This is a genomic window from Pseudoduganella sp. OTU4001 (assembly GCF_038440195.1).
Lineage (GTDB): Bacteria > Pseudomonadota > Gammaproteobacteria > Burkholderiales > Burkholderiaceae_D > Rugamonas.
Genome location: NZ_JASATG010000012.1, coordinates 1 through 56945, shown reverse-complemented (window position 1 = coordinate 56945; position 56945 = coordinate 1). Strand labels below are relative to the sequence as shown.

At 62.2% G+C, this 56945-nt stretch carries 51 protein-coding genes (1 of these 51 running past the window's edge); 32 read left to right on the top strand and 19 right to left on the bottom strand.

What is annotated here, in order from left to right:
* Together AAHE99_RS13210 and AAHE99_RS13205 are read left to right on the top strand one after the other, a co-directional pair.
* A protein-coding gene (locus AAHE99_RS13210) for a hypothetical protein (protein WP_342117808.1) crosses the window boundary here: on the top strand, positions 1 to 231 show its 3' portion. 30 nt of this gene lie to the left of the window's left edge; only the last 231 of its 261 coding nucleotides appear in the window; its start codon lies off the left edge, out of view; its stop codon occupies positions 229 to 231.
* Complete coding sequence (locus tag AAHE99_RS13205) at positions 228 to 914, top strand: hypothetical protein (protein WP_342117807.1); 687 nt, start codon at positions 228 to 230, stop codon at positions 912 to 914. Before AAHE99_RS13210 ends, AAHE99_RS13205 begins: the two co-directional genes overlap by 4 nt.
* A gap of 313 nt (positions 915 to 1227) precedes the next feature.
* Here the strand turns inward: AAHE99_RS13205 and AAHE99_RS13200 are convergent, their stop codons facing one another.
* Together AAHE99_RS13200 and AAHE99_RS13195 are read right to left on the bottom strand one after the other, a co-directional pair.
* Complete coding sequence (locus AAHE99_RS13200; protein ID WP_342117806.1) at positions 1228 to 2721, bottom strand: tryptophan halogenase family protein; 1494 nt, start codon at positions 2719 to 2721, stop codon at positions 1228 to 1230.
* Between the two features lie 81 nt (positions 2722 to 2802).
* Positions 2803 to 5604, bottom strand: a complete 2802-nt coding sequence (locus tag AAHE99_RS13195; RefSeq protein WP_342117805.1) for a TonB-dependent receptor — start codon at positions 5602 to 5604, stop codon at positions 2803 to 2805.
* Positions 5605 to 5919: 315 nt separating this feature from the next.
* Here AAHE99_RS13195 and AAHE99_RS13190 point away from each other — a divergent pair, with 315 nt between their 5' ends.
* Both AAHE99_RS13190 and AAHE99_RS13185 read left to right on the top strand, forming a co-directional pair.
* Positions 5920 to 7740, top strand: a complete 1821-nt coding sequence (locus AAHE99_RS13190; protein ID WP_342117804.1) for a glycoside hydrolase family 13 protein — start codon at positions 5920 to 5922, stop codon at positions 7738 to 7740.
* Positions 7737 to 10892: an alpha/beta hydrolase-fold protein gene (locus tag AAHE99_RS13185; protein ID WP_342117803.1), complete on the top strand. Its 3156-nt coding sequence runs from the start codon at positions 7737 to 7739 to the stop codon at positions 10890 to 10892. Before AAHE99_RS13190 ends, AAHE99_RS13185 begins: the two co-directional genes overlap by 4 nt.
* Here AAHE99_RS13185 and AAHE99_RS13180 read toward each other — a convergent pair.
* The 4 genes from AAHE99_RS13180 to AAHE99_RS13165 all read right to left on the bottom strand — a co-directional run bounded on the left by AAHE99_RS13180 (position 10889) and on the right by AAHE99_RS13165 (position 15012).
* Entirely contained in the window at positions 10889 to 12520 is a 1632-nt protein-coding gene (locus AAHE99_RS13180) for a methyl-accepting chemotaxis protein (RefSeq protein ID WP_342117802.1), read from the bottom strand. The genes AAHE99_RS13185 and AAHE99_RS13180 overlap by 4 nt on opposite strands.
* Before the next feature lie 134 nt (positions 12521 to 12654).
* Positions 12655 to 13158, bottom strand: a complete 504-nt coding sequence (locus AAHE99_RS13175) for a GNAT family N-acetyltransferase (protein ID WP_342117801.1) — start codon at positions 13156 to 13158, stop codon at positions 12655 to 12657.
* Entirely contained in the window at positions 13155 to 13676 is a 522-nt protein-coding gene (locus AAHE99_RS13170; protein ID WP_342117800.1) for a GNAT family N-acetyltransferase, read from the bottom strand. The genes AAHE99_RS13175 and AAHE99_RS13170 overlap by 4 nt, the downstream gene beginning before the upstream one ends.
* Before the next feature lie 34 nt (positions 13677 to 13710).
* Positions 13711 to 15012: an amidohydrolase family protein gene (locus tag AAHE99_RS13165; RefSeq protein WP_342117799.1), complete on the bottom strand. Its 1302-nt coding sequence runs from the start codon at positions 15010 to 15012 to the stop codon at positions 13711 to 13713.
* Positions 15013 to 15186: 174 nt separating this feature from the next.
* Here AAHE99_RS13165 and phaP point away from each other — a divergent pair, with 174 nt between their 5' ends.
* The 4 genes from phaP to AAHE99_RS13145 all read left to right on the top strand — a co-directional run bounded on the left by phaP (position 15187) and on the right by AAHE99_RS13145 (position 21454).
* Positions 15187 to 15756: a TIGR01841 family phasin gene (phaP, locus tag AAHE99_RS13160; protein WP_342117798.1), complete on the top strand. Its 570-nt coding sequence runs from the start codon at positions 15187 to 15189 to the stop codon at positions 15754 to 15756.
* A 234-nt stretch (positions 15757 to 15990) separates the two neighbouring features.
* Complete coding sequence (locus AAHE99_RS13155) at positions 15991 to 17742, top strand: ABC transporter ATP-binding protein (protein ID WP_342117797.1); 1752 nt, start codon at positions 15991 to 15993, stop codon at positions 17740 to 17742.
* A 127-nt stretch (positions 17743 to 17869) separates the two neighbouring features.
* Positions 17870 to 19525 carry an ABC transporter ATP-binding protein gene (locus AAHE99_RS13150; RefSeq protein WP_446728922.1) on the top strand — a complete coding sequence of 552 codons (1656 nt, stop codon included), beginning with the start codon at positions 17870 to 17872 and terminating at the stop codon, positions 19523 to 19525.
* A gap of 87 nt (positions 19526 to 19612) precedes the next feature.
* The gene (locus tag AAHE99_RS13145; RefSeq protein ID WP_342117795.1) at positions 19613 to 21454 is read left to right on the top strand and encodes a methyl-accepting chemotaxis protein; all 1842 of its coding nucleotides are present in this window, start codon (positions 19613 to 19615) and stop codon (positions 21452 to 21454) included.
* Positions 21455 to 21511: 57 nt separating this feature from the next.
* Here the strand turns inward: AAHE99_RS13145 and AAHE99_RS13140 are convergent, their stop codons facing one another.
* Positions 21512 to 23062 carry a hypothetical protein gene (locus AAHE99_RS13140; protein WP_342117794.1) on the bottom strand — a complete coding sequence of 517 codons (1551 nt, stop codon included), beginning with the start codon at positions 23060 to 23062 and terminating at the stop codon, positions 21512 to 21514.
* Positions 23059 to 23922 (bottom strand): ABC transporter ATP-binding protein, encoded by an 864-nt coding sequence (locus AAHE99_RS13135; RefSeq protein WP_342117793.1) that lies wholly within the window; start codon positions 23920 to 23922, stop codon positions 23059 to 23061. Before AAHE99_RS13135 ends, AAHE99_RS13140 begins: the two co-directional genes overlap by 4 nt.
* Positions 23923 to 24180: 258 nt before the next feature.
* Between AAHE99_RS13135 and AAHE99_RS13130 the strand changes: the two genes are divergently transcribed.
* Positions 24181 to 26271, top strand: coding sequence for a tetratricopeptide repeat-containing diguanylate cyclase (locus tag AAHE99_RS13130; RefSeq protein ID WP_342117792.1), 2091 nt, complete (start codon positions 24181 to 24183; stop codon positions 26269 to 26271).
* Here AAHE99_RS13130 and AAHE99_RS13125 read toward each other — a convergent pair.
* Positions 26268 to 26561 carry an apolipophorin gene (locus AAHE99_RS13125; RefSeq protein ID WP_342117791.1) on the bottom strand — a complete coding sequence of 98 codons (294 nt, stop codon included), beginning with the start codon at positions 26559 to 26561 and terminating at the stop codon, positions 26268 to 26270. The genes AAHE99_RS13130 and AAHE99_RS13125 overlap by 4 nt on opposite strands.
* Before the next feature lie 51 nt (positions 26562 to 26612).
* Here AAHE99_RS13125 and AAHE99_RS13120 point away from each other — a divergent pair, with 51 nt between their 5' ends.
* Entirely contained in the window at positions 26613 to 27263 is a 651-nt protein-coding gene (locus AAHE99_RS13120; protein WP_342117790.1) for a hypothetical protein, read from the top strand.
* On the opposite strand, the gene AAHE99_RS13115 is transcribed toward AAHE99_RS13120, so the two are convergent.
* Entirely contained in the window at positions 27247 to 27525 is a 279-nt protein-coding gene (locus AAHE99_RS13115; protein WP_342117789.1) for a hypothetical protein, read from the bottom strand. The genes AAHE99_RS13120 and AAHE99_RS13115 overlap by 17 nt on opposite strands.
* 17 nt (positions 27526 to 27542) lie before the next feature.
* Positions 27543 to 27998: a hypothetical protein gene (locus AAHE99_RS13110; RefSeq protein WP_342117788.1), complete on the bottom strand. Its 456-nt coding sequence runs from the start codon at positions 27996 to 27998 to the stop codon at positions 27543 to 27545.
* Positions 27999 to 28145: 147 nt separating this feature from the next.
* Here AAHE99_RS13110 and AAHE99_RS13105 point away from each other — a divergent pair, with 147 nt between their 5' ends.
* Positions 28146 to 29210, top strand: coding sequence for a hypothetical protein (locus AAHE99_RS13105; RefSeq protein ID WP_342117787.1), 1065 nt, complete (start codon positions 28146 to 28148; stop codon positions 29208 to 29210).
* On the opposite strand, the gene AAHE99_RS13100 is transcribed toward AAHE99_RS13105, so the two are convergent.
* The 5 genes from AAHE99_RS13100 to AAHE99_RS13080 are packed head-to-tail and all read right to left on the bottom strand — an operon-like array spanning position 29141 to position 33330.
* Positions 29141 to 29545, bottom strand: coding sequence for a hypothetical protein (locus AAHE99_RS13100; RefSeq protein ID WP_342117786.1), 405 nt, complete (start codon positions 29543 to 29545; stop codon positions 29141 to 29143). The two genes, AAHE99_RS13105 and AAHE99_RS13100, sit on opposite strands and share 70 nt — an antisense overlap.
* Positions 29542 to 30714: a cytochrome-c peroxidase gene (locus tag AAHE99_RS13095; protein ID WP_342117785.1), complete on the bottom strand. Its 1173-nt coding sequence runs from the start codon at positions 30712 to 30714 to the stop codon at positions 29542 to 29544. Before AAHE99_RS13095 ends, AAHE99_RS13100 begins: the two co-directional genes overlap by 4 nt.
* Positions 30715 to 30743: 29 nt before the next feature.
* Positions 30744 to 31151 (bottom strand): FixH family protein, encoded by a 408-nt coding sequence (locus tag AAHE99_RS13090; RefSeq protein WP_342117784.1) that lies wholly within the window; start codon positions 31149 to 31151, stop codon positions 30744 to 30746.
* A gap of 57 nt (positions 31152 to 31208) precedes the next feature.
* A complete protein-coding gene (locus AAHE99_RS13085; RefSeq protein WP_342117783.1) occupies positions 31209 to 32387 on the bottom strand; it encodes a DUF418 domain-containing protein in 1179 nt (392 codons plus the stop codon).
* A 7-nt stretch (positions 32388 to 32394) separates the two neighbouring features.
* Positions 32395 to 33330, bottom strand: coding sequence for a LysR family transcriptional regulator (locus tag AAHE99_RS13080; protein WP_342117782.1), 936 nt, complete (start codon positions 33328 to 33330; stop codon positions 32395 to 32397).
* Between the two features lie 106 nt (positions 33331 to 33436).
* Here AAHE99_RS13080 and AAHE99_RS13075 point away from each other — a divergent pair, with 106 nt between their 5' ends.
* From AAHE99_RS13075 to AAHE99_RS13015, 13 genes are all read left to right on the top strand, one after another.
* Complete coding sequence (locus tag AAHE99_RS13075; RefSeq protein WP_342117781.1) at positions 33437 to 34276, top strand: phytanoyl-CoA dioxygenase family protein; 840 nt, start codon at positions 33437 to 33439, stop codon at positions 34274 to 34276.
* Positions 34273 to 35091: a sugar phosphate isomerase/epimerase family protein gene (locus AAHE99_RS13070; RefSeq protein ID WP_342117780.1), complete on the top strand. Its 819-nt coding sequence runs from the start codon at positions 34273 to 34275 to the stop codon at positions 35089 to 35091. Before AAHE99_RS13075 ends, AAHE99_RS13070 begins: the two co-directional genes overlap by 4 nt.
* Positions 35092 to 35611: 520 nt before the next feature.
* Positions 35612 to 35881, top strand: a complete 270-nt coding sequence (locus tag AAHE99_RS13065; protein WP_342117779.1) for a hypothetical protein — start codon at positions 35612 to 35614, stop codon at positions 35879 to 35881.
* Positions 35882 to 35987: 106 nt separating this feature from the next.
* On the top strand, positions 35988 to 36302 hold the full coding sequence (locus AAHE99_RS13060) for an SMI1/KNR4 family protein (RefSeq protein WP_342117778.1): 315 nt from the start codon (positions 35988 to 35990) through the stop codon (positions 36300 to 36302).
* Positions 36303 to 36374: 72 nt separating this feature from the next.
* On the top strand, positions 36375 to 36653 hold the full coding sequence (locus AAHE99_RS13055; RefSeq protein WP_342117777.1) for a hypothetical protein: 279 nt from the start codon (positions 36375 to 36377) through the stop codon (positions 36651 to 36653).
* 88 nt (positions 36654 to 36741) lie between these two features.
* On the top strand, positions 36742 to 37215 hold the full coding sequence (locus AAHE99_RS13050) for a hypothetical protein (RefSeq protein WP_342117776.1): 474 nt from the start codon (positions 36742 to 36744) through the stop codon (positions 37213 to 37215).
* 184 nt (positions 37216 to 37399) lie between these two features.
* Positions 37400 to 38905, top strand: coding sequence for an IS21 family transposase (gene istA, locus AAHE99_RS13045; RefSeq protein ID WP_342117882.1), 1506 nt, complete (start codon positions 37400 to 37402; stop codon positions 38903 to 38905).
* The gene (istB, locus tag AAHE99_RS13040; RefSeq protein WP_342117775.1) at positions 38898 to 39695 is read left to right on the top strand and encodes an IS21-like element helper ATPase IstB; all 798 of its coding nucleotides are present in this window, start codon (positions 38898 to 38900) and stop codon (positions 39693 to 39695) included. The genes istA and istB overlap by 8 nt, the downstream gene beginning before the upstream one ends.
* A gap of 335 nt (positions 39696 to 40030) precedes the next feature.
* Entirely contained in the window at positions 40031 to 41035 is a 1005-nt protein-coding gene (locus AAHE99_RS13035) for a hypothetical protein (RefSeq protein ID WP_342117774.1), read from the top strand.
* Between the two features lie 10 nt (positions 41036 to 41045).
* A complete protein-coding gene (locus AAHE99_RS13030) occupies positions 41046 to 41546 on the top strand; it encodes a hypothetical protein (protein WP_342117773.1) in 501 nt (166 codons plus the stop codon).
* A 637-nt stretch (positions 41547 to 42183) separates the two neighbouring features.
* Positions 42184 to 43047: an amidohydrolase family protein gene (locus AAHE99_RS13025; RefSeq protein WP_342117772.1), complete on the top strand. Its 864-nt coding sequence runs from the start codon at positions 42184 to 42186 to the stop codon at positions 43045 to 43047.
* Positions 43048 to 43089: 42 nt separating this feature from the next.
* A complete protein-coding gene (locus tag AAHE99_RS13020) occupies positions 43090 to 43263 on the top strand; it encodes a hypothetical protein (protein ID WP_342117771.1) in 174 nt (57 codons plus the stop codon).
* Positions 43264 to 43270: 7 nt separating this feature from the next.
* A complete protein-coding gene (locus AAHE99_RS13015) occupies positions 43271 to 43945 on the top strand; it encodes a glutathione S-transferase family protein (protein ID WP_342117770.1) in 675 nt (224 codons plus the stop codon).
* On the opposite strand, the gene AAHE99_RS13010 is transcribed toward AAHE99_RS13015, so the two are convergent.
* The 3 genes from AAHE99_RS13010 to AAHE99_RS13000 form a co-directional block, all read right to left on the bottom strand.
* Positions 43913 to 46228, bottom strand: a complete 2316-nt coding sequence (locus AAHE99_RS13010) for a CHASE domain-containing protein (RefSeq protein WP_342117769.1) — start codon at positions 46226 to 46228, stop codon at positions 43913 to 43915. The two genes, AAHE99_RS13015 and AAHE99_RS13010, sit on opposite strands and share 33 nt — an antisense overlap.
* 77 nt (positions 46229 to 46305) lie before the next feature.
* Positions 46306 to 47373: an HD domain-containing phosphohydrolase gene (locus AAHE99_RS13005; RefSeq protein WP_342117767.1), complete on the bottom strand. Its 1068-nt coding sequence runs from the start codon at positions 47371 to 47373 to the stop codon at positions 46306 to 46308.
* 25 nt (positions 47374 to 47398) lie between these two features.
* A complete protein-coding gene (locus AAHE99_RS13000; protein ID WP_342117766.1) occupies positions 47399 to 47710 on the bottom strand; it encodes a hypothetical protein in 312 nt (103 codons plus the stop codon).
* Positions 47711 to 47833: 123 nt separating this feature from the next.
* On the opposite strand from AAHE99_RS13000, the gene AAHE99_RS12995 reads away from it, so the two are divergent.
* The 8 genes from AAHE99_RS12995 to AAHE99_RS12960 form a co-directional block, all read left to right on the top strand.
* Positions 47834 to 48289, top strand: coding sequence for a MarR family winged helix-turn-helix transcriptional regulator (locus AAHE99_RS12995; RefSeq protein WP_342117765.1), 456 nt, complete (start codon positions 47834 to 47836; stop codon positions 48287 to 48289).
* A gap of 102 nt (positions 48290 to 48391) precedes the next feature.
* Positions 48392 to 49390, top strand: coding sequence for an alpha/beta hydrolase (locus AAHE99_RS12990; protein WP_342117764.1), 999 nt, complete (start codon positions 48392 to 48394; stop codon positions 49388 to 49390).
* A gap of 197 nt (positions 49391 to 49587) precedes the next feature.
* A complete protein-coding gene (locus AAHE99_RS12985) occupies positions 49588 to 51966 on the top strand; it encodes a M1 family metallopeptidase (protein ID WP_342117763.1) in 2379 nt (792 codons plus the stop codon).
* Entirely contained in the window at positions 51963 to 52451 is a 489-nt protein-coding gene (locus tag AAHE99_RS12980; RefSeq protein WP_342117762.1) for a DUF6702 family protein, read from the top strand. The genes AAHE99_RS12985 and AAHE99_RS12980 overlap by 4 nt, the downstream gene beginning before the upstream one ends.
* A gap of 73 nt (positions 52452 to 52524) precedes the next feature.
* Entirely contained in the window at positions 52525 to 54465 is a 1941-nt protein-coding gene (locus AAHE99_RS12975; RefSeq protein WP_446728921.1) for a TonB-dependent receptor, read from the top strand.
* Positions 54466 to 54478: 13 nt separating this feature from the next.
* Positions 54479 to 55192: a 2OG-Fe dioxygenase family protein gene (locus AAHE99_RS12970; protein ID WP_342117759.1), complete on the top strand. Its 714-nt coding sequence runs from the start codon at positions 54479 to 54481 to the stop codon at positions 55190 to 55192.
* 42 nt (positions 55193 to 55234) lie between these two features.
* Positions 55235 to 56596: a hybrid sensor histidine kinase/response regulator gene (locus AAHE99_RS12965; protein ID WP_342117757.1), complete on the top strand. Its 1362-nt coding sequence runs from the start codon at positions 55235 to 55237 to the stop codon at positions 56594 to 56596.
* On the top strand, positions 56578 to 56945 hold a 368-nt coding region (locus AAHE99_RS12960), incomplete at its 3' end, for a response regulator (RefSeq protein WP_342117755.1). The genes AAHE99_RS12965 and AAHE99_RS12960, both read left to right, overlap by 19 nt.

The following is a 56945-nucleotide window of genomic DNA, read 5'->3' as shown; positions in this document are numbered from 1 at the left end:
GCCAACTCGACGAAGGCTGTAACTTTCGTCGCCAATGGCGCTGCGCCACGCACGCTTGATGCCAAGCATAAACGCCTGCTCGAAAAACAAGAATCGCTGCTAAAGATTATCCGTGAGCAAAGTACTCGCGGCATGCCGTCCCCAATAAGCAAAGCAAATGCAGCAGAAATTGCAAAGCAGGTTGGTATCCTGACGCCCAGCGGCAAACTTTCGTCATCATATAAGAAATGAACAATGCCAGCTTTGGGCATTACGTCATTGCATACCACGGCTGCGATGTCGAGGTAGGAAGCTCCGTGGTCGAAAATGAACTGGACCTCGAGCCCAGCAAGAATCCATATGACTGGCTCGGCGATGGAATTTACTTCTTTGAAGGTGATCTGGAGCGCGCCAGGCGTTTTGCAGAGCAAGCAGCACGCTTCCCGGAGAGAAGGCTCAGCTCAAAGCCGATTGTCTTACCTTATGCGATTGGGGCAATTATTCACCTCGGCCACTGCCTGGACCTATCAACCCAACGCGGCGTTGACGAATTCAGCACGGCCTATGAGGACTTAGTTAAGGGTATGGGCCCTGACCAAGAGCTTCCAATCAATAAGTGCGCGAGCGCATCAGACCAAGATTACATCCTGCACAACCTGGATCGCGCCGTCATCAATTTCGTCCATGGGAAGAGAATGAAAAATGGGGATAAGCCATACGATACTGTGCGCGGCTTTTTTCGACAAGGTGATGCCGTCATGCCAACTTCGGCCTTTGGCAGGCTTTCCCATGTTCAAATCGCTGTTCGCAACAAGGAATGCATCCTTGGGTATTTCCATCCGCGCAGTCCTGACAACGACCCATTCATGGGGTTAAGCAGGATTCCACCCTTGCCGTACAAAAAGAAGAAACTGCGCGCGTCCGGAAAATGCTAATTTGCTAGCGAGCGGCACTCGCCGCTTCAGGCTTCCGCCTACGGCTTGTCGAAACCGCGCCGGAAGCCTTCGACGATCTCGATGTTGGAGGCCAGTGTATCGTGCGTTTGGACCGTCCACAAATTCCACTGTCATGTAACCATTGGCGACCGGCGGCACGCATAGCCCTTGGCGGCGGAAGCGCAGCTGCGCTTCGTGCCAGTACAGCAGGCTGGATTCGTCCTGCCGGGTCACGCGCTAGTCGCACAGCAGGTCGGCGGCGGCAAGCTTGCAGCCGGCAGCGCGAGGGCGAGCGCAAGGGCGGCGATGCGCTTCATGCGGCGCAGAACTGGCGGATGTAGGCGGCGTGGTCCGGCATGGCTTGCACGCAGGCGGCGACGACCTCGCTGACGTTGGTCATGAACTCGGCGCCCTCCTCCACGGTCAACAGCTCGGCCAACGGATGGTGGGCGGCGGGGATGATGTTCTGGCCGTAAAACACCTGCACCCAGCCTGGTTCGGCGAACAGCTCGTTGTCGCGCCGGATCACTTCACCACGCGCCTTGAACAGGTCGATCTTGGCCTGCAGCGTATCTGGCACTGCCATCGCCGCGCACTGCTTCCAGAACTCCGAATCGTCGCGCTGGGTGGCTTTGTAGTGCAGGATCACGAAATCGCGCACGCTTTCGTAGTCGAAGCGGTTCTGGCGGTTGAATTCGTCGACCTCGGCCTGGTTGAAGCCCTGGTCAGGGAAGAATTTCACCAGGCGCGCGATGGCGGCCTGGATCAGGTGGATCGAAGTCGATTCCAGCGGCTCCAGGAAGCCGCTCGCCAGTCCCAGCGCCACCACATTCTTGTTCCAGCTCTTCTTGCGCATGCCGGTGCGAAAGCGGATCTGGCGCGGCTCGGCCAGCGCGCGGCCATCGAGCCGCGATAGCAGCGTACTCGCCGCCTCATCGTCGCTGATATGGGCGCTGCAATACACATGGCCATTGCCAATGCGGTGCTGCAGCGGAATCCGCCACTGCCAGCCGGCGCTGTGCGCGGTGGCGCGGGTGTAAGGCGTCAGCACCGGCGCCGACTCGCACGGCACCGCCAGCGCACGGTCGCACGGCAGCCAGTGGTTCCAATCCTCGTAGCCGGTTTGCAGCGCGCCTTCGATCAGCAGGCCGCGGAAGCCGGAGCAGTCGATGAACAGCTGGCCCGCCACACGCTCGCCCGACTCCAGCTCCACCGCCTCCACGAAGCCGGTCTCGGCGTGCTGCTGCACGCGAACAATCTTGCCCTCGGTGCGCACCACGCCGCGCTGCTCGCACAGCCCGCGCAGGAAGCGCGCATACAGTCCGGCGTCGAAATGGTAAGCATGGGCGATGGAGGAAAACGGCGAATTCGGCTGGTCGTGGCGGGCCGGCATGAACTTGTTCGCCTTCGACATCATGCGGGTGATCGAATACGCCTCCAGGTCCTTGGCCTTGCCCAACTGGCGCATGCGGTGCCAGTACTGGTCGAAGCGCAGCGTCCACAGGTCCTGGCCGATGGGGCCGAAGCCGTGCATATAGCGGTCGCCGACACGGCCCCAGTTCACGAACTCGATACCCAGCTTGTAGGTACCCATGGTGGCCTTCATGAACGTGTGCTCATCGATGCCCGCCAGTTCGTTAAAGCGCTGGATCATCGGAATGGTCGCCTCGCCCACGCCGACGATGCCGATTTCGTCCGACTCCACCACGCGGATATTGCAGCGCCCGCGCAGCACCATTGACAGCGCCGTCGCGCACATCCAGCCGGCCGTGCCGCCGCCGACAATCACCACATCTTTGATTTGCATTTCAGATCCCGGATAAAAATCGACCCTGGCGACTTGCGTCGGCCAGGGTCGATTGTATTACGAGCTTAAGCTGGATTCAGCTTAGAACTTGTAGTTCGCGCCGAACTGGTAGGTGCGGCCGTAAGTCGTGGTGAAGGTCACCGCGTTCTTGTCCACGCCGTTGTACTCGGTGTAAGGAGTGTTGTTCCAGTTGTTGGCGGTCACGAAGACGCTCAGGCCCTTCAGCCAGCCCTTCTGGAACTCATACGACGCTTGCAGGTCGATGATGGTGTCACCCTTCACGAAGGTCAGCTGAGCGTTGTCCTGGTAGTCGGAAATCTGGCCCAGGAAGTCGGAACGCTTGCGCGCTGCCCATGCCACCTGGAAGCCATGCTTCTCGTAGTACATACGCAGGTTGCTGACTTTCTTCGACAGGCCCGGCAGCGGGATCGAAGTCGGGGACACGTCCTTGGTCGAGAAACCATCCTTCGGCAGAGTCAGGCTGCTGCTGGTGTCGGAGTGGTTCAGCATGGCGCCGAAGCCGTCCAGGTATTCGCTCACCAGCGAGAACGGTACGTTCACAGCCAGCTCGTAGCCGTGCAGGTTGCCGCCGTCGCCGTTGATCGGGGTGGTCAGCAGGCCGACGGTGGAACCCTTGTATGGGCCGCTGTCAGGCAGCACGGTACCTGGGGTAACCTGGTTCTTGAAGTCGAAGTTACGTGGTGCGCGCAGCACGTAGGTATCCAGCTTCTTGTAGAACGCAGCGGCGCTGAAGTAACCCTTCTTGCCGAAGTACTTCTCGTACGACAGGTCCAGTGCCTTGGCGCGGAACGGTTCCAGCTTGGCGTTACCGCCGGAGCCGGTCAGGATCGGCACGCCGCCGGCTTGCTTCACGCCGAAGGAGGACGATGCACGCATGTCATCCAGGTTGGCGCGGGCCAGCACTTTGGCTGCCGCCACACGGAACAGCTGGTCGTTGCCGATGTCGAAGTTCAGGTTCAGGCTAGGCAGGAAGTCGTTGTACGAAGTACCGTCTTCGATCTTGGTGAATGGGCAGGTAGCAGCAGTGATGCCGGTGCACAGCGACTGGATAACCTTGTTGCCGGTGGTGTGCTGGTTGGTATGCACGTACTGTGCGCCGAAGTTACCGCGGTACGGAATGCCGCTGATTTCGCCATCCAGGTCGCCCATCGCGTACAGGGTGGTGACCTTCTCGGTCACGGACCAGTCTTTCGCCAGCACGCTGTCGTCGATCCACTGCACCATGTTGTAAATGGAGCCCAGGCTGCCGATCGGGTTGAACGATACGATCGGGATGCCGGTGGTGCCGGCGGTAGCAACGTCGGAGCCAGGCACGGTGGCGGTAGCGTAGCCGTCAGCGCCCTTCACTACCAGGCGGCCTTCTTCGCCGGCGCGGATCTTGTCGCGCTTGGTGAAGTTCATGCCGTAGGTGGTAGCGGCGATCGGGCCCCATTCCACGTCGGTCTTGCCGGACAGGCGGATGCTGTCAACCTTGTCGTCCACCTTAGGCATGGCAACGTAGCCGGCCTGTGGGGAGTTAGGACCGCCGCCCCAACCTGCGTGGTCGGTCAGGAAGGTCTTGGTACGGTCGGCGTAGTTCCAGCTTGGGGTCAGCTTCATGGCCGCCAGGTTGGAGCCGTCGAAACCGGTCCAGGAGATCGAACCCACTTGGGCTTCAGGAGTGTTGCCAGCCTGGCCTGCGGTGGTTTCAAAACGCACTGCATCCTTATGTGCCTTGGAGTGCGACAGGTCGGCAATCAGGTTCCAGCCGCCGGTCTTCCATTCGGTCTTCCAGCCGAAGGAGTTCAGCTTGTCGTCAGCCTGCTCCATGTGGTTACGCACATCGCCCTTGAAACCGGACATGGTGCCGGAGGTCGCAACGCCGTTCGAAACGGTAGCGGCGATCAGCTTGCCGACCGGATCGTAGCCGCCCCAGGAGCCAGCGATCGAGCCTTCCAGGCCGGTCTTTTTCAGGCTATTGGAACCGGACGAATGGAACACGTCCACGGTGGTGCGGAATTCTTTGGTAGGACGGTATTCGAAAGTCGCCGATACGCCGGTACGGTCGGAGGCGGTGGTTTCGGTGTCGGCTTTGAAGCCGTTAGGGATCTTGACCTTGGCGCCGTTCCAGTCGACGGATTCCACGCCGCCGCCTTCGAACTTGGCCTGGCCGCCGCCTACGTCCTTCTGCTTGGTCACACCCAGGGCGATACCGATGGTGCGGTTGGCGAAGGTGTCAACGTAAGCGAAGCTGTAACGGTGGCCGTCGCCTTCCGGATTGCCATTCTCGTTCTTGACGCCGGTGCGCTCTTTACGGCCGCTTGCAGCCAGCACGCGCTTGCCGAAGTCCAGCGGCTTCATGGTCTTCATGTCGATGGTCGACGCCAGGCCCTGGCCGACCAGGGTCGCATCCGGGGTCTTGTAGATTGCTACGCCGCTGACCAGTTCAGCTGGGAACAGGTCGAATTCCGGCGAACGGGCATTGCCGGTGGACGCTTGTTCGCGGCCATTGAGCAGGGAACCGTTGAAGCTTGGGGACAGGCCGCGCACCGAAATATCCGATGGCTTACCGGTGCCGCGCGAACGCTGGGCGGTCACGCCAGGCAGGCGGGAGATCGATTCCGCCACGGATTGGTCAGGCAGTTTGCCAATGTCTTCAGCCGAAATGGCTTCAACGATGGAGTTGGAATTCTTCTTGATCGAAATTGCAGCTTCGATACCGGAACGGATACCGGTAACGACCACGGACTGCATGCCATCAGCGGCAGGAGCTTCTTGTGCCTGGGCAGCGGACAACATGGTCAGGAAAACGGCGCAGCCAGCGGCGACCGGTTTCAGTTGGAAAGCAGCGGTATTGCCTCGCTTGCTTGCGAAGATGTTCATTAAAGTCCCCTCACTCATTAAACAATTTTCCCGCAACCTACATAGACCGGTTTATTTCGACTACACGGGAATCCTTGGAAAGCGAACGCTCTTACGGACGCTCTGAAGCGGATTCTGTACTAAAACTAGATTCAATGTCAATGAATGACCATCATCACGAACGTGTATTACTGCCTTTTACAGACGCCTCCCCTAGGCAAACAGAGGAAAGCCGTTGTATTTCGGCTACAAACAAGCGCAGAATATCGTGTAGTAGAACTACATACGATTTGAGTGTATTGTCAGGCCCATAAGACAGCCCCATCCGGAGACAAGATGAAGAAGACCGCTTTTGCCGCCCTGCTCGCGCTAGGGATCCCTTTCATTGCGCAAGCCGCGCCCATCGAGCACATGGAGCCGCCGTTCTGGTGGGCAGGCATGCAGCACCCCACCCTGCAGCTGATGGTGCATGCACCCGAGGTGGCGGGGCTGGAGCCGGCCATCGACTATCCCGGCGTGCGGATCTCCAGCGTCAGCCGCGTGGCAAACCGGAATTACCTGTTCATCGACCTGGCGCTGGCGCCGGACGTGGCGCCGGGCCGCTTCGAGATCCGCTTCGCCGCGCAGGGCCGCAAACCGGCCTTCACTTATAGCTACCAGCTGCTGGCGCGTACGCCCGGCTCGGCCCAGCGCCAGGGCTTCAGCTCCGCCGACGCGATCTACCAGGTCATGCCGGACCGCTTCGCCAACGGCAATCCCGCCAACGACAACATTGCGGGCATGCCGGACAAGGCCAACCGCGCCGACGGCAACGGCCGGCACGGCGGCGACCTCGCCGGAATGACGGCGCATCTCGATTACGTGAAGGACATGGGCTTTACCCAGGTCTGGCCGACACCCCTTGTGGAAAACAACCAGGATATCCACTCCTACCACGGCTATGCCGCGACCGACCATTACAAGGTCGATCCGCGCTACGGCAGCAACGAGGACTACCGCAACTTCGTGGCGCAGGCACGTGCACGCGGCATCGGCGTCATCCAGGATGTCGTGTTGAGCCATATCGGCAGCCACCACTGGTGGATGAAAGACATGCCGATGCAGGACTGGCTTAGCTACGACGGCAAGTTCACGCCAACCGCCCACCATCGCGTCGCCAATGTCGACCCTTACGGCAGCAAGGAAGACGCGCGCAACTTCACCCAGGGCTGGTTCGGGCCGCATATGCCGGATATGAACCAGGCCAATCCATATGTGGCGAACTACCTTATCCAGAACAATATCTGGTGGATCGAGTATGCCGGGCTGTCCGGCCTGCGGGTCGATACTTACGGCTATTCCGATACCGGCTTCCTGAACGAATGGTCGCGCCGGGTGCGGGCCGAATACCCTAACCTGAATATGGTGGGCGAAGAGTGGAGCACGCGCATCCCGATCGTGGCGCGCTGGCAGGCGCTGAATTCGCCGAGCATGATGGATTTCCCGCTGAACGACGTGCTGCGCAAGGCGCTGGCGGACACCGATGGCACTTACCGCCTGTACGATGTGTACGAAACGCTGGCGCAGGACTACCTCTACCCCGCCCCGTCCAACCTGGTGCTGTTCGAGGGAAACCACGACCTGTCGCGCAGCTTCAGCGTGGTAAACAGCGATCCGGCCCTGCTGCGCATGGCGCTGGCCTTCACGCTGACCATGCCGCGCATTCCGCAGTTCTATTACGGGACCGAGATCCTGATGCCAAGCACCGTCAAGGGCCGCGACGATCCGTCCTACCGCCACGATATGCCTGGCGGCTGGGCCGGCGACAAGGTGAACGCCTTCACCGGCGCCGGGCTGACCGACGCGCAGCGCGAGATGCAGGCGTTCGTGCGCAAGCTGGCCAACTGGCGCAAAACCTCCAGCGCCGTCCAGCATGGCAAGATGATGCAGTTCGGGCCTGAGCAGGACACCTATGTCTACTTCCGCTACGACGGCAAGCAGAAAATCATGGTGGCGCTGAACAAGAACGCGAAGGATGTGACGCTGGAGGCCGACCGCTTCCGCGAAATGCTGGCGGGCGTGCGCAGCGGCACGGACGTCATTACTGGCCGCAGCATGGGGCTGCAGGGAAAATTCACGCTGCCGGCGCGCAGCGTACTCGTGATGGAGGTGCAATGATGGTCCGCTTCACCCAACGTGCAGTCATGGCAGCCGCGCTGGCTGCGGCATTCGCGCCGGCGCTGGCCAGCGATAGTGTTGAACTGCCGTTCGGCGCGTGGAAGGCGCGCTTTGCCACGCCCGACGCCAAGGCGGCGCTGCGCAGCTACACGCAGTCGACCACCATGCCATTGCGCGATAACGCGCCGCAATCGATCACTTACACCGAGCAAGCCAGCCAGCCTTATGTCCGCAGCGGCAACCTGGCCTTTGACGGCCTGTTCGCGCTGGCGGTGACGGAGATGAAGCAGGATTCGGTGCAGGCTATCCGCGACGGCAGCTATAACGGCGGCCAGCCGATTGCCTGCGAGTGCTTCGAGACCGGGGAGAAGTGGCATTACGTCTGGACGCGCGACCTGTCCTATGCCGCCAATCTTGGCCTGGCGATGCTGGACCCGCAGCGCACCCGCAATTCGCTGCTGTTCAAGCTTTCCGGCTACCGCGATGGCAAACCTGCGCTGGCGGCCGGCGACGCGGAGGGCCTGCAGATCGTGCAGGACACGGGCAGCGGCGGCAGTTGGCCGGTCAGCACGGACCGTGTCAGCTGGGCCTTCGGTGCCGAGCAGACGCTGAAGTCACTGCCTGCCGCCGAGCGCGCGCAATTCGCGGCGACGGCGCTGCAGGCCTTGCGCAACACCATTGAGAACGATCGCCTGGCCGCCTATGACGCCGCCACCGGCTTATACAACGGCGAACAGTCCTTCCTCGACTGGCGCGAGCAGTCTTATGCCGCTTGGATTCCGAACGATTTGTCCAGCATGGCGAGCGCCAAGTCGCTGTCCACCAACGTGGCGCACTACAAAGCGCTGACGCTGGCGGCGGAACTGGCGCAGCAGGCGGGCGATAGCGGCACCGCACTGCGCTACACGCGCTGGGCCAATGCGTTGAAAGTGGCGATCAACGACCGCCTGTGGCTGAAGGATGCGGGCATGTACAGCAGCCTGACTGCTGGCCATTTCGATGGCGCGGCCATGCACAAGTTCGACTGGCTGGGGCAGGCGCTGGCGATCGTCACCGGCGTGGCGGATTCGCAGCAGGCGCTGTCGATCCTGGCGCGCTATCCGCATGGACCGCTTGGGGCGCCGGTGATCTGGCCGCAGCAGCCGGGCGTGCCGGTGTACCACAACCGTGCTTTGTGGCCGTTTGTGACGGCCTATGGGCTGAGGGCGGCGGCGCAATATTCCAACGTGGCGGTGGCGGATGCGGCTTATGCCAGCTTACTGCAGGGCGCGGCGCTCAATCTGTCCAATATGGAGAACATGGAGTGGCGCGGGGGCGATCCTTCGGCGCCGGCGATCAACTCGCGCCGCCAGCTTTGGTCGGTGGGTGGGTTCCTGGGGATGGTGGTGCAGCAGGTGTTCGGCATCAGTGTTGATGCGGAGCGCCTGCATGTGAATCCGTTTATTACTTCGCGGCTGCGGAGGGAATGGTTTGCCGGCAGCGATGTGATTGAGATTGGCGGCTTGACGCTGCACGGCAAGAAAATCCGCATGAAGATCAAGCTGCCGCCGGCGGTGGCGCTGGAGGGCTTCTACATGCCGATTGGCGGGAAGCTGAATGGCAAGGATACGCATAGCCCGGTCGCCTGGAGTGCGCTGGCGGAGGATAACCTGCTTGAGGTGGAGATGGGGCCGCTGGTGCCGGGGCGGAGCCAGATCACCTTCGCAGGCAGCGAAGATGCTTCCACTGCGCCGCCGGACCCCGTCGTCCAGCTAAGCCCCGCCCCCGGCGCACGGCCAACGCTGGCCATCGCACCTGGCGCTGGCGCGCGCGGGGATGCCCGCTTCAACGTCTACCGCGACGGCCAACGCGTCGCCGAAGGCATCGCCGCGGGCGCCTGGGCCAGCGCGGACGCTGCTGTGGCGGGGCATTGCTACGCGGTGGAGGCGGTGTATCCGGCGACGGGAGCGCGCAGCCATCATTCGCAGCCGCTGTGCGCGGGCGACGCTGCCGGCAATGCCGGGGATGCGGCGGGCGTCGTGGTAGCGAAGGATGGCCGCTACCACCTGCAGCTGCGCTACAACAACCACGCGCACCAGATCAACCTCGGCATCACCAACGCCGTGCAATGGCTGCGCGTACGCGACAAGCACGGCGCACTGGCGGCGGAAGGCATCGTGCAGATGCCGCACAACGCCCCCGCCAACGGCCCGGCGTGGTCGACGCCATTGACCGCGCAGCTGAAGCAAGGCAGCTACAAACTGGAGCTGCAGCCCTTCTACAATATGAGCCAGCTGCAAAGCAACGCCAGCTACGCCGACGCCGGCGGCGCCAGCGGCGCGCGCAACCATGCCGACGTGCTGGGCGCACGGCTGCTGCCCGCCGCCGCCACGCCGCAAGCACCGCGCCATGGCACCCTGCAGCTCATTGAAAAGTTCAAATCCCCGCAACTGGGCAACGAACGCACCCTGCGCATCTACCTGCCCCCAAGCTACGGCAGCGACACCAAGCGCCGCTACCCCGTGCTCTATATGCACGACGGGCAGAACCTGTTCGACGGCAAAACCGCCAGCTACGGCACCGAATGGAATATCGACGAAGTGGCCGACCGCATGGTGCACCAGGGCGAGATGGAAGAAGTGATCGTAGTCGGCATCGACAACACGCCCGACCGCATCGGCGAATACACCCCATGCTGCGACCCTAAGCACGGCGGCGGAAAGCTCAACGCCTACGCCGACTTCATCGCCAAAACGGTCAAGCCCTGGGTTGATAAGCAATACCGCACCAAGCCGGCCCGCCAGCACACGGCGGTGATGGGTTCATCGCTGGGCGGCATAGCCTCCATCGGCATCGCCCAGCGCCACCCGAAAGTATTCTCGATGGCGGGCGGCGTCTCCAGCTCCTTCTGGTGGAACCAGCAGGACATGCTGAAGCATCCGCCAAAGCGGATACCGGTGAAGTTCTACATTGATGCCGGCACCGTGTACGACGGCCTGGAGGACAGCGAAGCCTTCCGCCAGGCCATGCTGAAGAACGGCTACCGCGAAGGCCGGGACCTGCTATTCCTGGCCGACGAGGGCGGCCGCCATAACGAGCAGTCATGGGCCGGCCGCGTGCATGTTGCGCTGGCCTGGTTCTTCGGCAAGCCAGCGGCGAAAGGAAAACGCTAGGCAGGCAGCGTCTGCAAACTGCGGCCCGCCGACAGGCGCGGCCGCCCGCCACCGGCCGCTTCATGCACCCTGAATACGGCGACCGCCTCCGTCAGGCTCGCAGCCTGCTGCTGCAAGGCTTCGGCGGCAGCGGCTGCCTCCTCCACCAGCGCAGCGTTCTGCTGCGTCACGCTATCCATCTGGCTGATGGCATCGCTGATCTGGGAGATACCCTCGCTCTGCTCCCCGGTCGCCATCGCAATCTCGCCGATGATGGCCGTCACGCGCCGCACGCTGGCGACCACCTCCTCCATGGTCACGCCAGCCTCGCCAACCAGCCGGCTGCCCGCCTCCACGCGTTCCACCGAATCGCCGATCAGCTCCTTGATTTCCTTGGCCGCCGCCGCCGAACGATGCGCCAGGTTGCGCACCTCGCCCGCCACCACCGCAAAACCACGGCCCTGCTCACCGGCGCGCGCCGCTTCCACCGCAGCATTCAGCGCCAGGATATTGGTCTGGAAAGCGATACCATCGATCACGCCGATGATATCCACAATCTTGCGCGAAGACTCGTTGATCGCGCCCATGGTCTGCACCACTTCCGACACGGTCGCACCGCCACGTACCGCAACATTGGACGCTTCATCTGCCAGCTTGCGCGCCTGGTTGGCGTTGTCGTTGTTCTGCCGCACAGTGCTGGTCAGCTCCGTCATCGACGATGCGGTTTCTTCCAGCGAGCTGGCCTGCTGCTCGGTGCGGGACGACAGGTCCATACTGCCCGTCGCCACTTCGTTCGACGCACTGGCGATGGTTTCCGTCCCCATGCGCACGCGGCTCACGATATCCGACAAATTACCGCTCATCTGCTTCAACGCCGTCAGCAAGTCGCCCACTTCATCCTTGGTCTTCACGTCAACGTCGCAACGCAGATCGCCTGCCGCCACAGTCTTGGCGATGTCAATTGCCTGGTTCAGCGGACGCGTGATGCCCTTCACAATCCACAGCACAATAGCGCCGCCCACCAGCGTGGTGATCACCAGTGAGACCAGCAAGGTAAGGGTGGCCGAACGCGTGGCAGCGTCCGCCGCTGCCACGGCATCCGCCGCATTCTTTTTGGCCTGCGAATCGATGAAGTCCACGATCTCGTCGATCTTCTTGGTCGGCGCGCGGTCCATGCCGCTCACCGCCTTGTCGACCACCTTATAGCTTTCAGGGTTGGCCGAATCGAATTGTTTGAGCGCGTTGAGGTAATTCTTGCCCAGCTCGTCATGCATCTTGACCGCCTCGTCAACCAGCGGCGTCTGCATGTTCAGCTTGCCCAGCAAGCCCGACAGCTTCTGCAATTCGGCATTGGTCGACTGGCCGCTCTTGACGAAGGCCTTGGAATACTTGTCCAGCTGCGCCGGGTCATGGCCGCGCACCAGGATGTTCTTCCACTCCTGCACCTGGATCTTGAATTCGACTTGCGCGCCGCGCGCCGTATCGACAGCCTGGGTCAGGTCGACCGAGCGCTGCATGCTTTGGGCATTATTGGCCTTGATAAAGCCAATCGCATTCCAGCCCTGGTAGCCGACCGTGAGTAGAGCCAGCAGGAAGAATGCGCCGAGCATCGCCAGACGCACCCCGATTTTGAGGTTGCCGAAGTTCATGATTTGAATCCCCATGTTGTTGAAAACAACGAGCCGGAAATTCTTCAGTGCAACGGAATGCCATGCTTCCGGTCTGCTATCCTAATCATGCACTTTTAAGTAGTAAAAGCCAAGAAACAGTTGTTGGGGACAATTTACTTGTGGTTGGGCGGAAACTCCATGCCATACAGGTCGGTATTCGGTTCGATGCGCTCGATATAGCTCATACCCAGCTTCTGCAGCAATTGCGACGACGCCGTATTGCCGGGCGAGACGATGCCCAGCAGCCGCGTCAGGCCCACCACATCGCGGCCATAGGCCATGGCCGCCTGCGCCGCCTCCCAGGCATAGCCCTGCCCCCAGTAGGCCGGCAAGTAGGCATAGCCGATATCGGTAGCCGGCAAAGTATCGCGCCGGATCAGGCCGCACATGCCGATGGCGGCGCCATCCTCTTTGCGCAGCACCAGCCACAGCGAATAACCGAGGCGCGCCTGCATCTCGACCGGCCCGGCCAGGATCGCGGCCCGCGCACCGTCCAGGTCGCGCACGCCTTTATCGCCAATGTTTTCAAGGAAGGACGGCTCGTTCAGCAGCTGCAGGTAGAACGCGGCATCGTCAACAGTAATGGGGCGCAGGGTCAGTCGTTCGGTTTCAATCATTGTTCAGGCCAATCGTTGGGATCGGCCAGGAACTTGTACATCACATACACGTCGACAAAACCGAGCTGCTGGTGGCGGTAGGCACGCGGCAGCGTGCCGATCACGGAAAAGCCGAGCCGCTTCCACAGCAGCACAGCCGAGACATTGGTACTCACTACGTAATTGAACTGCATGGCCAGATAGCCATCGCGGCGCGCCTGCTCCAGGCAATGGCGGCCCAGCATCTTGCCGATGCCCACGCCCTGCGCGGCCGGGCTGACCATGAAGGAAGCGTTGGCCACATGGGCGCCACGGTCGAGCTGGTTGGACAGCAGGCGGTACATGCCCAGCAGGCGGCCGGTGTTGAGCACCGCCACCCAGGACTTGATGCCGCGCCCGAACCAATAGCTGTGGCAATCGTCGCGGCTGGTATCCGCGGCAAAGTAATAGGTATCGCCGCTGGCGATCAACTCCTGGAAAATCGTCCACATGGAGTCGAAATCAGCCTCGGTGGCCGGGCGGATGACGATATCTTTCAAAGCTGCTCCCATCGGCAGGAATGATGCTGAATTTTCATGCATTTTCCCTTGCAAGTCCAGCTTGCCTGCCCAGGCGGAAATCGACCTGCCCCGGCCGCCCCGGCACAGCCAGCCGCACCCGCGCCGGCGCTGACTCAGCCACAACCTGCCCACGCCGCAGCACCAGGCGCCGCGCCGCACGCAGGCGGATGGCCTCCACCGGGTCGGCGGCATCGAGCAGCACCAGGTCAGCGTGACATCCAGGTTGCAAGCCATAGCCTTCCAGGCCGAGGATGCGGGCCGGCGCGCTGGTCACCGCCTCGAAGCACTGGCGCATGGCCGCCTGGCCTGTCATCTGCGCCACGTGCAGGCCCATATGGGCCACTTCCAGCATATCGCCCGAGCCCAGGCTGTACCACGGGTCCATCACGCAATCGTGGCCGAAGGCGACCTCGATGCCGGCGGCCAGCAGTTCCGGCACGCGCGTCATGCCGCGCCGCTTGGGGTAGGTATCGTGGCGGCCCTGCAAGGTGATATTGATCAGCGGGTTGGCGATGGCGGCCACGCCGGCTTCCTTCATCAGCGGTAGCAGCTTGCTCACGTAATAGTTGTCCATCGAATGCATGGAGGTCAGGTGCGAACCCGCCACCCTGCCCTGCAAGCCGAGGCGCTGCGTGTGGAAAGCCAGGGTCTCGATATGGCGCGAGAGCGGGTCGTCCGACTCGTCACAGTGCATATCGACACGCAAGCCCTTGTCCGCCGCGAATTCGCACAGGATGCGCACCGACTCGGCGCCATCGGCCATGGTGCGCTCGAAGTGCGGGATGCCGCCGACCACGTCCACGCCCATGGCGATGGCGCGCTTCAGGTTATCCAGCGCGCTCGGGCTGCGCAATATGCCGTCCTGCGGGAAGGCCACCAGCTGCAAATCAAGATAAGGGGCGACGCGGCGCTTGACGTCCAGCAGCGCCTCCACCGCCAGCAGGCGGTCGTCGCAAATATCGACATGGCTGCGGATGGCGAGCAAGCCGCGCGCCACCGCCCAGTCGCAATACTGCAGCGCGCGCTCGACCAAGGCTTCCTGCGTCAGGTGTGGTTTCAGTTCACCCCACAGCGCGATGCCCTCGAGCAGCGTGCCGGACTGGTTCACGCGCGGCAGGCCATAGCTCAGCGTGGCATCCATATGGAAGTGGGCATCGACGAAGGGCGGCGCGACCAGGTCGCCGGCCGCATCGATTTCCCGCGCGGCCTTCACTTGCAAGGCAGGAGCGACTGCGGCGATGCGGCCGCCTTCAATCGCGATATCGATATTCTGGCGGCCATCCGGCAAGGTGGCATTGCGTATCACAAGATCCATCGCAGGCTCCACGGGTGAGGATGGCCGATTGTAGGCAGAGCGCGCCGGGCACGCAATGTTGCGGTGCATAACTTTTGCTTCAAAAGTGGGCAAAAATGTCTTTCCATTACCATAATTCGTCGCTAGAATGGCCTTATTGCAGCGCACCATTTCCCATCCGTTCCAGGAGAAAATATGTTTTCGATTACCGAGCAATTTTCCGCAGCCACCAAGTCGCAGCTGGAAGCGCAGCTGAAAATCCTCAACAACTTCGCCACCACCGCCTTCGAAGGCGCGCAGAAGGTGATTGCCCTCAACCTGAACACCACCAAGGCCAACGTCGCCAAAGGTTCCGCCACCGCGCGCGAACTGCTGGAAGCCAAGGACCCGCAGGAATTCTTCGCCAAGAGCACCGCCAGCGTGCCGAATTTTGACGGCGTGTTTGCTTACGGCCGCGAGCTGTTCAGCATCGCCAGCAAGACCCAGGCCGAGCTGTTCCAGGCAGCGCAGGACCAGATCAAGGAAGCCAGCAAGCAGGCAGTGAAGGTACCGAAGCTGGCCGTCGCCGCACCGGCGCCAGTCCCAGCCCCGGTGGCTGCGCCAGCGCCAGCGCCGAAAGCTCCCAAAGCCGAAGCCAAGCCCGCCGCTCCCAAAGCTGAAGTAGAAGAACCCAAGGCAGAAGTAAAAGCGGAACCCAAGTCCGCCAAACCAGCCGCCAGCTTCCCCGACCCCAAAGCCGAAATCCAGGCGAAGTCCAAGAAGTAATTCCACACTCCAGCCCGTGTCCCACCTTGGGGTTGCCCCTAGGGGCGAGGTGGGACACGGGCTCGGCCAAAGTCGGGGTCATGTCTGACATTCGGACACGAGGCCAGCCGTAGGGGATGCCTACGGCTGGCTTCGTGTCCGAATGTCAGACATGACCCCGACTTTGACGCTCGGCGGGAAATTCTGGGCTGATGTATGCTTGCAGGCTCTTTGCGGCATTTTCCAAATTAGCTTATGAGTTTATCGCGCCTGATCGGTGGCTTCGTCCGTAGCCATTGGCGTCCTTATGCTGCCGCCGGCGCTATGCTGACCGGGGTGGCGATCATCGGGATCTGGATCCCGCGCCAGATCGGCTTTATGGTCGATGGCCTGGCGGCGGGTAAGCTTGGGCGTGAGGCTCTGTTGCAGGCGATCGGTCTGCTGCTGCTCCTGGGCCTGGCCAACTATGGCTTGCGCGTGGCCTGGCGCATGAAGCTCTTTTCTGCGGCTTACCAGCTTGGCGTTGAACTGCGTACGCGCTTCTATCGCCGTCTTTCCCTCCAGGGCCCGCAGTTCTTCCAGAAGCAGCGCACCGGCGACCTGATGGCGCTGGCAACCAACGATATCGATGCGATCGAGATGGCGGCCGGAGAGGCAATGCTGGCGGGTTTCGATGGCACCCTGACCTTGCTGCTGGTGCTGGGCATGATGCTGGTCGGCGTCGACTGGCGCCTGGCGCTGTTCGCACTGATCCCTTTCCCGCTGATGGCGTGGGCGTTCTGGCGCATTTCGTCGCACATCCACACCGCATCGGCCGATTCGCTGAAGCGCTTCAGCGCACTGAACGACCATGTGCAGGAGACCCTGTCCGGCGTGCGGACCTTGCGCGCGCTGGGCCTGGAGCAGCGCAGCAGCGCGCGCTTCCAGGAGCTGGCCGGCGCGGCGGCGGATGCCAGCCTGACCGCGCAGCGCTGGGAAGCGGCCTATGAGCCGGCAGTGGGCCTGACCCTGACCGCAGCCACCGCCCTGTCGCTGGGCCTGGGTGGCTACCTGGTGTGGCACAACGAGCTGACCATCGGCGAGCTGACCAGCTTCAGCATGTACCTGGGCCAGTTGATCTGGCCGATGTTCGCTGCGGGCTGGGTGCTGTCGCTGATCGAGCGTGGCCGCGCGGCTTATGCGCGCTTGCAGCCGATGCTGGATGCGCCGCTGACCATCGAGGACCATGGCACGCTGCCGCACGTCGCTCCCGGCAACCTGGAACTGCACGGCGTGAGCTTCTCCTATCCCGGCCAGCACGATCCGGCGCTGGCGGACATCTCGCTGACCCTGAAGCCGGGCCAGACCCTGGGCCTGGTCGGCCCGACCGGTTGCGGCAAGTCCACCCTGCTGCGCGTGCTGCTGCGCCAGGTCGCGCCGACCGCTGGCCGTGTCACCTGGAGCGGCCATGCGCTGGACGCCTACACGCTGCAAGCGTTGCGCGGGGCGATCAGCTGGGTGCCGCAGGAGTCCTTCCTGTTCTCGGCTTCGATCGCGGAGAATATCGCGCTGGCGCGGCCGGAGGCGACCCGCGCGGATGTGGAGCGCGCCGCCAACCTGGCCGCGATCCACGACGATATCCTGCTGTTCCCGCACAAGTATGAAACGGAGGTCGGCGAAAAAGGCATCACCCTGTCCGGCGGCCAGCGCCAGCGCGTGGCGATTGCGCGCGCGCTGCTGTCCGATAACGAGCTGTTGCTGCTGGACGATGCGCTGTCGGCGGTAGATACCGGCACCGAAACGGCCATCCTGGAACACTTGGCGGAATTGCGCCGTGCGCATGCGACACGCTGCGCCATCATCGCCAGCCACCGCCTGAGCGCTGTGGTGGATGCGGACCAGATCGTGGTGCTGCAGCATGGCCGCATCACGGAATCGGGCACGCATGAAGAACTGCTCGCGCTGAACGGCTGGTACGCCAGCCAGTGGCGCTACCAACAATTGGAGGCCAGCCTTGACGCAGCCTGAAAACACGAACACCCGCGAAAGCGCGCGCGAACAGACGCGCCGCGCGCTCGGCCTGCTGCGCGAAGCGTCGGCGCCGGACCAGCATCACCTGGGCTGGGCGGTGCTGTGGCTGGCCGTGGCGGCGGGCATGGAAGTGCTGGGACCTTTGCTGGGCAAGCGCCTGATCGACGAACACCTGCTGCCGAAACACCTGGACTGGCTGCCCATGGCGCTGCTGCTGGCCGGCGTGCTGCTGACGGGATGGGTCGCGAGCTGGGTGCGCTACCTGCAGCTGGTGCGCCTGTCGGGCGTGGCGATGCGTTCGGTGCAGCGCCTGCGCGAGCGGGTCTACAGCCATGTGCTGAAGCTGCCGATGGCCTTCTTCGACCGCGCCATTACCGGCCAGCTGGTGTCGCGCGTCACCAATGACACGGAGGCGGTCAAAGGCCTCTACATCCAGGTGCTGTTCGTGATCCTGGACAGCACCATCGTGCTGGCCGGCACGGTGTCGGCCATGGCCTGGCTGGACTGGCGCCTGATGACCATCGTGGTGGCGCTGCTGCCGTTCGTGCTGGTGATCGTGTGGCTCTATCAGCGCCTGAGCGCTCCGGCCGTGACGCGCGCGCGCCAGCTGCGCAGCGATATCAACGCGCAGATCGCCGAATCCATCGGCGGCATGACGGTTCTGCAGGCGAACAACGCGGAGCTGCGTTTCGGCCAGCGCTTTGCCAAGACCAACGCCGATCACTACACCCAGCGCCTGGCGGAGATCCGCGCCAATGCCTGGCTGCTGCGCCCGGCGCTGGATATGCTGAACATCCTGCTGCTGGCATCCGTGATCTTCATGTTCGGCCAGCGCGATATGAGCGCGGCGGAAGTAGGCGTGCTGTATGCCTTCATCAACTACATTGCGCGCGTGATTGAGCCGCTGATCCAGATCACCATGCAATTCAGCCAGCTGCAGCAATCGGTGGTGGCAACGTCGCGCGTGGCGATCCTGCTGGGCGAAGCGCAAGCAACGGAACACCTCGCCGCAGGCAGCCATGCGCGCCACGCTGCCAATGACGATGGAGCGCCGGCGGCCGATATCCGCAACCTGGATTTCGAGTACATCGAGGGCCAGCGCGTTCTGCATGACCTGTCGCTGCAGATCCCGCAGGGCGCTTTCTTCGGCATCGTCGGCCACACCGGCAGCGGCAAGTCGACCTTGCTGTCGCTGCTACTGCGCTACTACCCTGCCCCGCACGGCAGCATCCGCATGAACGGCATGCTGCTGGACGAAATCGACAACGAGCAGTTCCGCGCCGATGTCGGCCTGGTGCCGCAAGACCCTTTCCTGCTGGCCGCTTCGGCGCGCGAGAATATCGATATGGGCCGCGGCCTGTCGCAGCAGGAGATCGAGGCCGCCGCGCGCGCCGCGCATTGTCATGATTTCATCATGGCGATGGAGGACGGCTACGATACCGTCATGGGTGAAGGCGGCTCGCGCCTGTCCTCGGGACAGAAGCAGCTGATCGCGATTGCCCGCGCGCTGGCCGGCAAACCGCGCATCCTGCTGTTGGACGAGGCGACTTCGCGCATCGATTCGCACACCGAGCAGATCGTGCAGGTGGCGCTGAATGAGCTGCGCGGGCAGGTCACCATCATCGCCATCGCGCACCGCCTGTCGACCATCCGCGAGGCGGACCGCATCGTGGTGCTGAACCACGGCCGCATCGTCGAGCAGGGGCCGCACGAGGATTTGATGCAAATTGAGAATGGTTTCTACCAGCGTCTCTATCTTTTACAACAGCTGGCGGCCTAGTTTTAAAAAGTGTTACTAGTAGATTTGTAGCCGGCGTATGCTGTCCCTAGAGTGCTCTTTCCGAAAGAAAGCAATGGGGACAGTACCATGTCAAAGAACTTATCTATCAAGCGCATTTTCATCGCGTTTTTCGCCGTAACCGTCGTCCTGGCAGCCCTGACGATGCTGGCCTTGATCCGCGTTTCCAACAAGGAGGCGGAAGCGAAACGCGCGGCGGATTCGCGCTACCAGTCCTACCTCCTGGCCGACGAACTGCGGCAAAGCTCCGATGACCTGACCCGCCTGGCGCGGGTGTATGTGGTGTCGGGCGAGGCGGCCTACGAGCAGCAGTACATGGACATCCTGGCCATCCGCAACGGCCAGAAACCGCGTCCGGCCAACTACGAACGCATCTACTGGGATTTTGTGGCGGCTGGTGCGCCGGTACCGGCTTCCTCGGGGCAGACCATCGCGCTGTCCGAGCTGATGAAGCGCGCCGGTTTCACCGACCAGGAATTCGGCAAGCTGAAAGAGGCCGAGGCCAACTCCAACGAACTGGTTCGCACCGAAGTCATTGCCATGAACGCGGTGAAGGGCAAGTTCGATGACGGCAAGGGCGGCTTCACGCGCGAGGCGGAGCCGGACCTGGACATGGCCCGCCGCATCATGCACGACAAGGCCTATCACCAGAACAAGGCCAAGATCATGAAGCCGGTGAATGAGTTCCTGGCCCTGCTGGACGAACGTACCGGGGCTGAGGTGGCGGCGGCCAGCGCGGCGTTCGACAAGGCGCAGTTCCTGGCGCAAGTGCTGCAGACGCTGTCGGTGATTGCTTCCGTGGCCTGCCTGCTGTTTGCCTACCGCTATATCCGCTCCGGCCTGCAGCAGGCGATCGATACGGCGGAGTGCATTGCGGGCGGCGATTTGAGCCAGGACATCGACACCGGCCGTGGCGACGAGATCGGCCAGCTGCTGAATGCGATGGAGCATATCAACCAGGGGCTGGCCGATATGATTGGCAATATCCGCGGCAGCACCGACCAGATGACGGTGGCCACCAGCGAAATCGCGACCGGCAATGCCGACCTGTCGGCGCGCACCGAGTCGCAGGCTTCCTCACTGGAGGAAACCGCAAGCGCGATGGAGACGCTGACCGATACCGTGCAGCAGAATGCGACCAATGCGCAGCAGGCCAACCACCTGGCGGCGGAAGCGGCGCAGGTGGCGGAGCAAGGCGGCGATGTGGTGGCGCAGGTGGTGAGCACCATGGGCGCTATCAAGGACAGCTCGGCGCGTATCAACGACATTATCGGTGTGATCGACGGGATTGCGTTCCAAACCAATATCCTGGCGCTGAACGCGGCGGTGGAAGCGGCGCGCGCCGGTGAGCAGGGGCGCGGGTTTGCGGTGGTGGCGTCGGAGGTGCGCAACCTGGCGCAGCGCAGCGCTGCGGCGGCCAAGGAGATCAAGGAACTGATCGGGGCTTCGGTGGCGCGCGTTGAGGAAGGCGGCCGGCTGGTCGATGCGGCGGGCGACACCATGCACCGGATCGTGGATTCGGTGCACAAGGTGGCCGGCATCATGGGCGAGATCACCAGCGCCAGCCAGGAGCAAAGCAGCGGTATCGGGGAAGTGAACCAGGCGATCGGGCAGATGGATGCGATCACGCAGCAGAATGCGGCGCTGGTCGAGGAGGCGGCTGCTGCCGCCGAAAGCTTGCAGGAACAGGCGCAGGCGCTGGCCCAGGCGGTCAGCATCTTCCGCCTCAAGAGCGGTGGGATGGCGGGCATGCCCGCGCCACGCAGCTCCAGCGCGCTCACCGTCACCGCGCTGCAGCCGCCGGCACGGCCAGCGCCAGCCCGCCCTAACGCCGCCCGTCCCGCACCACGTCCCGCCCCCCGCGCGCCGGCCCGCCAGGCCGCCGCCGCGGACGAGTGGGAAGAGTTCTGATCGTCACGCGGTAGCGCTGCGCCGTCCCGAGCCTGCCGCGCAAACCGGCGGCACGGGTCAGGCGCTTCGGCGGCTGTAGGCCAGCCCCGCCATCCACACCAGCATCCCAGCCAAGCCCCACGCCGCCGCCGTCGCAAAGGTGGCGGCGCCGTTGAAGCCCACCATATCCAGCGAAGAAACCTTCGCCGAATTGAGCGCCACATACCATGTGAACAGGAACAGCGCGAGGAACAGGCGCGCCCCACGCGTCAAGCCCCCCAACAGGCTGGCGGCCGACGCCAGCGCCACAACCCCAGCCAGCCCCGCGACAGCACGCGCCGGCTCATGCGCAGCCCAGCGCAGCGCCACCACAGCCAGCGGCGCAGCCAGCACCAGGCTCGCGCTCCATTGGCGCAGATAGCGGCGCGCCGCACCACCTGGCAGCACGCCGGTCATGGCATCCGCCCCGTTCTGCCAGTCGCGCGGCACGATGCCGCATACCAGCACGCCCCACCCCACCACGCCAAGGGTCATCACACCCGCCAGCGCCGGGCCGTCCGCCAGCAATGCAGCCGCGCCGGTGCCAAGCAAAACAAGCGTGGCGGCAGGCGACATGGCCAGCACCAGCGCCACCTCGGCCAGCACCTCTCCGGCAAAGCCCGGAACCCGCATTGCCAGCGCCGGCAAAGGACGCACCAGCCAGCCCACCGGACGCAGCGCACGATCCGCCAGCGCCAACAAACGGTTGCCGCGCGCCGAACGCTGGCGCACACGGTCCGGAGAATAGCGGTGGAAGAACAGCACCGCCGGCACCAGCACCAGCAGCGACAGCAGCAGCGTGGCGCTGCGGAAGCCAAACGCGCGCAGGGTCCAGAACGACTCCGGCATCACGATCGGCGCCACCGCCGGATCGAAGCCATGCCGCCCCATCGCAAAATAGGTGGTCGCATAATGGTCGCGCAGCGTTGTCACCGCCACCGACACGCCCGAAAAATCGAACAGTATCGGCCAACTGGTGTCCGGACTCTCGATCACACCCGCCACCGCGCCAAACTGCATGCACCATATGAAGAAGAACAGCACATCGCCGCGCTTGCCCACCAGCGGCCCGATATTGTCGAACAAGACCGCGCACGCCGCGCAAAAACTCACAATCGGCAGCAGCATCAGGGCGTAAGTCTGCAGGTAGATCAGCAGCTGCACCGCCCCCTCGCCGCGCAGCGCATGCAAGGCCAGGGTCGAACCCAGGTAGGCCAGCACACATACCAGCAAGTAGGCCACGCCGCCCAGCCAGCGTCCGACGGACAGCAAGGAATTATCCGCGCCGGTGGCGCCGATCACCGCCCCCATGCCGCTCTCCAGGTCCTGCGCCGTACGCCCGCGCAGCAGGTAGAAGCCGGCCAGCCCGATCATCATGCCCGCGATATGCGCACTGCCGAAAGCCAGCGCCTGGCTGGTGTACAGCACGCGCTTCTTGTTGATCACCATCATGGTGGCGCCGCCCGAAGGATCGGCAATGGCCAGCCAGCACAGGCCCACGGCCGCCAGCAACACCACCAGCGTCGACAGGCGCCGCATGCGCAGCCGCACCTCGTTCAGCGCGATAACGCGCAAGGCGTGCCAGTTCATGCCGCCTCCGCCAGCGCATAGCGTTGCGCCATCAACGCCTCTTCCAGGCTGGGCTCCACCGCCTGCGCCCCCGCGAACGGCAGGCCCGGGTGCGCCACCCGCAGCTGCACCTGCGCCCCCTGGCGCTGCGCCTGCAGCACATGCAGCTGGCTGCGCAGCGACTCGTACTCCTCCGCATCGACGCTGGCCTGCCACACCTGGCCTCGCGCACGCTGCAGGATGTCGTCAGGCGTCTCCAGCGCCAGCAGGCGCCCCTTGCGCATGATCGCCAGCTGGCCCGCAATGCTTTCCACGTCCGGCACGATATGGGTCGACACGATCACCAGCTTGCCGAAACCCAGCTCCGACAGCAGGCGGCGGAAGCGCAGGCGCTCCTCCGGGTCCAGGCCCGCCGTCGGTTCGTCCACGATCAGGATATCGGGATCGTTCAGCAGCGCCTGCGCAATGCCCAGGCGGCGCCGCATGCCGCCCGAGAAGGACGCCGCCGGCCGCCCCGCATGCTCGGCCAGGTTGACCAGTTCCAGCAAGTGCCGGATGCGGGCCGGATCGCGCACGCCCTTCAGGGCCGCAAAATACTGCATGCATTCCAGCGCCGTCAGGTTCGGATACACGCCGAACTCCTGCGGCAGGAAGCCCAGGCGGCTGCGCATGGCATCGGGCTTACGCACGATATCGACGCCATCGAACAGGATGCTGCCCGCCGTTGGCCGCGCCAGCGTGGCTACCAGCTGCATCAGGGTGGTCTTGCCGGCGCCATTGTGGCCGACCAGGCCGACCACGCCAGTACCGAGTTTCAGGGTGACGTCATCGACCGCTTTCAGGTCGCGGTAAGCCTTGCTGACATTGCGTAATTCGAGCATTTTGTGCGCTCCGATATAAAAGATGGAGCGACTGTAGCGGCGCCGCCGCCCCGGCGCAGCGCCCGTGCGACGAACAGCCGGATTCGCCGGATGAATTGCAATATTGGGCTTTAGTTACACTAGTGGAAATTCCACTTGCATTTTCCCCACAGTTCTCGCCACTCCCACGTAAATAGTGAGTCACAAAGCGGATTTCCAGCCTGCAACAGGCATATAATGGGTCGCATATATTGCTCACGCGACACCCAAGGACCCAAGTTGGCAGGCTTTCCGGTTTCGACCTTTTTCAAGCGCCTTCACCTGCTGGTGGGCGCCTGCCTGCTTGCGCCCCTGTGCGCACTGGCCCAGTCGCCGCTGGACGAGGACATCGCCCAGATCCGCGAGCAGGTCCGCTTCGTTCCCGACAAGGCCCTTGTGCAGTTGCAGCAAATGGAGCCGCAGGCGCGCAGCGCCCCAGCCCTGACCCGCGCCGAATTCCTGGCCCAACTGGCACTGACCCACCGCTTCCTCGGCAAATTCGACAGCGCGCTGGCACTGGCCACCGAACTGCACGATTTCGGCCGCTCCCAGGACAACAAGATCATCATCGCCAAGGGCCTGCTGACCAAAGCCTATGTGCGTTCGTCAATGAACGAGCGCCAGGTGTCGCACGAGCTAGCGTTTGAAGCGGAAAAGGTTGCCAATACCACCAGCGACATGGTGCTGCGCGTGCAGGCCACCATCACCGCTGGCCAGAGCTACGCCGAACAGGGCAACTACCCGGTCGCACTGAACCGCCTGCAGTCTGCGGTGGAACTGGCGCAGCAGATTGAGAACGACAAGGTGCCGCTGGCCAGCGCCCTGAACGCCCTCACCCTGCTCTACACCCAGATGCGCGAGTACGACAAGGCCTGGGAAGCGCTGGCCGAAACCGTGGAAGTATCGGAGGCGCTGAATTCGCCCGGCCGCATGACGCTCGCCAACAACACCGAATACGGCCTGGCCATCGACACCCACCATTACAAGCGCGCCATGCGCGCGCTGCTGAACAACCTTGAGCTGACCCGCAAGATCGGCGCCAAGCGCATGTTTGCCACCACGCTGGTCAACCTGTCCGACATCAACCTCAAGCAGCACGAATTCGGCACCGCGCTGCGCTACGCCAACGAGGCCGCAGCCGCCGCGCGCGACGCCAGCGACGCCTCCATTGAAGCCACAGCCCGCATCAACGCCGGCCAGGCCTATATGGGCACCGGCAAGGTCGCGGAGGGCAAGAAGTCCTTCGCGCTGGGCATGGCCTACTACGAGAAGACCGGCGACAAGCCCGAGCTGCAGGCCCTGCTGACCGAGTACGGCCAGGCGCTGGAACGCGTAGGCGACTTCCAGGGCGCGGTCGAGGCCTACCACCGCGAGCGCACCATCTCCAACGAACTGTTCGAAGCCCAGCGCAAGAAAGCGATGTGGGAGCTGCAGGAAAAGTACGACACCGAGAAGAAGAAACGCCAGATCGAATCGCTGTCGCACGAGAACGAAGCCAAGGGCGCCGAACTGAATGCGCGCCGCCTGCAGCAGCGCATCTGGTGGCTGCTGGCCGTGGTTTTTGCGCTGGCCGCGGTGATCGTCGGCATGCTGTACCGCAAAGTGCGCCAGGCCAATGCCCAGCTGGAAGTGAAGAACCTGGAGCTGAAGGCGCAGTCCTCGCTCGACCCACTGACTTCGCTGTACAACCGCCGCCACTTCCAGGAGTACATGCGCACGCATAACCAGGTGGAGCGGCGCGGCGTGAACGGCGAGGATATCGTCGGCGCCCTGTTCCTGCTGGACGTGGACCACTTCAAGCACGTGAACGACACCTACGGCCACGCCGCCGGCGACGCCGTGCTGAAGATGATTGCGGAAAGCCTGCGCATTGCCCTGCGCGAAACCGACATGATCGTGCGCTGGGGCGGCGAAGAATTCCTGGCCTTCCTGCCTGCCATCCCGCGCAATGGCGTGGACGAAATCGCACGCCGCATCCTGGCCTGCATCGGCTCGCAGCCGGTGCAGTTCCAGGACCACACCATCCACGTCAACGTGTCGGTCGGCTTTGCCCCGTTCCCGCTGGCGCCGGGCGGCACGCCGCTGCCGTGGGAACGCGCGGTCAACCTGGTGGACATGGCGCTGTACCTGGCCAAGGCCCATGGCCGCAACCGCGCTTACGGCGTACGCGGCTTCGAAAACTTCGAGCAGACCTCGATGGAAGCCATCGAACAGAACCTGGAACAGGCCTGGCGCTCAGGCTTTGTCGACCTGACCCTGGTGCTGGGCGGCGCGCCGGACGAGCCGCCGCCATCCAACGTGGTGCCGCTCAAGACCAAAGCCGGCAACTAGTTCTTTTCCTTGCGCGCCTCGCGGGCGGATTCCTGGATTTCCTTGCCCGCCTCCTCGACCTTTTCGCCGATCTTCTCGGTGGCCTTGTTCAGCTTTTCGCCCGCCTTCTGCGCAGCTGCATCCAGCTTGTCGCCAGCCTGCTCCAGCTTTTCGCCGGCCTTGACGGCGGCTTTATCGAGTTCGCGGCCGGCCTGCTCGGCCGGGCCGACCCGCTTGTCTTCCGGCTTCTGGCAGCCGCTGGCCGCGCCCAGCGCAAGCACCGTGCACAGCACCGTCATCATGCTTTTCATGTTGTCTCCTTTACGTCCTGCATAGGCAAAATCTTACGCTAGAATAGTCCCATGGACGCGCACATTCCCATCCTTAAGCGGGCGGGCATGGTGCTTGTGGTGCTGGGCGCCTGCGACCTGCTGGCCATCCGGTCCGGCCTCTTTCTGCTCGGCGCAGCAGCCGGTATCGGCTTGCTGTTCGGCAGCCTGCACGTCGCCTCCGCCGTGCGCTGGCTGGCCGTGTTCGGCCTGTGCGCGCTGGGCGTAATGCTGCTGGCCTGGCCCCTGATGCAACCGGTCGACCTGACCCTGACCCAGCTCAAACTGCAACCGCGCATGCTGCCCTCGCTGGCCACCAGCGCGATCTGGCTGTTCATCCTCTACTGGCTAAACCGCACCCTGGGCGCGCCCGCCGTGCTGGCCGCGCGCCGCGCCGCCGGCCACAAGCCGCGCCATATGGGCTTGCCGGCCGCAAGCGGCGCCGCCTTGTCCGCCCTGGTGTGCGTGATGCTCTCGCTGCTGCTGCATGGCGAAGCAGCCGAGCGCGCGCTGCGCGACGCCGAGCGCCGCTTCGGTCCCGACTACCGCTACCACGTGGCGGCGCTGAAGGTGTCCAATGAGCAGGGCGGCAAACGGGTGGAGGGGCTGGTAATGGCCTGGAATGGCAGTGAGATCCGCAACATCCCCGTGGCCTGGCAGGAAGAGGCTAACGGCGGCCGATGACGAAGGCGCCAACCAGGGCGGCCACGCCGAACACCAGCAAGGTGCTGCAAAACGCCAGGCTAAGGAATTTGGAAGGGTTGAGCAGGCCGAGCGCCGCAGCGCCGAGGAAGATTACCGCGAAGAACACCAGCCAGCCGGCCGTGTCGGCAGCGTCCATTTCGGTGCCGCGCGCGCGGGCATGGCGCACGAAAATGCGTCTGATGACGTTGGATGCCAGCAACAGCAACAACACAGCGCCGCCGGCTGCAAGGGTCAGAGCCATGCGGCAGATGGTAGCACTTATTCGGCGATGATCTTTTTCGGTGGCGGTGGCGGGGCAAAGGCGACGGTATCGCCTTCCGGCGCGCTGTCCTGGGCTTCCGAATACTCCAGCCAGCGATCCAGGCTGGCGCGGCGGCGGATGGTGATGCCCTTGGTGCTGATATAGCCCACCTGCTCAAAGTTTTCCGGCTTGCAGACCATCTTCGAGGTGGTCGGCAGGTTGTCGAGCAGGCGGTCATATGCCTTGCGCGCCTTGTGCTCCCACTTGGCCAGCGCCGGCTCGTTGAAGCGGTTGCTCTCGTAATAGATGGTCAGCGTATGGTCGTGGTTGCCGAAGCCGACCACCGCAGCGCCTTTGCGTACGGCTGCCAGGATGTCTTCCTTGGCGTTGATGGTAGGGACGAAGACGGCCGCGCGGCTATCCTCCTTGTCGGGCCGCTGCTGCGGCAAGTCCTGGCCAAACTGTACACCCATTGCTGCTCCCCGCAAGATGGTGGGCCGGATATGGTTAGAAATGTTTCTTTCCGGCTATATTTGTCCGATTCTACATCGGCCCCCTTCCCGGTACAAGCGGCGGCACGCCGTATAATGCGCAGGCCTCATCCTCTTTATAGCCCCAAAATGACGCCTTTTCCACCTGCCGCATGGGATTCGGCAGCCCGCCATGTAAGCGACCTGCTGGCCCACGCCATTGAATACGCCCCGCCACAACAGGCCTTAGTGGTTTTCGACCAGCGCAGCGCGCTGTCCGAGGTGCTGGCCGCCGCCTATCGCGCGGCCCTGCCGGAGGGCCGTTTTATCGACTTCGACACGGTACAGCCGGACGCCGTGCTTGCGGCTTTCGAGCAACTGAATGCGGGCGACCTGGTGGTGCTGGTGCAGACCACCAGCTTCCGCCTGAACGAATACCGCATCCGCATGGAGCTGTTCAAGCGCGGCCTGAAGGTGATCGAGCATATGCACTTGTCGCGCATGCCGGGCGAGCAGGGGCTGGTCTACATTGACGCCCTGGCCTACGATCCGGCCTACTACCGCGGCGTGGGCCACGCGCTGAAGGCGCGCATCGACCGCGCCCAGTCGGGCGTGGTGGAAAGCGGCGGCGAACGGCTGGTGTGGGCTTCTCCATTCGAAGAGGCCAAGCTGAATATCGGCGACTACAGCGCCATGAAAAATGTGGGCGGCCTGTTCCCGATCGGCGAAGTCTTCACCGAGGCGCAAGACCTGGAAGCGGTCAACGGCCGCTGCAAGGTGTTCGTGTTCGGCGACACCACCTTCCACGTCAACCGCCCTGCCACGCCGATCACCATGATCGTGGAAAAAGGCCGCGTGGTCGGAGCCGAGAACAGCACGCCGGAATTCGACAATATGCTGTCGATTATCCGTTCGCACGAAGGCGAGGTGTGGGTGCGCGAGCTGGGCTTCGGCATGAACCGCGCGTTTTCCCGCGAGCGCACGGTGGACGATATCGGCACCTACGAACGTATGTGCGGCATCCACCTCTCGCTGGGCGCCAAGCATGGCCAGTACCAGAAGCCCCAGTTCAAGCGCAAGGACGCGCGCTTCCACGTGGACGTGTTTGTCCAGACCGACGCGGTCTACCTGGACGACCAGCAGGTCTACCGCGACGGTGGCTGGGCGCCGGACGCCAGCAGCAGCGACAAGCAGGCGGCGAACGCCAGGTCGTAGCCAGCGCAGAATGCGGGCCAGAACTCCGGCACGCCGGGGTTCGCAATCAGGCGGCCGTGGAATGCATCGAACACGCCGTGCGCGAACAGTCCCAGCGCCACCAGCCAAAGCGAGCGTTTGTAGCCGGCAACCGCCAGGGCGAGGAACACGATGGCGGCATCAAGTTCCGGCCGCAGCGTTCCCGGTGAATCCGCCATGACCGCGAACAGCAGGTTGTAGGTCGCGATCACGATCAGCACCACGGGGAAAAATCCGCGCTCGCGGGTGAATCCCACCACCCAGCCGCCGATGGCTGTCGCCAGCGCCAGCAAAACCCCAGTCAACAAAGGCATCATCGCTGTTCCTTGATCGGGCTATCGAGGGCTGTGAGGAAAGCCGCAATGTCGCGCACATCCTGCTCGCTCAGTTTGAGGCGCTCCAGTTCGGACTTGCCGATCCTGGCCTTTGGCGCGGCGCGGTAATGCGCCACCACCGCGCTCAGGCTGCCGATCTGGCCGGCGTGCATGTACGGCGCGCGTGTGGCGACGTTGCGCAGGCTGGGCGTCTTGTACGCCCCCTCCAGGGCCGGGCTGTCGGCGATAAAGCGCAGCTCACCGCATTGCTCCGGTTTGGCGTCGCTGAACAGGCCCAGGCAGTTGAATTCATCCGCCAGCACCTTTGCCACGCCGGCGCGGCGGCCCAGCGCTTGCGGCATCGGTCCGTGCGGGGCAATGCCGGTGTTGTGGAACTGATTGTCGGTCAGCATGGGCCCGTTATGGCAGGTCACACAGCGGCCCGCGCCGATGAAGATGCGCAATCCGTTCTTCTCCGATACGGTCAGCAGCTGTTCCGCCGTTTTGTCATTCGCCAGCACGCCGTCGATGTACTGGTCCAGCCGCGAGGCGCCGAAGTGCAAAGTCTTTTCGTATGCGGCAATCGCCTTGCCGATGTTGGCGAACACGCGCGATATCTCCTGCTGCGAGGCCTTGTCCATCGCCTTCCACGCGGCCTGCTGGGCCGGCGTGCCAAGCGGGCTCGCTTCGGCCGGCAGGTGCTGCATATCGGGCAAGGCGCCGAACAGGGCTTCGTAGTCGGTGCGGTAATGCTGCTGCACCAGGCGCGCGAATGCCAGGCGGTTGCCGCCATGCTCCGCACCGTCTTCCAGCGGACCAAGCGCTTGCGCCCACAGGCTGTCCTTACGGCCATCCCAGAACAGGAAGGCACTATGGCCCGTGCCGGTGACCGGCATGGTGCGCCGGATGCCGGTGCCGACGCCCTGTCCCACCGGCCTCCCATCCTGGAACTGCTGCTTCGGATCATGGCAGCTGGCGCAGGAAATCTTGCCGTTGCTGCTTAAGCGCTGGTCAAAAAACAGCCGCTTGCCCAAAGCGGCTGCCTGCGGCTTGCCTTCCACGCGGCTGGAAGGATCGGCCGGCGTTGGCGGCAGCTGGCTGAGACGGAGCGTCGCGAGGATTGCGCGCTCGTCCTTGTTCCAATCCGCCGCCCCAGCACCGGCTCCGAGCATAACGGCGAAGCAAAAGAAAACCAGCCGCCTCATGGCAGCACCAGGTTGAAGGTCACCTTGTCGGGGCCCGGCGCAGCATCAATTTTCAGCTTGAGTTCCCACCAGCCCGACATGCTGAATTTGACACCCTCCAGCAGATAACGCCCGTCACCCAGTTCGCGCGTCACCTGCGGCTGCGTAGGCAGACCGTGGTGATGCTGCGGCATGCCGCCATCCACCGCGAAGCGTGCGCCGGTCACCGGCTGGCCGGACGGCTGCCTGACGCTGACTTCCCACGAGTGCAGCTTGCCAAGCGCGATCGGTTCCCCCATCGGCCGCACCTTCACCGCATAGCGATGGTCCACAGTGGCGCGCTCACGCGAAAGGTCCAGGTCAACCGGCGGCGACATGCAGCCACCCAGCGCCAGCGTAGCAACAAGAATAAGTGTGCGAAACATGCAATCCTCCTCAAAAGTATCGATGAGAGGACTGTAGACATTGCTATCGTTGGAAGGTCAAGACCCAATTGTTGCGCGTTGCCGGGATGGCCTGAAGGACCAGTTGGTTATAGCGCGCAGCAGCCATTCGGCCGGGCCATAGGTGTGGCGCCTGATCCACCAGGCGCTGAGCGCCATTTGTCCAAAGAAGATGGCGCATACAATGCCCACCACGCCCAGCGGCGGAACGCGGTCGCACAAGCGGAAGCCATAGCCGGTGAACAGCACGGCCAGGATCGCCGACTGCATCAGGTAATTGCTCAAGGCCAGGCGCCCCATCGGCGCCAATACGGCCAGCACGCGCGCGCCGGCTGCGGTATCAAACAGCATCAGCATCAGCGCAACGTACGAAGCCGTCAGGAACGGCCCCGTCACCATATTGTCCGCAACACCCAGCAAGCCGCTGGCCATGGATGGATAGAAGGTGTTGGCAAACGCCTCACCAAACGCGCCAGCCAGGCCAAGCGGCAAACCAATCCACAACACGCGCGGCAGCAAACGCCGGAACTCCTCCACGCGCGCCAACAGACGCTCACGACCCGCCGAGTAGCCAAGCACGAACATCGCCAGCGAACTTGCCCCCATAAACGGCAGGTTAGCGAGATTGAGCGGGAACTGTCCCATAAAGTAAGCCTGCGCGGCCGCTGCACTGCCGTGGAACGCCGTCAGCTTCGCCCCGAGTTCGGCCGCCTTCGCCGCACGATCGTCGTCGATGAAGAACGCAATTGCCCCCAAAGCAGCAAACAATAAAGCCGACACCACTACCAGCCATATGGCTCGCTTGATTGCCCGACGCGGCGGCAGGTGGTGCCATGCGAGCAGAACGATGCTAAGCAAGCCATAGCTGTTCAGGATATCGCCATCAAACAACAGGCATCCATGCAGCACGCCTAGACCGAACAGGCCCAGGCCACGACGCAGCATGCGCGCCTTGAAGCTTGTATCGGCACGCTGCGCCGCATCCAGCTGCAAAGAAAAGCTATAGCCAAACAGGAGCGAGAACAGCAAATAGAATTTGCCCTCAAAAAGCAGCCCCACCGCAAAGCGCACAAGCTGATCCAACAGGCTCGCATAATGCGTATTTTCGGTACCGCTGCGGTAGTAGGGATCGGCGAAGGCCCAGACATTTACAGCCAGGATGCCCAGCAGCGCAAAGCCACGCAAGGCATCCACGTTTTGAAGACGGGATTGAATCATCCCGAGATTATATATTTAGCAATCCCGCTTCCGCCAGTGCGCGATCCCAGGGCGGCACCGGCTGATACTCCTCCACCAGGAAATCGATCAGCGCCCTCACCTTCGGCGATAGCTGGCGCGTGGCCGGGTACAAAGCGCTCAAGTGGTTCAACGGCAGCTCCCAGCCCTGCAGCACCGGCACCAGGCGCCCCTCGATAATGTCGCGCCAGGCCAGGAAGGTGGTGGTGTAGACAATACCCAGCCCGCGCAGCGCAGCGTGCTGCAGCACCAGGCCATTATTCGCCGTGAACGACGGCGCAACCCGCACCGTCGTCTGCTCCTCGCCGCGCGCAAAGTGCCAGGCCACACCACCCGTCAGATGGCTGAAATGCAGGCACTGGTGACGATGCAGGTCTTCCGGCGATTCCGGCCGCCCCGCCCGCGCCAGATAGGCAGGCGAAGCGCACAGCACGCCCCGGCAAGGCGCCAACGGCCGAATCGCCAGCGCGCGGCTATCCGGGATGCCGCCCACACGGATGGTCAGGTCAAAGCCATGCTCGATCGGATCAAGCAGCGCATCATCCACGTGCAGCAAAGGCGCCAGCTGCGGGTGCGGCAGGCTGAAACGCGCCACCGCATCCGCCAGCCACTCGCTGCCAAAACTGGAAGGCGCCTGGATCCGCAGCGGCCCCGCCAGCTCAATGCCGGCATGCGTGACCACCCGCGCCGCCTCCTGCGCTTGCAGCACCGCCAGCGCACAAGGCTCCAGGTAAGCCTGCCCCACATCGGTCAGGCTCACGTCGCGCGTGGAGCGGTGCAGCAGGCGCGCATTCAGCTTCTCCTCCAGTGCGATCACATGCTTGCTCACCATGGCGCGCGACATCCCCAGCCGGCGCGCCGCGCCGCTGAAGCTGCGCTGACGCGCCACCTCCACGAAGATTTCCATTGCCTTGAGCTGGTCCATAGCCTTGATTGTCTCCATATTGGAAACAATGTGTCAACTGTTTGCGCATTGTTCGCAACCAATCGCTTCCCTACAATGATCTACATTAAGAAAAGGAGCACTTCCCATGCTGACCGACGCTCAGAAAGCCCAATACGCCAAAGATGGCTTCATCGTCATCCCCGGCTTCAAGACCGCCGCCGAAATTGCCGCCCTGCGCGCCCGCGCCGCGCAAGTCGTGAACGACTTCGACCCGGCCGTCTCCCAAGGCATCTTCACCACCAAGGAACAAGAGAAGAAAGCCGACGACTACTTCCTCGCCTCCGACAACACCGTGCGCTGCTTCTTTGAAGAAGAAGCCTTCGGCCCGGACGGCCAGCTGAAACAAGCCAAGGAACTGTCGATCAACAAGATCGGCCACGCCATGCACGACCTGGACCCAGCCTTCCGCGCCTTCACCGCCGACGCACGCCTGGAGCAGATCGCCCGCGACATTGGCCTGGCCGAACCGCAGGTATGGCAGTCCATGTACATCTTCAAGCAGCCCGGCATTGGCGGCGAGGTACGCTGGCACCAGGACGCCACTTACTTCGACACCACCCCGATCAGCGTCACCACCTTCTGGTTCGCGCTGGAAGACGCCACGCTGGAAAACGGCTGCATGTGGGCAGAGCCGGGCGGCCACCGCTCGCCCCTGCGCGAACGCTTCATCCGCGAAGGCGACAAGGTCAGCGTGGAAAAACTGGACAGCACCCCATGGCCGACCGACGCCACCGCCGTGCCGCTCGAATGCAAGGCCGGCTCGCTGGTCTGCTTCCACGGCCTGCTGCCGCACTACAGCGCCCCGAACCGCTCGCCAATCTCGCGCCACGCCTACACCCTGCACGTGACCGACGGCCGCACCGAATACTCCAAGCGTAACTGGATCCAGCGCGACGCCTCCTTCCCTGTGCGAGGCTTCCTGTGAAAATCAGCATCTTCGCACCGCACTGGGGCAGCAACGACCTGCCGCCGGACGTCTTCATCGCCAAGGTAAAGGAAGCAGGCTTCGACGGCATCGAAATGTCGCTGCCGCTGGACCGCGCACAGCGCGACAACTGGGTCTACAAGATCGCCAACGCCGGGCTGGATTTGATTGTCGCCCAATGGGAGACAGTGTTCCACAGCGACTTCGCCGCCCACAAACAGGCGCTCGGCGAGCTGCTGCGCAACGCCTGCGAAGTGCAGCCGGTGCTGGTCAACTCGCACACCGGCAAGGACTGGTACACGCCGCAGCAGAACGAAGAACTGATCGCGCTCGCCGCCGATATCTCGAAAGAGTACGGCGTGCCGGTAGTGCACGAAATCCACCGCAGCCGCTTCAGCGGCCATCCAATGCTGCTGCTGCCCTACCTTGACCGCCTGCCGCAGCTGCAGCTGAATGCCGACCTCTCGCACTGGTGCGTGGCCTGCGAATCGCTGCTGGAAGACCAGGAGCCGATGCTGGCGCGCGTGCTACCGCAGGTACGCCACATCCACGCCCGCGTCGGCCACCCGCAAGGTCCGCAAGTCGCCGACTTCCGCGCACCGGAGAACGCCGACGCGCTTAAGGCACACCTGGCATGGTGGGACCGCATCGTCGAACTGCGCCGCAATGCCGGCGCCGAGCGTATGACCTTGACGCCAGAATTCGGACCCGCGCCGTACACCTTCACCCTGCCCTACACCGCGCAGCCGGTGAGCAATGCGTGGGATCAGAATGTGGCGATGTTGAAGCTGCTGCGTGAGCGGTATTGCATGTAAGCGGCCTCACCTCGAACGCAAAAGGGCATGAAGAAATTCATGCCCTTTTTCTTTGTAACTTCTCGATGAATAGTTACTTGTGTTTCGACGGTGACGCCTTCCGCCCGCATTTAGGCAGCGTTTTGACAGAATCCGCCAGCAACAAAGGTAGTTGATTGGCGTTTGGCGCGTTAGCCGTCATACTCCTAAATCGGAAAAACGTCATTTTGACGTCCACTTTACGTTGGTCATCGCTTTGAACATGATGCAGACTTCGACCACTTCGTTCGGCACTTGGGCCGTTGGCAAATCAGCCAGCACGGCTAGTGTCCGCGTTCGGGCCGCTGGCGGTTCTCAGTTTGGTGGCAGGGGCCTGCACGCGCGGTTTGCTGGCGTTCGTGCGGGCGCATTCGCGGACACGCTGTCGCCTGGTTCTTCGCGGCCAGTTCACGCGCGTGTCCAACATCTAGCTCCAGCGGACGTGCTACAGCGGGCGATGCCCGCTTCCGCACGCCGCTGAGCACCACGTTGGGCCGCTTAAATGGAAACGCGCTCCGTTGCTGATGTTGAAGGCCCTTGGGTCGAGCCGAATTTCAATTCAAGCTTGATTGAAAGGTGTCGCTTGAATTGGGCGGTTCCGGTGGGTGCCATCTCGAACTATGCGCTCGCCACTTTCATTCGCCAGCGCGTTGCGCTGGCTTTGGTTCTGCCGGAGGCTGACCGACGCATTGCTTCTGGGTTCACGGACGACACGGAGCTGTATGATGAAGAACTGGCTAATGCCGTCTCCGAGGCGAAGGCCGAGGGTTAGGGGTACAAATGATTAGAGCTTGCCACAATTCGCCCAACCATTCCGTCAACCGGACCTCCGCATCGCTTCGCGCTGCTACGGCCGGTTACGTCCAACGTTAGAGTTTATGTTGAGCGTACCTAAGGAACTGCTGTCGTATCACGCTGAGGGAAAGCCGCTTTGCTGCGATCTCGATGAAAATCCTTTTGCGTGTGAGTTTTGGCCGCTTGGTGAGATTGAAGCCTACAACTCCGACTACGAAGTAGCTGAATACGCGCCTGGCTTCTTGGGCTTCGGCACCAGCGGCGGCGGAGAAATGTTCGCCTTGTCGGTCGATGGAAAAGTCGTATGCTTGCCATTCATCGGTATGGCTCCAGACGTCGCTACGCCAATTGCAGATTCTTGGCTAGAGTTCGAGGGAAAGTTACGAAATGCGCTCTAACCTATTAATCAACCGGACGGCTTCCGCGCTGCGCGCTCCAGCCGCCGGTTATCGCACACGTTAGGAGAAGGAATGAGCTGGCGCTCCGGAAGCAAACTCTTCGTTGAAATTTGGCCGTCGATTCAGTCCAACATTCCCGATCGTGAGCTTCGAATCGACTTCACAAGCGAACTACTTTCAATCTTTGTGAAACAAGATATGGATCCGTTTGATGTTGAGGACATTCACTCAGACGTACGGGCTGCAATGCGGCTATCGGGCATCGAAATCTCGGAGCCTGAACGCTACAAAGATGACGAGCCAACACCAGAAGGCTCAACTACCAAACGCAAATGGTGGAAGCCTTGGTAATCTATTTCCCTAACCTTTCGCTCCAGCGGACGCGCTACAGCGGGCATTGCCCGCTTCCGCACGCCGCTGAGCAATCACGTTAGCCAATATGAAGCTTGAGATCGATTATCAACTTACAGGGAAGGGATGGGCCGACTGCGTTATATCTGTTGAAGATAAGCGTTGTGAGATAAGCGCTTCATACCTTTCCAATGCGCTTCGAAACTTGATTCTTGCTGCAAATGGTGCATTGACTGGATTCAATTCGGTGTCGTTTGGATTTGACGAAGAGCCCGGTGAATATCGCTGGGTGTTGATTAGTCCCCGACCAAATGAAATAGAAGTTGAAATAATTGAGTTCCAAGAGTTGTGTGGATGGAAACCGAATTCGGAGGGAGAGTCGTTGCTCAAATTCCGATGCCAGCCCATTGATTTCGCGAAGGCGGTCCAATCAGCCGCGGCAAAATTACTTGAGACGCACGGTGAAAACGGCTATCTGGAGATGTGGGTTGAGCATCCCTTTCCGATGTCGCTGTACGTTGACTTAACCAAGATGATCGAACAGGACTGGCGAAATGGCTAACCATGCAGTCAACTGGACTGCCTCCACGCTGCGCGTTCCGGCAGCCAGTTACTTGTCACGTTGGGCGGATGTTGGCGCTGACCGAAAATTGACCCACCTAGACGCTGTGTGCTGATCGAAAACTGACCCAGGTGTTCTACTACCCCTGCCCATAACTTAGGCAGGAGATTAATAGGTGATCACCATGGAAATGTTAGGCAAGATCCGCCGCATGCACCTGCGCGATAAGCTCTCACTGCACGAAATAGCGAAACGCACCGGTCTGTCCCGCAATACCATCCGGGCCTGGCTGCGCAAGCCCGATCCTAAGGCAGCGCCGAAGTATCAGCGGCGTCCAGCCCCACTCAAGATTGATCCCTATCGAGATTCGATAATCCAGGCGTTGAAAGCCGACGCGCACCGCCCGAAGCACGAACGCCGGACGGCGAAGGCATTATTTGCACAGATCCGCTCCGCCGGCTACAACGGCTGCTATCCGCAGGTAACGAAGTTCATCCGGGAATGGCGCCAGCAAGAAGGCAAAAAACCTAAGGCCTTCGTGCCACTGCAATTCGAGCTAGGCGATGCCTTCCAGTTCGACTGGAGCGAGGAAGGTATTGTTATCGGCGGCGTTTATCGAAAGCTGCAAGTGGCCCACATGAAGCTGTGCGCCAGTCGGGCCTTCTGGCTTGTGGCCTATCCAAGCCAAGGCCACGAGATGCTGTTCGATGCCCATGCGCGCTGCCTGGCAGCACTTGGCGGGGTTGCCCGGCGCGGCATTTACGACAACATGAAAACAGCGGTCGACAAGGTCAACAAAGGCAAGGGGCGCATCGTCAACGCCAGATTCGCCGTCATGTGCGCGCACTACCTGTTCGATCCGGACTTTTGTAACACCGCTGCTGGCTGGGAAAAGGGCGTGGTGGAGAAAAACGTCCAAGACAGCCGGCGCAGAATCTGGATCGATGCCCGCAACCGTCGTTTCGGCTCGTTCGAGGAACTCAACACTTGGCTAGGTGATCGCTGCCGGGCTTTATGGCAAGAGCTGCGCCATCCAGAGCACCGGGAATTCACTGTCGCGGAAATGCTGGAACAAGAGCAACTGCACATGATGCCCATGCCAGCGCCTTTCGATGGGTACGTCGAACAGTCGGTGCGCGTGTCTTCAACCTGCCTTGTAACTGTAGCGCGCAATCGCTATTCCGTGCCTTGTGAGTTGGCCGGCCAAGTGGTCAGCGCCCGCCTGTACCCTAATCGGGTCTGCGTTGCCGCTAGCGACACCATCGTCGCCAGCCATGTCCGAATTACCGATCGCGGCGACGTGCGTTACGACTGGCAGCATTACATCTCTCTGATCGAACGCAAGCCTGGTGCGTTGCGCAATGGAGCGCCGTTTGGCGACCTGCCTGCCCCCTTGCAGAAATTACGACAAGGCTTGCTCCGCCATCCCGGCGGTGATCGACTGATGGCGCAGGTGCTGGCCGCCATCCCAGCCTCCGGACTTGATGCCGTGCTGGTGGCAGCAGAACTGGTCGTCGAATCAGGTGTCCTGTCTGTTGAACACGTCGAAAACGTACTCGCCAGGCTGCACAGCACCCCTCAACCTCCAGGCGCTGCCACGGCTCTGCAACTAACAGAGGCGCCGCTTGCCGATGCTGCGCGCTACGACAATCTGCGGGAACTGGCTCAATCGGAGGACGATCATGCGTGACCTTTCTGTTGAACTCAAGGGCTTGCGCCTGCACGGCATGGCTTTAGCTTGGAGAGAACTGGTCGCCAAAGGAGGCGCCACATTGGAAACAAGCAGTTGGCTGCTAGAGCACCTATTGCACGCTGAGACCACTGATCGAGCAATGCGCACTGTTCGTCACCAGATGCATGTGGCAAAGTTCCCAGTGCATCGCGACTTGGCTGGCTTTGATTTTGAAGCTTCACGAGTGGATCAGAAGTTGATACGGCAGCTGGGGACACTGGCCTTTACTGAGAGCGCTCAAAATGTTGTTCTGGTCGGCGGCCCCGGAACCGGCAAGACCCACTTGGCGACCGCCATCGCCATATCGGGGATCACTAACTACGCGAAGCGAGCCCGATTCTTCTCAACGGTTGATTTGGTCAACACACTGGAACGCGAGAAACGCGACGGCAAAGCGGGACGACTGGCGGCGGTGCTACAGCGTGTGGATCTGGTGGTTCTCGACGAGCTAGGATATCTGCCTTTCAGCCAGGCCGGAGGAGCACTGCTGTTCCATCTTTTGTCAAAGCTGTACGAACACACCAGTGTCGTCATCACGACTAATCTGAACTTTGCGGAATGGTCCGGTGTATTTGGCGATGCCAAGATGACGACAGCATTGTTGGATCGCCTGACCCACCACTGCCACATCGTTGAAACCGGCAATGAATCCTATCGATTCCAACATAGCAGCATGGCAGCTAAAGGAAGAATTCGCCAACGGGAGCAAAAGCGCAGTCGAAGCAACGAAGTCACGCCATCTGAGTAATAATATAAATCGTTTATACCATTAACCGCGATGTCAGACCCAGACAAGGGTGTCAGCGCAAAACGCTGGCACCCTTGTCTTTTTTGTTACACTTATCCACAGTTGCCGGAAAGAATGGCAATGTCCGCCCTGGGTCAAATTTCAATCAGCAGAGTGGGTCAGAATTCACGCAGCGCCAACACTAGCATTACTATAGCTACTGGCAAGCTGCGTTTCATGTGCGCGTCTGGACTTTCGCTCTTTAGCTGCCATACTTCAGATCTTGAGGTAGCGCGGAGCGAATCATGCCGAGACAGCCTGGCCCCATTTGCACGTCGAAAGTCGGTCCAACATGGATGGATAGCGGCACCAGTGCCCTTACCTGTCACGCTGTGCCTGGCCCGGTATCCGGCGCGCATCTGAAGTCTGGGAAAACTGTCAACTTGCCCACAGACGTCGCCGCCCGTCTTCTGCTGGCAGCTCAATGCGGGATGCCGCTTCTGCCCTCCGACGTCAAGCAACGTCTTGCGCCACTTCTCACTTATGAAAGCATGGCGGTCATTGCCGGTTCGTTGCTGGCTATTGGGGCCGCGCATGCATTTGGCATTGGCTTTGCGGCCGACATCCTGGTTGGAACCGTTGTCATCGCAACGATCGGTCAGGACGCGATCGAAGCAGCGAGTCATGCGAAGAGCTTCTACTCGCTGGCAATCAATGCAAGCAGCCAGGACGAGTTTGATCGCGCGGGGCAAGCGTTCGCCTCCTTCGTCACGATCATCGGGATTAATACGCTCCTCATTCTTCTGATGCGCGCACGGCCGGCGCCCAAGGTTTCCCAATTGGCCGCCGTGGGTGAGTCCACCCGTGCGGGATGGATGGCCTATATCGGCAAGATCAAATTCAATGTTCCTTCGGGTAAGGCTATTCTCTGGTCTCAAATTGGCGCCAGGCCGGCCGAGGTTGTAGCGCGCGGCAAAGGCCTGGTATCTCTGGAAATGCTCCTCAAGGAAGAGGGCTTTCTTGAGCTGTACTCCAAGCAGTTTGGCAAGACTCAGAGCAGCTTGACGGGCGACATCTGGCGCGAAATTTCAAAGCGATATGCCGCTAGCCTGGAGGGTAAGGTAACGGCTTATGTTCACGAGCGGCGCCTGGCGGCAGAGTTTGTGAAAAGAGCGGAGCCGATGCTTCAGTCGGGCCAGAAAGGCATCAATCCGGTGCTTGTTGATGAGCTTGAAGAGATTGCGGAAATCATGCTGAACAACAGCAAGATCACGTCAGTTGAAATGATCGATGTTTCTTCGGGAAGGACGTGGCTCATGCTGCGTGAGGAAGTGATCAATGCGGCGAAGACCACTCACTAGGGGGTAAGCAATGAATAGCTCACAGCAAAAAGCATGGATTGTTCTCGCGGAAGCTTTTGGCGAGGGTTCGATGCGTGGCGTTAAGCCGTCTTCACTCACCAACCTCCAGGTACAAACAGCTGAGAAAGTGCTTAATGCGCTGCTCGACGCATATCAGGCGGAGGAGGTGACGAAATCGCTCTCCAAACTGCTGACGTTCAGGCGGCCAGGGATCTTGCAAGTAGGTGGCTTGGCCGGCGAAGCATCACGCTGGAAGGCGCATAGGGACCGCTCTTTGTCGGAAGGCGCGCTTCCATTCCAGGATCCCGATTTCTATGAATGGATGCAATCGCCCTCTTTCACCCGCGGGCTCAAGTTGCGTAACTTCCTTCCGGATGCAATATCCGACGGTCTTGGTGGCGAGGAGTTTCCTTCTACATTCAACTTTTCACTGGCCAGCAAAAAGGTCGCTCACGATATCAATGCAGCGTCATTTATCAGCATTCTGGTTCATGGGGCGACAGCTCTTTGACCTCCCTGGGCATTAGAGGCATACTTGCAAAATCGATACATTGGCTTGGCGCCACCTAATGCTAGCGCAGATACTTTTAGCTCTTTACCTTAGCCAGGCAGAGGAACGCGTCTGCACGCCCGATATCTCCTGGTCGGACCTACCTGCCGAAATACGCGCGCAGGCTTCAAAGTCTGTTGGCGGGGAAATCTCGCCTCAAGGAGGTCCCTTCAATGCGACGGATGTCGTTTACGATTCAACACCGATGGTGCGGTTTTTCGGCGGCTGCCGACAGGGGAGCAATTGGACGATAGCCTTGGAGCGCGGTGGCAGGGGATATCACCTGCAAGTACTCAAATTCGCGGGCGATAAAGTGGCGGATGGATGGACTACGTTTGTACCGCCCGAGGGGTTCACCCCTTCATGCCTGGTCCGCCCAGCCAATTCCTATGCGTGGTTGCAAACTTTCCATCGCCATCCTTTCCGCTATCTGCGTAGATGTCTACGCTGCTTGGCCGGGGTATCAACGCAAGCTAAAACTCAAGTGGCTGCTGACTGAAGTTCAGGACAATTCATTGTGATACGTGTGAAGCTCATTTTTACTCTCTCGGCCTGCCTACTCTTCACTGCTTGCGCAGCGCCTCGCACTACACCGCTTGTGGATTATCACCAGCACCTGGTAAGCCCTGCTTTCTCGCCAATCGTGAAGCTGCCGGAGCGGGATGGAACCGCGCTGGTGCGGGATCTTGATGCGGCGGGTATTGAGCGCTCTGTCGTGCTTTCTGTTGGCTATAGCTTCGCGGACGAGCGTAAAGGATTGCTTGATCCGGATCGGCTGACGAGGGAGCAGAATGATTGGACTTCTACTGAGGTGGTGAAGAATTCGGCGCGGCTGATTGGTTTTTGCAGCGCGAATCCCTTGCGCGCGGCGGCGCTGCAGGAACTTGAGCGCTGTCTGGGGCTGGCCGGCATGGTGGGCATCAAGCTCCATCTTGGCAACAGCGGCATCAGCTTGCGCGATGCGGCGCACCTGGCTACCGTGCAGGGTGTATTCGGGCTGGCGCAGCGGCGTGGTGCGCCGGTACTGGTGCATATGCGTGCTCGCGGCGGGACCAGCTATGGCGCAGAGGATGTGCGGGTATTCCTGGACAAGGTCGTGCCGATGGCGCCGGATATCGAGGTCATCGTTGCACACATGGGCGGTGCGGGGCCGGGATATCCGGCTCAGAATGATGAAGCGATGGCGGTATTTGCAGATGCGGCTGAACGCAAGGCTCCGCAGATGCGGAACCTGTATATTGATGTGGCGACCAACGTCACTGAAGAAATCACGCCGCCTGAAGCGCAGCTTGTGGCGCAGCGCATCCGGCAAGTGGGCGTGGGGCGCGTGCTCTATGGCTCGGATCTGAGCCCTCCTGGGGGTAGCGTCCGTCGCGGGTGGGAGATATTCCGCACCAAAGTCCCGCTCACGGCTGACGAATTCGGGAACATTGCAAGCAATAGGCTGCGCTTCGTGAGATAGACTTGCGACGGTGGCTACTTAACCTTACTTCGGAGAGATGGCATGTCTGAACAAAAGAAACCTCAAAAATTCATTGGCGCCGGGATGGGCGTTGGTGTGGCGATTGGCACGGCTATCGGCATTTCCATGGGTAACCTGGCGCTGGGCATTGGGTTGGGTATCGCGATTGGCTTTGGCGCCGGGCTGTTGATTTCCAAGCGCCGCGGCGAGCGCTGAGGCGTTTGTGGCCACCGGGGAATGCGTACTTTACGGTGCGGCGGCTTCCGGTTCGGTGGCCGTTGAAGCGGCGCTGACACTGCTCGGAATTCCTTTCAGGCTGATCGAGGGCGAGACCTGGTCGTCGGAGGCTGCACGCGCGTGCGTTGAAGAACAGAATGCGATGCGGCAGGTGCCGACCTTGATCCTGCCGGACGGCGAGGTATTGACGGAGAGCGCGGCCATTCTGATTTATCTGGCCGATGCGAATCCAGCTGCGAAGCTGGCGCCGGCGCTGGATGATCCAAAGCGCGCGCAGTTCTTGCGATGGATGTTCTTTGTCTCGTCGGCGATCTACTCGCTGCACTGGATTAAGCCGGATGTCGGCAGGATCGGTGCCCCGCAAAGTGCGCGGGACGATGTCGTCAATGCAGTCCATGAACGGATTGCATTCTGCTGGCGCGCGATGGATGCGCAACTGGCGCCTGCGGGCTACTTGCTGGGCGATGAGCTCACGGTGCTCGATTTGTACGTTGCGGTGGTTTCGCGCTTCGGTCCCTGGCGTGAGCGGTTCTTTGCGGAAGCGCCAAAAATGGCGCCGGTCGTCAGGCGTGTTGACGAGGATCCTCGTTTGAAGGAACTCTGGGAGCGGCGTTTGGTGGCCGACAACTCACTGCGCGTGCAGCAAGTCGTGCTCGGATAGTTCTTCCTTGGCCGGCACTTTGCGCGGCAGCGTGAGTGTCACCATGGTGCCCTTGCCGGGCTCGGAATCAATCTGGATGGTGCCGCGCAGGATGCCGGTGACCAGGTTGTAGACGATGTTCATGCCCAGCCCCGAACCACCCTGCCCCATCTTGGTGGTAAAGAACGGATCATAAATCTGGTGCAGCGTGCGTGCATTCATGCCGATGCCGTCGTCGGCAAAGCGCAGCTCCACCGTGTGTTCATCCACCTCGGCCACGCTGATGGTCAGCAAGCCATGGTCGCGGCCCTCAAACGCGTGCATCAGCGCGTTCTGGATCAGGTTGCTCAGCACCTGGCCAACGCTGCCAGGATAGGAAATAAAGTTCACCGTCTCCGGCATGGAGATCTTCACTTCGCAGTTGGCGCGCCGCAGTTGGGCCGAATAGGTGGCCAGCGTGTCGTGCACCACGCCATACAGGTTGAAGGCGCGACGCTTGTCGGAAGTCTGGTCCACCGCCACCTGCTTGAAGGAGTGGATCAGGTCCGCCGCGCGCGTCAGCGAATTGGTGATGATCGAGCAGGCCATGCGCGCATCCTTCAGGTGGATGTCGAGCGCCGACCGCTTGATGCCGCCTTCGCCCAGCTGCCGCTCGAACTCCTTGCACATATCGCTCAGGGCGGTGGCCGTCAGCAGGCTGTTCCCGATCGGCGTATTCAGCTCGTGCGCAATGCCGGCCACCAGCGCGCCGAGCGATGCCATTTTTTCGGAGGTGATCAGGCTGGCCTGCGCCTGCTTCAGCGTCAGCAGCACCGCCGACAGGTCCTTGTGCGCCAGTTCCACATTGGCCTTTTGGAGCGCCAGCTCGTTCAGGCTGCGTTCCAGGCCATGCTTGGTATCGACCAGCGCCGCCTCGGCCTGTTTGCGTTCGGTGATGTCGATGATGACCCAGACGCAGCCCTTGCGCGCATCTTTCGGATCCAGCAAGCGCCCGTTCACCATGCACCACAGCTTTTTGCCGTTGGCGCCGGCCAGTTCCAGCTCGAAATGCATATTCGCGCCGTCGCCCACATTGCTGAACGGGTCGCTCAGGCCGGAGGTCAGCACCGAGCAGGCGCGCCCGGCCAACTCGCCGGATTTATACCCCATCATCTCTTCCAGCCCGCTGTTGCAGCGGACGATGACGCCATTGGCAAACAGGCCGATGCCGACGATGGCGCTATCCTGCAGGGCGCGCAATTCGTCGGCGGTAACGCGCAGCTTCTGCGCCAGCACACGGCGGCGCTGCAAGGTCATGATCTGCGCGCCGATCAGGGCGCTGATGATGAAGCCCGCAATGCCGATCACGGTGATCAGCATCATGTCGCGGCCATAGCGCTCGCCCTGGTGGCCTTCGAAGCTCATGATCCAGCGGCGCTCGCCCACATCGAGCGGGATCTTGGCGACCAAGCCTGGCAGTGGCGGCAAGCGCTGGCCGGAACCGACCTTGCCAAAGCTGTCGAACATCAGGTTATCGACAGACGGCTGCCAGTTGCCGCCATCGCGCGCGTAGCCGACATCGTTGATGCTCACGTACAGGTGCTGCAGCATGGGGCTGTCGATCACCTCCGACATCAGATCGTTGACGCGGAAGACGATGGCGACAAAGCCGACCAGGGCGGCATCGCGCTCCGCCTCGGTCAACAGCGAGGCGCCGCGCTTGTAGATCGGTGCGCGCGCCACAAAGCCCGGCTGGCCGCTGGCATCCTGCACCAGGGTGATACGTTCGGTGGCCACCACGCGGCCGGTGGCTTTACCCAGCTGGAGCGCCTGGTAATGCGGCGGTAGCGCTGCCAGGTCGAGGCCGAAGGCATTCTCGTTGCCCTTCATCGGCTCGTTGTATTCGATCAGGTAGTGCTCCGGCCGCACCGATACTGGATGGATCTTGTAGTCGGGGTAGCCGCCGCTTTGCAGGCTGTCGTCGGCGCGGATGCGCGCGGCATAAGTCTCCAGCTGGCTGGATGGCACCCGCCGCACGAACTGGATGGCCTGGAAACCGGGGTAGCGCCGCTTCAGGTCCAGCTCGCGCACATAGCGGCTGAACTCCAGACGCGAAACATCGTCATCGACCGCGAACACGCCCTTAATACTAAGCAGCATGTCGAAATAGGTTTGCAGGCGGACCTGGGTGTCGCGCGCGATCTTTTGCGTATCGCGCTGGAAGGCTTCTTTGGTTTGGCGGTCCTGCACATCCACAACGAACATGCAGACCCACACGGTAACGCAAATACCGACGATGAAGGCCAGGTATCCGTGTATGCGCATGCTTGCTCCGGACGGGACTATTGGAAGACTATAGCATAGGGAAAACGCACAATACGCCTGGGAAACGCTTTGCGCGCCTAGTCCGTTGTACTTTGGTAGCGGGCGGCGATTTCCATCACGTCTTCCTCGGCCGCCAGCAAGGCATCGACCACGTCCGGATCGAACTGCTCGCCGCTGCCCTGGCGGATCAGCTCGATTGCTGTCTCATGCGTAAAGGCCGGGCGGTAGACCCGCTCGGAGACCAGCGCGTCGTACACATCGGCCACCGCGACCAGGCGCGCCGAGACCGGGATCGCATCGCCAGCCAGCCCCTGCGGGTAGCCGGAACCGTCAAAGCGTTCCTGGTGGCTATAAGTGATTTCGCGCGCGAAGCGCAGGAAGGCGTTCGAGAAGCCCAGCTCGCGCTCCACCCCGACAATGGCGTCGCGGCCGTGGGTGGTGTGCTGCTTCATCACTTCGAATTCTTCGGGCGTCAGGCGACCCGGCTTGAGCAGGATGGCATCCGGGATGCGCACCTTGCCGATATCGTGCAGCGGCGCGGCCTTGAACAGCAGCGGGATGTGCGGCTCGACCAGCTCATCGGCGAAGCGCGGGTTGCCCTGCAGGCGGCGCGCCAGCGCTACCACGATATGCTGGATGCGGCGCAGGTGGGACGGGTCTTCCTCGTCGCGCAGCTCGGCCAGGCTGGCGATGGCCCACACGGCGGCATCGGCCATCTGGCCCAGTTCGCTGAGCTGGCCGCGCTGGCGCTGCACCTGGGCGCGCGCCTGGCGCAGCTGCACATGGGTGGCGATGCGCGCACGCAGCAGTTCCGGCACCAGCGGCCGCGCCAGCACGTCGGACATGCCCTCGGCAAAGGCGCGGCTTTCCAGTTCGGGCTGACCGCGCTCGATCATCGCGATCAGGGGGATGCTGGCCGTATCGGGATTGCTGCGCAGGCTCTGGCAGACGGCAAAGCCGTCCTGCACCACGTCGACCAGGATCAGGTCGGGGCGCGGCAATTGCTGGGCGGTGGCGAGCGCGGTGCCGCAATCGCCCACCACACGCACGGCGTACTGGTCTTCCAATAAATGGCTGAGCTGTTGCAGGTGGCCGGCCGATCCGTCAACGATCAGCAGCAGCGGCTTTTTCTTTGGACTAGTCATTGCGGCATGATACCGCACGGAATGTTCAGTCAGCGAGTGCAGGCGAGCCATCCGGCAAGAATGCGCCAAAACAACGTGTGCATTCGATACAGAACAGATGCGCTACCCGCACATTTTTCTGACGCAATACCAGTTGCAGGTGGCCTTCCTCGCAAATGGGGCAGGTTTCGCGCATGGTGCCGCAGGCCATCACATCATCGGCGAGGTAATTGTCGTCATAGCGCACGCCATCGACGACGCGTTGCGGATCCAGTTCCACCAGGAACAGTACGGGCTCAAGGCCGCGCTGGTCGGGTACCGGAAAAGCGCCAGAATGATAGTGATTCATTTGATTCATTGTCATCCCCTTTTGCCCAGCGCAGGTTACGGGCACTTTAACCATAGTCAATCAGAGGTCGTGAAGCAAGGTCGGCGATAAAATTAGCTTGCAATTAGATCGCGCGCTATCTATACTGCCCACATGGATACGAAAACCAACCCTCTGGAGCAGGTACCCAAGCTGGATCAGCAACTGTGCTTCGCCTTGTACTCGACTTCGCTGGCGATGAACAAGCTGTACCGCAAGCTGCTGCGCAAGCTGGGCCTGACCTACTCGCAATACCTGGTAATGATGGTGTTGTGGGAACAGGATGAGCAAACGGTGTCAGCCTTGGGCGACCGCCTCTTCCTCGACTCGGCCACACTGACACCGCTGCTGAAGCGGATGGAAGCCGCCGAGCTGATTACCCGGACGCGCTGTCCGCAAGACGAACGCCAGGTAATCATTGCCCTGACCCCGCAAGGCAGCGCCTTACGGGCCGAGGGTGCCAAGCTGCCCGCCTGCGTATTGGGCGCCAGCGGTTGCGACCTGGACCAGGTGATCCGCCTGCAACGCGAACTCTCCGTCCTGCGCACCAGCCTGATGAACAATGCTTGAAAGTAAAAAATGTCCATCTTGGGGTCAGGAACAAAAGTGGACATTTTTTTCTAAAATCAAATAAATAGCACACTATTTAATCGCCAACAAAGGAGTTTGATCATGAAAAACGTTATCGCCGCTTCCGCACTGTCCCTGTTTGCTGCTTCGTCGTTCGCTGCCAGCCTGCCTGGCGTTGAGCCTCAGACTGCGCAATTCCTGAAAGCCATTGAAGGCGGGGCGCCGCTGGAGTCGCTGAGCCCGGCCGATGCGCGTCAAGTGCTGGTCGGTGCGCAGAAAGGCGCTCAACTGCCGGCGGCGGATGTGTCGTCGAAAGTAATCGATGTCGACGGTGAAAAGATCAGGCTGCACGTGGTGCGCCCGGCCGGCGCCAAGGGTACCCTGCCGGTCTTCATGTTCTTCCACGGCGGCGGCTGGGTGCTGGGCGACTTCCCTACCCACGAGCGCCTGGTGCGCGACCTGGTGGTGAACTCTGGCGCGGCGGCGGTTTTCGTTGACTACACTCCTTCGCCGGAAGCGGGCTACGGGGTGGCGATCAAGCAGGCTTACGGCGCGACCAAATGGGTCGCTAAAAACGGCAAGGAAATCAATGTCGATGGTTCGCGCCTGGCTGTGGCCGGCAATAGCGTCGGCGGCAATATGGCGGCGGTGGTGGCGCTGATGGCGAAAGACCAGGGCCAGCCGAAGCTGCGGGCGCAAGTGCTGCTGTGGCCGGTGACCGATGCCAACTTCGACAACGCTTCCTACCAGCAGTTTGCCGACGGCCACTTCCTGACCCGCAATGCGATGAAATGGTTCTGGGACAGCTACACCACCGATCTGGCCAAGCGCAAAGAAATCTACGCTTCTCCTTTGCAAGCTACGACCGAGCAGCTGAAAGGCCTGCCGCCAACCCTGATCCAGACCGCCGAATTCGACGTGCTGCGCGATGAGGGTGAAGCCTACGGCAAGAAGCTGGACGCGGCCGGCGTGGAAACCACCACCATCCGCTACAACGGCATGATCCACGATTTCGGCCTGCTGAATGTGCTGAGCAAGGTGCCGGGTACCCAGAGCGCCATGCGTCAGGCGGGCCAAGAGTTGAAATTCCGTTTGAAGTAAAACACAAGAAAAGTCGGGGTCATGTCTGACATTCGGACACGGGCCCAGCCGTAGGCAAGCCCTACGGCTGGGCCCGTGTCCGAATGTCAGACATGACCCCGACTTTTTGTATCAACCTTTTTACAAATAAATTAAGTGTTCTTGAGCAAGCTCCACTAGAATTGCCCAGCATTTATTAAAACACTCCTGGGGATTTGATGAAGCGTTTTCACGTGGGTTTAGCTGCCCTTTGCCTGACGGCCACGGCGTTCGCCGCCGAGCCATTCGATGATAAATTCCGCCAGCTCGAAGAGCTGCTGCCTTCCGCCAACCAGTACCGCACCGCTTCCGGCGCGCCGGGCCATGCTTATTGGCAGCAGCGGGCGGATTACACCATCCGCGCTACGCTGGATGAGGCCAACCGCGCGATCAGCGGCAGCGGCCAGGTCACCTACCACAACAATTCTCCGGATACCCTGCACTACCTGTGGCTGCAGCTGGACCAGAACATCTATAAGTCCAACTCGGACGCCCGCATGACCATGACCGCGCCGTCGCGCGAAGCCTGGGGCCGTGCGCGCAGCGATGAGGAGGGCATGAAGTTCGAGGGCCTGCGCAATATCCTGGCCGGCCGCGATTTCGACGGCGGTTTCAAGATCGGGGCGGTGAAGGCTGCCGGCGGTGCGCCGCTGAAGTTCACCGTCAACCAGACCATGATGCGTATCGACCTGCAGCAGCCGCTGAAGCCGGGCGAGAAGTTCACCTTCTCGATCGACTGGTCGTACAAGATCAATGAGCAGAAGGTGCTGGGCGGCCGTTCCGGCTACGAGTACTTCGCTGAGGATAAGAACGCGCTGTTCGAGATCGCGCAGTGGTTCCCGCGCATGGCGGCTTACTACGACGTCTACGGCTGGCAGCACAAGCAGTTCCTGGGCTCCGGCGAGTTCACGCTGGAATTCGGCGACTACGACGTGCAGATCACCGTGCCGGCCGACCACATCGTGGCCTCCACCGGCGAACTGCAAAACCCTGGCGAGGTGCTGACCGCCGCGCAGCGCGACCGCCTGGCCAAAGCGCGCACCAGCAAGACCCCGGTCATCATCGTGACCCAGGCGGAAGCGGAAGCGGCCGAAAAGACCGTGGCCAAGGGCACCAAGACCTGGCACTTCAAGGCCAAGAACGTGCGCGACTTCGCCTGGGCTTCTTCGCGTAAGTTCATCTGGGACGCGCAGGGCTACAAGAAGGACGGCACCAATGTGATGGCCATGTCCTACTATCCGAAAGAAGGCAATCCGCTGTGGGAGAAGTATTCGACCGCGGCCATCGTGCACACCATCGAGCAGTACAACAAGTACAGCTTCGACTACCCTTACCCGACTGCGATTTCGGTCAACGGTCCGGTGGGCGGCATGGAGTATCCGATGATCTCGTTCAACGGTCCGCGTCCTGTGAAGGATAAGAAGACCGGTGAAATCACCTACACCAAGCGCGCCAAGTATGGCCTGATCGGTGTGGTGATCCACGAGGTGGGCCACAACTACTACCCGATGATCATCAACAGCGATGAGCGCCAGTGGACCTGGATGGACGAGGGCCTGAACACCTTCGTGCAGTCGCTGGCCCAGGAGGCATGGGAAGAGGACTACCCGGCCGGCCGCGGCGATCCGCGCTTCATCGTGGACTACATGCGTTCGAAGAACCAGGTGCCGATCATGACCAACTCGGAGTCGCTGCTCCAGTTCGGCAACAATGCTTACGCCAAGCCTGCCGCCGCGCTGAACGTGCTGCGTGAAACGGTGCTGGGCCGCGAGCTGTTCGACTACGCTTTCCGCGAGTACGCGCGCCGCTGGAAGTTCAAGCGCCCTACCCCGGCTGACTTCTTCCGCACCATGGAAGACGCTTCGGGCACCGACCTTGACTGGTTCTGGCGCGGCTGGTTCTACACCACCGATCCGGTGGATGTGGCGATCGACGGCATCACCGAATACGGTGTGAGCACCAAGAATCCGGAAATCGAAAAAGCGTGGAAGAAGGCGCAGCGCGACGGCGAGCCGATCTCCCTGATCGACCAGCGCAATAAGGGCATGGTGCGCAAGGTGGACCAGCAGCCGGAGCTGAAGGACTTCTACAACGAGCACGATGACTTCACCGTCACCAATGTCGACCGCAACAAGTACGCCGAGCAGACCGCCGACCTGGAACAGTGGGAAAAAGACCTGCTGGCGCAGGGCAAGCACCTGTACCTGGTGGACTTCTCCAACGTGGGCGGCCTGGTCACCCCGTTGATCCTGCAGATCGAGCTGAAGTCGGGCAAGAAGTACATCGAGCGCATTCCGGCCGAAGTGTGGCGCTATTCGCCGAAGAAGGTCACCAAGATCATCGTGACCGACGAGCCGCTGGTGTCGCTGGTGCATGACCCTTACTGGGAAACCGCCGACATCGACCAGTCCAACAACGCCTGGCCGCGCAAGATCACGCCTTCGCGCCTGGAGCTGTTCAAGTCGCGCACCGGCGGCGAGAACATGATGAAGGACTTCAAGACTCCGCTGAAGAAGAAGGATGAGAAGCCTGCATCGGAAGAAGCCAAGAAGGAATGATGCGTTTCAAAGCCGTCCTCGCGGCGGCGCTGCTTGCCTGCAGCGCCGCCGTGCAAGCACATAATTTTCACGTGGGTTTGACGGAGATCAGCTTCAACCCACGTTCGGGCAACACGGAAGTGGTTCATACATATACAGCGCATGATGTGGAGGCGCTGTTGATGAACCTGTACCAGCGCCACTTTGACCTTGGGGTGGAGGAGGATCAGGCCGTGTTCCGTCGCTATATCGAGAAGCAGTTCCGCATTTCCGCCAACGGCAAGCCTTTGCCGCTGCAATGGGTCGGCATGCAGGCTACTGCGGACAGCATCAACGTGTTCCAGGAAATCGAGAAAACCTCGCTGCCCGAGGGTGCGGTGCTGCTGGATGCGGTGCTGACTGACTTCCTGCCGCAGCAAGTCAATAACGTCAACGTCAGCGGCTTTGGCCGCCCTGCCGCTTCCATCATCTTCAATCGCGACCGCCGTGAACAGCCGCTTCCTTAAGGGGGCGCCGTTGCCAGCCTGCGCGCTGGCCGGTCTGCTCGTGCCGGCGGCTGCTGTCGCCGATGATCCTTTCATGCAGCGCGTGCTGATTGAGGGCGCGCGTGCGTCGCAGGTTGGCGTGGCCGATTCGGCGGGCATGGGCAGCGTCTCCGCCCGCCAGCTCGAAGCCCGCACCATCTACCGCCCCGGCGAATTGCTGGAGGCGACGCCGGGCCTGGTCGCCAGCCAGCATAGCGGCGAGGGCAAGGCTAACCAGTTCTACCTGCGTGGGTTCAACCTTGACCATGGCACCGATCTGCGCACCACCGTTGACGGCATGCCGGTCAACCAGCGCAGCCATGCGCATGGACAAGGCTGGACTGACCTGAATTTCATCATCCCCGAGCTGGTTGCTCGGCTGGATTACAACAAGGGGCCGTATAACGCCAGCACGGGGGACTTCTCCTCCGCTGGCGCCACGGCGATCAACTACGCGAGCCGTTTGCCGCAAGACCAGGCCAGCATGACCGCCGGCCACGGCGGCTACGGCCGCGTGCTGCTCGCCGGGACGCGCGAGGCCGATGCCGTTGCGGGTGGCGCGCTGACCTACGCGCTGGAGGCGGCGCATAACGACGGGCCGTTCACGCGCGGCGACAATTTCCGCAAACTGAATGCGGTGCTGCGCTACAGCGCCGGTTTTGCGAACAACGGCTACACCGTCACCGCCATGGCCTATCGCGGCGCGTGGAACGCCACCGACCAGATCCCGCAGCGGGCGGTCGATAGCGGCTTGCTGGGGCGCTTCGATGGGCTCGACCTGACCGATGGCGGCCAGGCGCGCCGCTACAGCCTGTCGGCCGCCTGGGCGCGCAGCGATGAGAAGCAGACCACCCGCGCCAACGCCTACATCATCAACAACCGGTTGGAGCTGTTCTCCAACTTCACCTACTTCCTGGACGATCCGGTCCACGGCGACCAGTTCGCGCAGCCCGACCGCCGCGTCACCAGCGGCTTTGAGGCGAGCCACAGCTGGCATGACCACATGGACGACATGGCGTGGAGCACCACGCTCGGTGTGCAGGCGCAGAACGACAATATCTTCAACGCCTTGCAGCACACCGAGGCGCGCCAGGTGCTGGAGACCGTGCGCGCCGACCATATCGTCGAAACCAGCGCCGCGCTGTATCTCGAGCAGCACCTGCGCGTGACGCCGTGGCTGCGCGGCGAGGCCGGCCTGCGGCTGGACCGCTACCGCTTCGCTGTCGGCGGAGGCGCCGCGCGGGCCGACGCCACCCTGGCCAGCCCGAGCATCAGCCTGGCCTTCGGCCCCTGGTCGCGCACCGAGGTCTACCTGAACGCCGGCCGCGGCTTCCACAGCAACGATGCGCGCGGCGTGACCCAGGCGCTCGACCCGGCCACTCCGCTGGCCCGCTCGCGCGGCCTGGAATTCGGCCTGCGCAGCGAGGCGGTCAAAGGCCTGCAAACCGTGCTGGCCATCTACCGCCTGGACTTCGATTCCGAACTGGTCTACCTGGGCGACGCCGGCAGCACGGAAGCGGGCCGCCCGAGCCGCCGCCATGGCATTGAATTCTCCAACTACTACAAGCCGGTGAAGTGGCTGTCGCTGGACGCCGACCTGGCCTTCGCGCGCGGCCGCTTCCGCCGTTCAGCGACCGCCGAAGGCGACCGCATCCCCGGCGCCGTGGAAGGCGTGGCCCAGCTGGCCGCCACCTTCACGCCCGCCGGTCCCTGGTCCGGCGCCCTGCGCCTGCGCTGGTTCGGCCCGCGCCCGCTGGTGGAAGACAATTCCGTCCGCTCGAAAGCCAGCGCCACCCTCAACGGCCGCCTGGCCTACAAGCTGTCCGCCGGCACCACCCTGGAGCTGGAAGGCTTCAACCTGGCCAACCGGAAGGTCTCCGCCATCGACTACTTCTACGAGTCGCGCCTGAAAGGCGAACCGGAGGCCAGGGCGGACATCCACTTCCACCCGATCGAGTCCCGATCCTTCCGCTTCAGCGTGACCAGCGCGTTCTAAGTACAATAAGGGCATGATGACGCCCTTGCCACAATTGATCCACACCCTGCGCAGCGCCGGCTATGCCCTGCTCAAGCCCGCCGACGTAGCCAGCCTGGCCGGCTGCACCGTGGACGAACTGAATTCCCTGGTACCGAGCTGGGACCACCTGGCCTCCGACAACTACCTGAAAGACGGCGGCCGCTACCGCCGCCGCCGCCACTCCTGCTTCGTGCAGGACGGCGTGGCCCTGGACCAGACCCCGCACCGCGCCCACTGGCAGCCGGTCGAGTACAACGCCCTGCACGGCGGCATGCGCCGCCTGTTCGAGCCGATCGACCCGGCCACCGTCGCCAATCCCGCCTGGAGCAAGCTGGTGGCCGCCATCGGCCGCGCCTGCGGCCAGGTGCGCGGCCAGGCCCCCTGGTACGTGGAAGCCCACCAGTTCCGCATCGACACCACCGACGGCATCGGCCGCCCCACGCCCGAGGGTGCGCACCGCGACGGCGTCGACTTCGTGGCCGTGCTGCTGGTCGGCCGCCATGGCATCAAGGGCGGCGAAACCCGGGTGTTCGAGGCCGACGGCCCGAACGGCCGCCGCTTCACCATGACCGAGCCCTGGACCATGCTGCTGCTGGACGATGCGGCTGTCATCCATGAATCCACCCCGATCCAGCCCCTGTCCGGGCATGGCCACCGCGACACCCTGGTCATCACCTACCGTGACGGCGGTTTCCAAGGCGGCTAAAAAAACGGTATAGTCTGAACACCCAACCATTTCGGAGGTGTTTTGGACTCCAGTTACGATCTCGCGCCCGAAGAGCTGGAAGTGCTCATCGTGGAAGACAGCCCGACCCAGGCCGAGCGCCTGCGCCGGCTGATCCAGTCATCCGGCTATCGCGCCAGGGTGGCCGCGAATGGCAAACTGGCCCTGGCGGAAATCCGCGAGCGCAAGCCGCACCTGGTGCTGTCGGACATTGTCATGCCGGAAATGAACGGCTATGAGCTGTGCCGCGCCATCAAGTCCGAACCGGCGCTGCGCGACGTGCCGGTGATCCTGGTCACCTCGCTGACCGACCCCAAAGACATCATCCGCGGCATCGAATGCGGCGCCGATAACTTCATCCGCAAGCCCTACGCCGAGGACTACCTGCTGAACCGCATCGGCCAGATGCTGGTGAACCAGAAGCTGCGCAAGAATTCCAGCATGGAGGTCGGCATCGCCCTCTACCTGGGCGACCAGAAGCACTTCATCAACGCCGAACGCCAGCAGATCCTCGACCTGCTGATCTCAACCTACGAGCAGGCGGTGCAGGTCAACAGCGAGCTGCAGGCGCGCGAGCGGCAGGTGATCGAGCTGAATATGCGCCTGGCGCACCACGCCGGCGAGCTGGAAACCATCAACCGCGAAATCGCGCTGAAGAACCTGGAGCTGGCCGAGGCGAGCCGCATGAAGTCGGCCTTCATCGCCAATATGTCGCACGAGCTGCGCACGCCGCTGAACGCCATCATCGGCTTCACCGGCGCGCTGCTGATGAAGCTCCCCGGCCCGCTGACCGATGAACAGGACCGCCAGCTGAACACCATCCGTTCCAGCGCGCGCCACCTGCTGTCCCTGATCAACGACATCCTGGACGTGGCCAAGATCGAAGCCGGCAAGGTCACCCTGTCGCTGGAGCCGGTGCACTGCCAGCAGCTGATGGGCGAAGTGGCCGACACCCTGCGTCCGCTGGCCGCGCAAAAAGGCCTGGAAGTCTTCATCGAGCTGCCCGAACAGCCGATCATCCTGCAGACCGACCGCCGTGCCCTGGCCCAGATCCTGATCAACCTGGCCAACAACGCCATCAAGTTCACGGAAAAAGGCATGGTCAAGCTGACGCTCGTCGAGCGCAGCGACGACAAGGGCCAGCAGATCACCGAATTCAGCGTGATCGACAGCGGCAGCGGCATCAAGCCGGAGGACCAGGCCAAGCTGTTCCAGGCCTTCTCCCAGTTGGACAGCACCTCGACCCGCCATGTGGAAGGCGCGGGCCTGGGCCTCTACCTGAGCCAGAACCTGGCCAACCTGCTGGGCGGCTCGCTGTTCTTCAGCAGCGATTTCGGTAAGGGCAGCACTTTCACGCTGGCGCTCAAATGTCGGCACGCGTCCTGATCATCGAAGACAACCAGGTCAATATGGACCTGATGACCTACCTGCTGCAGGCCTTCGGCCACCAGCCGCTGTGCGCCACGGATGGCGAGATGGGCGTGGCCATGGCGGCCAGCGAACAGCCGGACCTGATCCTGTGCGACCTGCACCTGCCCAAGCTGGACGGGCTGGGCGTCGTTGCCGCGCTGCGCGCCGCGCCGGCCACGCGCCATATCCCCGTCCTCGCGGCCAGCGCCCTGCCGGTGACCGACGGCTGCGCCGCCCTGCGCCGCGCGGGTTTCTCCGGCTGCCTGCCCAAGTCGCTGGAGCCGGAAGTCCTGATCCCGGCGCTGGAAACCTTCCTGCCGCCGCA

What these genes read in the sequence shown, in the direction of transcription:
- AAHE99_RS13140 (WP_342117794.1), bottom strand. Translation starts at nt 23,062, where the DNA reads ATGAACTGGCACGCCTTGCGCGTTATCGCGCTGAACGAGGTGCGGCTG.
- AAHE99_RS13180 (WP_342117802.1), bottom strand. Translation starts at nt 12,520, where the DNA reads ATGAACTTCGGCAACCTCAAAATCGGGGTGCGTCTGGCGATGCTCGGC.
- AAHE99_RS13120 (WP_342117790.1), top strand. Translation starts at nt 26,613, where the DNA reads ATGGACGCGCACATTCCCATCCTTAAGCGGGCGGGCATGGTGCTTGTG.
- AAHE99_RS13145 (WP_342117795.1), top strand. Translation starts at nt 19,613, where the DNA reads ATGTCAAAGAACTTATCTATCAAGCGCATTTTCATCGCGTTTTTCGCC.
- AAHE99_RS13135 (WP_342117793.1), bottom strand. Translation starts at nt 23,922, where the DNA reads ATGCTCGAATTACGCAATGTCAGCAAGGCTTACCGCGACCTGAAAGCG.
- AAHE99_RS13200 (WP_342117806.1), bottom strand. Translation starts at nt 2,721, where the DNA reads ATGCAAATCAAAGATGTGGTGATTGTCGGCGGCGGCACGGCCGGCTGG.
- AAHE99_RS12975 (WP_446728921.1), top strand. Translation starts at nt 52,525, where the DNA reads ATGCAGCGCGTGCTGATTGAGGGCGCGCGTGCGTCGCAGGTTGGCGTG.
- phaP (WP_342117798.1), top strand. Translation starts at nt 15,187, where the DNA reads ATGTTTTCGATTACCGAGCAATTTTCCGCAGCCACCAAGTCGCAGCTG.
- istA (WP_342117882.1), top strand. Translation starts at nt 37,400, where the DNA reads ATGGAAATGTTAGGCAAGATCCGCCGCATGCACCTGCGCGATAAGCTC.
- AAHE99_RS13090 (WP_342117784.1), bottom strand. Translation starts at nt 31,151, where the DNA reads ATGTTTCGCACACTTATTCTTGTTGCTACGCTGGCGCTGGGTGGCTGC.
- AAHE99_RS13035 (WP_342117774.1), top strand. Translation starts at nt 40,031, where the DNA reads ATGGATAGCGGCACCAGTGCCCTTACCTGTCACGCTGTGCCTGGCCCG.
- AAHE99_RS13005 (WP_342117767.1), bottom strand. Translation starts at nt 47,373, where the DNA reads ATGACTAGTCCAAAGAAAAAGCCGCTGCTGCTGATCGTTGACGGATCG.
- AAHE99_RS12990 (WP_342117764.1), top strand. Translation starts at nt 48,392, where the DNA reads ATGAAAAACGTTATCGCCGCTTCCGCACTGTCCCTGTTTGCTGCTTCG.
- AAHE99_RS12995 (WP_342117765.1), top strand. Translation starts at nt 47,834, where the DNA reads ATGGATACGAAAACCAACCCTCTGGAGCAGGTACCCAAGCTGGATCAG.
- AAHE99_RS13100 (WP_342117786.1), bottom strand. Translation starts at nt 29,545, where the DNA reads ATGATGCCTTTGTTGACTGGGGTTTTGCTGGCGCTGGCGACAGCCATC.
- istB (WP_342117775.1), top strand. Translation starts at nt 38,898, where the DNA reads ATGCGTGACCTTTCTGTTGAACTCAAGGGCTTGCGCCTGCACGGCATG.
- AAHE99_RS12980 (WP_342117762.1), top strand. Translation starts at nt 51,963, where the DNA reads ATGATGCGTTTCAAAGCCGTCCTCGCGGCGGCGCTGCTTGCCTGCAGC.
- AAHE99_RS13190 (WP_342117804.1), top strand. Translation starts at nt 5,920, where the DNA reads ATGAAGAAGACCGCTTTTGCCGCCCTGCTCGCGCTAGGGATCCCTTTC.
- AAHE99_RS13080 (WP_342117782.1), bottom strand. Translation starts at nt 33,330, where the DNA reads ATGGACCAGCTCAAGGCAATGGAAATCTTCGTGGAGGTGGCGCGTCAG.
- AAHE99_RS13185 (WP_342117803.1), top strand. Translation starts at nt 7,737, where the DNA reads ATGATGGTCCGCTTCACCCAACGTGCAGTCATGGCAGCCGCGCTGGCT.
- AAHE99_RS13110 (WP_342117788.1), bottom strand. Translation starts at nt 27,998, where the DNA reads ATGGGTGTACAGTTTGGCCAGGACTTGCCGCAGCAGCGGCCCGACAAG.
- AAHE99_RS13105 (WP_342117787.1), top strand. Translation starts at nt 28,146, where the DNA reads ATGACGCCTTTTCCACCTGCCGCATGGGATTCGGCAGCCCGCCATGTA.
- AAHE99_RS13065 (WP_342117779.1), top strand. Translation starts at nt 35,612, where the DNA reads ATGGAAACGCGCTCCGTTGCTGATGTTGAAGGCCCTTGGGTCGAGCCG.
- AAHE99_RS13075 (WP_342117781.1), top strand. Translation starts at nt 33,437, where the DNA reads ATGCTGACCGACGCTCAGAAAGCCCAATACGCCAAAGATGGCTTCATC.
- AAHE99_RS13150 (WP_446728922.1), top strand. Translation starts at nt 17,870, where the DNA reads ATGGAAGTGCTGGGACCTTTGCTGGGCAAGCGCCTGATCGACGAACAC.
- AAHE99_RS13020 (WP_342117771.1), top strand. Translation starts at nt 43,090, where the DNA reads ATGTCTGAACAAAAGAAACCTCAAAAATTCATTGGCGCCGGGATGGGC.
- AAHE99_RS13205 (WP_342117807.1), top strand. Translation starts at nt 228, where the DNA reads ATGAACAATGCCAGCTTTGGGCATTACGTCATTGCATACCACGGCTGC.
- AAHE99_RS13085 (WP_342117783.1), bottom strand. Translation starts at nt 32,387, where the DNA reads ATGATTCAATCCCGTCTTCAAAACGTGGATGCCTTGCGTGGCTTTGCG.
- AAHE99_RS13030 (WP_342117773.1), top strand. Translation starts at nt 41,046, where the DNA reads ATGAATAGCTCACAGCAAAAAGCATGGATTGTTCTCGCGGAAGCTTTT.
- AAHE99_RS13125 (WP_342117791.1), bottom strand. Translation starts at nt 26,561, where the DNA reads ATGAAAAGCATGATGACGGTGCTGTGCACGGTGCTTGCGCTGGGCGCG.
- AAHE99_RS13155 (WP_342117797.1), top strand. Translation starts at nt 15,991, where the DNA reads ATGAGTTTATCGCGCCTGATCGGTGGCTTCGTCCGTAGCCATTGGCGT.
- AAHE99_RS13115 (WP_342117789.1), bottom strand. Translation starts at nt 27,525, where the DNA reads ATGGCTCTGACCCTTGCAGCCGGCGGCGCTGTGTTGTTGCTGTTGCTG.
- AAHE99_RS13175 (WP_342117801.1), bottom strand. Translation starts at nt 13,158, where the DNA reads ATGATTGAAACCGAACGACTGACCCTGCGCCCCATTACTGTTGACGAT.
- AAHE99_RS13165 (WP_342117799.1), bottom strand. Translation starts at nt 15,012, where the DNA reads ATGGATCTTGTGATACGCAATGCCACCTTGCCGGATGGCCGCCAGAAT.
- AAHE99_RS13050 (WP_342117776.1), top strand. Translation starts at nt 36,742, where the DNA reads ATGAAGCTTGAGATCGATTATCAACTTACAGGGAAGGGATGGGCCGAC.
- AAHE99_RS13000 (WP_342117766.1), bottom strand. Translation starts at nt 47,710, where the DNA reads ATGAATCAAATGAATCACTATCATTCTGGCGCTTTTCCGGTACCCGAC.
- AAHE99_RS13060 (WP_342117778.1), top strand. Translation starts at nt 35,988, where the DNA reads ATGTTGAGCGTACCTAAGGAACTGCTGTCGTATCACGCTGAGGGAAAG.
- AAHE99_RS12985 (WP_342117763.1), top strand. Translation starts at nt 49,588, where the DNA reads ATGAAGCGTTTTCACGTGGGTTTAGCTGCCCTTTGCCTGACGGCCACG.
- AAHE99_RS13095 (WP_342117785.1), bottom strand. Translation starts at nt 30,714, where the DNA reads ATGCTCGGAGCCGGTGCTGGGGCGGCGGATTGGAACAAGGACGAGCGC.
- AAHE99_RS13010 (WP_342117769.1), bottom strand. Translation starts at nt 46,228, where the DNA reads ATGCGCATACACGGATACCTGGCCTTCATCGTCGGTATTTGCGTTACC.
- AAHE99_RS13195 (WP_342117805.1), bottom strand. Translation starts at nt 5,604, where the DNA reads ATGAACATCTTCGCAAGCAAGCGAGGCAATACCGCTGCTTTCCAACTG.
- AAHE99_RS12970 (WP_342117759.1), top strand. Translation starts at nt 54,479, where the DNA reads ATGATGACGCCCTTGCCACAATTGATCCACACCCTGCGCAGCGCCGGC.
- AAHE99_RS13055 (WP_342117777.1), top strand. Translation starts at nt 36,375, where the DNA reads ATGAGCTGGCGCTCCGGAAGCAAACTCTTCGTTGAAATTTGGCCGTCG.